The 57671-nt window shown below is 46.2% G+C and carries 44 protein-coding genes and 2 tRNA genes (1 of these 46 running past the window's edge); 10 read left to right on the top strand and 36 right to left on the bottom strand.

What is annotated here, in order from left to right:
- The 10 genes from NFR62_RS07840 to spo0A all read right to left on the bottom strand — a co-directional run.
- On the bottom strand, positions 1–21 hold the 5' end (the start) of the coding sequence (locus NFR62_RS07840; protein WP_251617125.1) for a BREX-1 system adenine-specific DNA-methyltransferase PglX. Its footprint begins 915 nt before the window's first position; only the first 21 of its 936 coding nucleotides appear in the window; it begins with the start codon at positions 19–21; its stop codon lies off the left edge, out of view.
- Positions 22–38: 17 nt separating this feature from the next.
- The gene (locus NFR62_RS07835; protein ID WP_251617123.1) at positions 39–1187 is read right to left on the bottom strand and encodes a toll/interleukin-1 receptor domain-containing protein; all 1149 of its coding nucleotides are present in this window, start codon (positions 1185–1187) and stop codon (positions 39–41) included.
- A gap of 96 nt (positions 1188–1283) precedes the next feature.
- The gene (locus tag NFR62_RS07830; protein ID WP_251617120.1) at positions 1284–2048 is read right to left on the bottom strand and encodes a hypothetical protein; all 765 of its coding nucleotides are present in this window, start codon (positions 2046–2048) and stop codon (positions 1284–1286) included.
- Between the two features lie 129 nt (positions 2049–2177).
- The gene (locus tag NFR62_RS07825; RefSeq protein ID WP_251617117.1) at positions 2178–2933 is read right to left on the bottom strand and encodes a BREX-1 system adenine-specific DNA-methyltransferase PglX; all 756 of its coding nucleotides are present in this window, start codon (positions 2931–2933) and stop codon (positions 2178–2180) included.
- Between the two features lie 36 nt (positions 2934–2969).
- A complete protein-coding gene (locus NFR62_RS07820; protein WP_251617114.1) occupies positions 2970–3626 on the bottom strand; it encodes a BREX-1 system adenine-specific DNA-methyltransferase PglX in 657 nt (218 codons plus the stop codon).
- Between the two features lie 56 nt (positions 3627–3682).
- On the bottom strand, positions 3683–5563 hold the full coding sequence (gene pglX / locus NFR62_RS07815; RefSeq protein ID WP_251617111.1) for a BREX-1 system adenine-specific DNA-methyltransferase PglX: 1881 nt from the start codon (positions 5561–5563) through the stop codon (positions 3683–3685).
- Between the two features lie 11 nt (positions 5564–5574).
- On the bottom strand, positions 5575–9111 hold the full coding sequence (gene brxC, locus NFR62_RS07810) for a BREX system P-loop protein BrxC (protein WP_251617110.1): 3537 nt from the start codon (positions 9109–9111) through the stop codon (positions 5575–5577).
- The gene (locus NFR62_RS07805) at positions 9101–9706 is read right to left on the bottom strand and encodes a DUF1788 domain-containing protein (RefSeq protein WP_251617109.1); all 606 of its coding nucleotides are present in this window, start codon (positions 9704–9706) and stop codon (positions 9101–9103) included. The genes brxC and NFR62_RS07805 overlap by 11 nt, the downstream gene beginning before the upstream one ends.
- Before the next feature lies 1 nt (position 9707).
- The gene (locus tag NFR62_RS07800; protein WP_251617107.1) at positions 9708–10310 is read right to left on the bottom strand and encodes a DUF1819 family protein; all 603 of its coding nucleotides are present in this window, start codon (positions 10308–10310) and stop codon (positions 9708–9710) included.
- 670 nt (positions 10311–10980) lie between these two features.
- Positions 10981–11742 (bottom strand): sporulation transcription factor Spo0A, encoded by a 762-nt coding sequence (gene spo0A / locus NFR62_RS07795; RefSeq protein ID WP_251617106.1) that lies wholly within the window; start codon positions 11740–11742, stop codon positions 10981–10983.
- A 352-nt stretch (positions 11743–12094) separates the two neighbouring features.
- Here spo0A and NFR62_RS07790 point away from each other — a divergent pair.
- Positions 12095–12171 (top strand) — tRNA-Pro (locus tag NFR62_RS07790).
- A 49-nt stretch (positions 12172–12220) separates the two neighbouring features.
- On the opposite strand, the gene NFR62_RS07785 is transcribed toward NFR62_RS07790, so the two are convergent.
- From NFR62_RS07785 to NFR62_RS07770, 4 genes are all read right to left on the bottom strand, one after another.
- Entirely contained in the window at positions 12221–14005 is a 1785-nt protein-coding gene (locus NFR62_RS07785; protein ID WP_420851364.1) for an ABC transporter ATP-binding protein, read from the bottom strand.
- Between the two features lies 1 nt (position 14006).
- The gene (locus tag NFR62_RS07780; RefSeq protein WP_251617104.1) at positions 14007–15761 is read right to left on the bottom strand and encodes an ABC transporter ATP-binding protein; all 1755 of its coding nucleotides are present in this window, start codon (positions 15759–15761) and stop codon (positions 14007–14009) included.
- A 58-nt stretch (positions 15762–15819) separates the two neighbouring features.
- Positions 15820–16269, bottom strand: coding sequence for a MarR family winged helix-turn-helix transcriptional regulator (locus NFR62_RS07775; protein ID WP_251617103.1), 450 nt, complete (start codon positions 16267–16269; stop codon positions 15820–15822).
- Positions 16270–16541: 272 nt separating this feature from the next.
- A complete protein-coding gene (locus NFR62_RS07770; protein WP_251617101.1) occupies positions 16542–18020 on the bottom strand; it encodes a hypothetical protein in 1479 nt (492 codons plus the stop codon).
- Positions 18021–18193: 173 nt separating this feature from the next.
- On the opposite strand from NFR62_RS07770, the gene NFR62_RS07765 reads away from it, so the two are divergent.
- Positions 18194–18349, top strand: coding sequence for a hypothetical protein (locus NFR62_RS07765; protein WP_251617099.1), 156 nt, complete (start codon positions 18194–18196; stop codon positions 18347–18349).
- 241 nt (positions 18350–18590) lie between these two features.
- On the opposite strand, the gene NFR62_RS07760 is transcribed toward NFR62_RS07765, so the two are convergent.
- The 5 genes from NFR62_RS07760 to rpsL form a co-directional block, all read right to left on the bottom strand.
- A complete protein-coding gene (locus NFR62_RS07760; RefSeq protein WP_251617096.1) occupies positions 18591–18776 on the bottom strand; it encodes a hypothetical protein in 186 nt (61 codons plus the stop codon).
- A gap of 352 nt (positions 18777–19128) precedes the next feature.
- Entirely contained in the window at positions 19129–20325 is a 1197-nt protein-coding gene (gene tuf, locus NFR62_RS07755) for an elongation factor Tu (protein WP_251617094.1), read from the bottom strand.
- A gap of 386 nt (positions 20326–20711) precedes the next feature.
- Positions 20712–22826 (bottom strand): elongation factor G, encoded by a 2115-nt coding sequence (fusA, locus tag NFR62_RS07750; protein ID WP_251617090.1) that lies wholly within the window; start codon positions 22824–22826, stop codon positions 20712–20714.
- Between the two features lie 20 nt (positions 22827–22846).
- Complete coding sequence (gene rpsG, locus NFR62_RS07745) at positions 22847–23317, bottom strand: 30S ribosomal protein S7 (RefSeq protein WP_251617088.1); 471 nt, start codon at positions 23315–23317, stop codon at positions 22847–22849.
- A 46-nt stretch (positions 23318–23363) separates the two neighbouring features.
- Positions 23364–23735: a 30S ribosomal protein S12 gene (rpsL, locus tag NFR62_RS07740; protein WP_251545922.1), complete on the bottom strand. Its 372-nt coding sequence runs from the start codon at positions 23733–23735 to the stop codon at positions 23364–23366.
- Positions 23736–24173: 438 nt separating this feature from the next.
- Between rpsL and NFR62_RS07735 the strand changes: the two genes are divergently transcribed.
- The 4 genes from NFR62_RS07735 (at position 24174) to nrdG (ending at position 28824) form a co-directional block, all read left to right on the top strand.
- Complete coding sequence (locus tag NFR62_RS07735) at positions 24174–25016, top strand: S1C family serine protease (protein WP_251617087.1); 843 nt, start codon at positions 24174–24176, stop codon at positions 25014–25016.
- A gap of 299 nt (positions 25017–25315) precedes the next feature.
- Positions 25316–26236 carry a hypothetical protein gene (locus NFR62_RS07730; RefSeq protein WP_251617086.1) on the top strand — a complete coding sequence of 307 codons (921 nt, stop codon included), beginning with the start codon at positions 25316–25318 and terminating at the stop codon, positions 26234–26236.
- Between the two features lie 17 nt (positions 26237–26253).
- Positions 26254–28281: an LTA synthase family protein gene (locus tag NFR62_RS07725; RefSeq protein ID WP_251617085.1), complete on the top strand. Its 2028-nt coding sequence runs from the start codon at positions 26254–26256 to the stop codon at positions 28279–28281.
- Between the two features lie 21 nt (positions 28282–28302).
- Positions 28303–28824 (top strand): anaerobic ribonucleoside-triphosphate reductase activating protein, encoded by a 522-nt coding sequence (gene nrdG / locus NFR62_RS07720; protein ID WP_251617083.1) that lies wholly within the window; start codon positions 28303–28305, stop codon positions 28822–28824.
- A 136-nt stretch (positions 28825–28960) separates the two neighbouring features.
- On the opposite strand, the gene NFR62_RS07715 is transcribed toward nrdG, so the two are convergent.
- The 4 genes from NFR62_RS07715 to NFR62_RS07700 all read right to left on the bottom strand — a co-directional run bounded on the left by NFR62_RS07715 (position 28961) and on the right by NFR62_RS07700 (position 34683).
- Complete coding sequence (locus NFR62_RS07715) at positions 28961–31297, bottom strand: anaerobic ribonucleoside triphosphate reductase (protein WP_251617066.1); 2337 nt, start codon at positions 31295–31297, stop codon at positions 28961–28963.
- 406 nt (positions 31298–31703) lie between these two features.
- Positions 31704–32729: a Gfo/Idh/MocA family protein gene (locus NFR62_RS07710; protein ID WP_251617063.1), complete on the bottom strand. Its 1026-nt coding sequence runs from the start codon at positions 32727–32729 to the stop codon at positions 31704–31706.
- 94 nt (positions 32730–32823) lie between these two features.
- Complete coding sequence (locus NFR62_RS07705; protein ID WP_251617060.1) at positions 32824–33792, bottom strand: Gfo/Idh/MocA family protein; 969 nt, start codon at positions 33790–33792, stop codon at positions 32824–32826.
- Between the two features lie 54 nt (positions 33793–33846).
- Complete coding sequence (locus NFR62_RS07700; RefSeq protein ID WP_251617059.1) at positions 33847–34683, bottom strand: sugar phosphate isomerase/epimerase family protein; 837 nt, start codon at positions 34681–34683, stop codon at positions 33847–33849.
- A gap of 183 nt (positions 34684–34866) precedes the next feature.
- Between NFR62_RS07700 and NFR62_RS07695 the strand changes: the two genes are divergently transcribed.
- Complete coding sequence (locus tag NFR62_RS07695) at positions 34867–35757, top strand: AraC family transcriptional regulator (RefSeq protein ID WP_251617056.1); 891 nt, start codon at positions 34867–34869, stop codon at positions 35755–35757.
- Between the two features lie 107 nt (positions 35758–35864).
- Here the strand turns inward: NFR62_RS07695 and NFR62_RS07690 are convergent, their stop codons facing one another.
- The 4 genes from NFR62_RS07690 to NFR62_RS07675 are packed head-to-tail and all read right to left on the bottom strand — an operon-like array spanning position 35865 to position 40049.
- Entirely contained in the window at positions 35865–36713 is an 849-nt protein-coding gene (locus tag NFR62_RS07690) for an aldose epimerase family protein (RefSeq protein ID WP_251617054.1), read from the bottom strand.
- Positions 36710–37858, bottom strand: a complete 1149-nt coding sequence (nagA, locus tag NFR62_RS07685; RefSeq protein ID WP_251617052.1) for an N-acetylglucosamine-6-phosphate deacetylase — start codon at positions 37856–37858, stop codon at positions 36710–36712. The genes NFR62_RS07690 and nagA overlap by 4 nt, the downstream gene beginning before the upstream one ends.
- Positions 37859–37898: 40 nt before the next feature.
- Positions 37899–38627: a glucosamine-6-phosphate deaminase gene (gene nagB, locus NFR62_RS07680; RefSeq protein WP_251617037.1), complete on the bottom strand. Its 729-nt coding sequence runs from the start codon at positions 38625–38627 to the stop codon at positions 37899–37901.
- Between the two features lie 54 nt (positions 38628–38681).
- On the bottom strand, positions 38682–40049 hold the full coding sequence (locus tag NFR62_RS07675; RefSeq protein WP_251617033.1) for an ROK family protein: 1368 nt from the start codon (positions 40047–40049) through the stop codon (positions 38682–38684).
- Positions 40050–40154: 105 nt separating this feature from the next.
- Here NFR62_RS07675 and NFR62_RS07670 point away from each other — a divergent pair, with 105 nt between their 5' ends.
- Together NFR62_RS07670 and NFR62_RS07665 are read left to right on the top strand one after the other, a co-directional pair.
- The gene (locus NFR62_RS07670; protein WP_251617029.1) at positions 40155–41102 is read left to right on the top strand and encodes an AraC family transcriptional regulator; all 948 of its coding nucleotides are present in this window, start codon (positions 40155–40157) and stop codon (positions 41100–41102) included.
- 51 nt (positions 41103–41153) lie between these two features.
- Complete coding sequence (locus NFR62_RS07665) at positions 41154–42299, top strand: ABC transporter substrate-binding protein (protein ID WP_251617025.1); 1146 nt, start codon at positions 41154–41156, stop codon at positions 42297–42299.
- 87 nt (positions 42300–42386) lie between these two features.
- Here the strand turns inward: NFR62_RS07665 and NFR62_RS07660 are convergent, their stop codons facing one another.
- The 9 genes from NFR62_RS07660 to NFR62_RS07620 all read right to left on the bottom strand — a co-directional run bounded on the left by NFR62_RS07660 (position 42387) and on the right by NFR62_RS07620 (position 57170).
- Positions 42387–45551 carry a DEAD/DEAH box helicase gene (locus NFR62_RS07660; protein WP_251617023.1) on the bottom strand — a complete coding sequence of 1055 codons (3165 nt, stop codon included), beginning with the start codon at positions 45549–45551 and terminating at the stop codon, positions 42387–42389.
- Between the two features lie 166 nt (positions 45552–45717).
- Positions 45718–46125, bottom strand: coding sequence for a hypothetical protein (locus NFR62_RS07655; protein WP_251617021.1), 408 nt, complete (start codon positions 46123–46125; stop codon positions 45718–45720).
- Positions 46126–46223: 98 nt separating this feature from the next.
- Positions 46224–48137 carry an ABC transporter ATP-binding protein gene (locus NFR62_RS07650; protein ID WP_251617018.1) on the bottom strand — a complete coding sequence of 638 codons (1914 nt, stop codon included), beginning with the start codon at positions 48135–48137 and terminating at the stop codon, positions 46224–46226.
- Positions 48127–49902: an ABC transporter ATP-binding protein gene (locus NFR62_RS07645; RefSeq protein WP_251617315.1), complete on the bottom strand. Its 1776-nt coding sequence runs from the start codon at positions 49900–49902 to the stop codon at positions 48127–48129. The genes NFR62_RS07650 and NFR62_RS07645 overlap by 11 nt, the downstream gene beginning before the upstream one ends.
- A gap of 174 nt (positions 49903–50076) precedes the next feature.
- Positions 50077–52923: a leucine-rich repeat protein gene (locus NFR62_RS07640; RefSeq protein WP_251617015.1), complete on the bottom strand. Its 2847-nt coding sequence runs from the start codon at positions 52921–52923 to the stop codon at positions 50077–50079.
- A 173-nt stretch (positions 52924–53096) separates the two neighbouring features.
- Positions 53097–54410 carry a replication-associated recombination protein A gene (locus NFR62_RS07635; protein WP_251617012.1) on the bottom strand — a complete coding sequence of 438 codons (1314 nt, stop codon included), beginning with the start codon at positions 54408–54410 and terminating at the stop codon, positions 53097–53099.
- A 187-nt stretch (positions 54411–54597) separates the two neighbouring features.
- Complete coding sequence (locus tag NFR62_RS07630) at positions 54598–55359, bottom strand: hypothetical protein (protein ID WP_251617009.1); 762 nt, start codon at positions 55357–55359, stop codon at positions 54598–54600.
- A 13-nt stretch (positions 55360–55372) separates the two neighbouring features.
- The gene (locus NFR62_RS07625) at positions 55373–56269 is read right to left on the bottom strand and encodes an ankyrin repeat domain-containing protein (protein WP_251617007.1); all 897 of its coding nucleotides are present in this window, start codon (positions 56267–56269) and stop codon (positions 55373–55375) included.
- 544 nt (positions 56270–56813) lie between these two features.
- The gene (locus tag NFR62_RS07620; RefSeq protein WP_251617004.1) at positions 56814–57170 is read right to left on the bottom strand and encodes a hypothetical protein; all 357 of its coding nucleotides are present in this window, start codon (positions 57168–57170) and stop codon (positions 56814–56816) included.
- A 237-nt stretch (positions 57171–57407) separates the two neighbouring features.
- Between NFR62_RS07620 and NFR62_RS07615 the strand changes: the two genes are divergently transcribed.
- Positions 57408–57483 (top strand) — tRNA-Met (locus NFR62_RS07615).
- The last annotated feature ends 188 nt before the right edge of the window (positions 57484–57671 follow it).

The raw sequence follows: 57671 nt of genomic DNA, 5'->3' as shown, positions 1-57671 counted from the left end.
ATCTGAAATTAATCTTCCCATTGTAATTTATTCCTCTATCACACTTTACTCTCAATATAGCTAAACCCTTTATCCGTCACTTGAAACACTTCGTGCTTATGCCCAATCTCTTTTATGTATCCATGAGTCAAAAGTTCATCAAAAGCAGCATCCCATTTGCTAAACTCTCTCGCTCCCATCGCGCCCGAATAACTCTTTGCGCCCGCTTGAATACATTTGCCTGAGCTCAAATTATGTGTAACTATAATTTGGGCATGATTGGTTTTGACCGCTTCATTTAAAATTTGACACGCCTCATAACTTATAGTTACTTTACTTGTGGACACTTTGCTCGAAGTGCATAATGATGTAACATCTCGCATCTGCTGAATAAAGGAATCTCGCTTTCGTTCCCAAATAGTCATGTTTTTCTTCTGCAAAGAGAATTCTTCAACAATCTTACTGTATAGCTGATTTAGTTTATCCTTGACGCTCTCGTCTTCATCCTCTATTTTTATTGCTATTTCTCTATTATCTACGACACCTTTCATATCGCTGAAATCAAAATTAGGAAGCAGAATGGATGTGACTTCTTTTTTTAACACCCATGCGGCACCCATCTCATTTAAACTTGCAGGACTATCGTAGAAATTCTTTGACAAAAGGTATATGATATGTAAATTGCGCGTTAAAAATAATGCTCGCAAATGTTCATATATATCTTTGCCAAGTTTTACATCATATCCGGGCACCGAACTACAAAACACCGTTTTTTCATCCAATCCCATTGTCTCAAGTAACTCAACTATTTTTTCCGCATATCTTTTATCAAGCGTTGAGTGACTGATAAATATCATAGGTTCTTTTGTTTCCATATTTACACAATCTCCTTCTAAAGCATAATAAGCATCGATATTCTCCCGTATTGCTAAAAGTTTGCCCTTGATATTATTGAAATCCTTTCTTTCATGATAGCTGTTCAATTCAGTTGACAAAGCATCGATGGTCCCTTTTATAAAGTCATCTTTTTTAACACTGTAAATGCTTTGCAACTCGCGCAAAACCTTTTGTCGCCATATCTGAAACTCTGGACTATTACTAATATGCTCCGTTGGAAGCATAATAACGCCATTAGGAACAGACAATGTGTGAAACAATTTTTCAATATTAACTATATCATCAATTAAAGCAATTAAGTCTTTTTTCATTGGCTTTCTCCTATTTTATAAGATGTGCTTTTAATCCTATCTCATCATTTGTGAAAAAATCCGCCGAATTAATATTATTAGATCTATTAATACCTTTCATTTAATTTGAGTGAGTATTGTAACTAGAGTGGGCAATACTGCAATCATCGCCTCGGCGCTTTTGTTTGCTAACCATTTCAATATGCCTTGAATGCGTTCTCTAATAGGTTTTCGTTTACCCTTGCCTTCTTTTAACAACCCCTCAATTTCGGCCAATTTACTTTTAATTTCGCTAATCTCTCCTTCCGAAATTGATTCGCAATCATCAAGTGCTTTGTAACAATTCTCTATTTCAATGTTTATGTCTATTGCGACAGTTTGGTTGTTATTTTGATTTACATTTATTTGTAATGGAGATGCCTTTTCGCTCTTGTTCGACTTATCCGAACAAATATCGTTTAAATATAATTTAAGATTTTCTATCACCCCTTGATAAAGAGAGTCTATGAGTGTTTGCCCTCCGCTATCTTGCCCCGACGAAACTCTCTTAACCAGATCATTTACCTCATTGGAAAATGATAGAATCGAAGAATACTTTTCATTCATTCTTACTATGTACGAAACTTTTGACTTTTTTGTATTAGCTTTTCCTTCGGCAATATCTTCTTTCAAACTGCATATCATTGGATATTCGGGAATAGAACTCAAAATCCCATTTAAGCAAGATAACATTATATCGGCAATTCTGTCAATTTCTTGCGAGTTATAATAGCCGTATGGGTAACTACCATATGAATTAGTAACATACGCCCTATTCCAATTGATACATTCCGGTTTATATTCAGGAACACTTGACGATATCATAAAATGAACTTTTTCCAATTCCGCTTTGAATTCATCACCAACGATTTCATAATCAGTATCTCCCCAGCCACTGTTTTAAGAGTTTTTATTTGCGATATAAAATTTTCAATTCTTTCTATTTGGCTGTATGTCATATTATTTCTCCTTCTAAATTAACGGATGCTTTTTGAATTCCCATGAGGTCTCAAAAGAATCCCAATCTGTTTTTGTTTTTTGTATGTTATCCTCGACAATATAATCCACATCTTTCAGCCTGCTTTCATCATAAATAACTGGAATTGTTTTTATATGTCCAACTTCGTAGTTTAATGTTGGTGACACAATAGAAACAAAAATGTTGTTTACTTTATTATTCATTAGCGCAAGTATATAAAACAATTTTTCGTCATCGGCAAATGCACAATATCCACCCGAGCCAAATAACGCTCCTCCCGCAGTAAATCTAACGGAAAAACCTCCTGATGTAAGTGCCGACCACGTTAACCCTTTTTTAAAATAAAATTGCGTGTTTTGAATGGTGCGGCTTGAGCACTTATAGATGGTGATTGCAAAATCTTTTAATTCTTTACCGTCATTTTCATAATTAATAATCCAATCATTATTTCCATACCACTTTCGAAACTCTCCGCCTTTATTCATTGGAAACCATTTTTTTGTTACATCGGCATTTGAATTTAAACTAACTTTACACAAATTTACCTCATGCCACAGTCTTAAAAATCTTGCATTGTCAGAAGTGGCCAAGCCATGCCTCGGTTGCGCCACAACATCCAAATTCTCGTTCCTATAGGCATTTAATACATTTTTGCTTACCCAATATGCTATCGGGCTACCTGGGATTTTAAAAAAATTCTGCGCGTTTATTGTGTACATGGTTTTGTTTTCTACAGTTGCAGTATTCATATATCCTCCTGATTACAGGAAGATATCTTCCTGCCGTTAAATTAATGGATGCTTTTTGAAATCCCAAGATGTTTCAAATGCGATCCAGTCTTGTTTTGTTATAGAAATATTTTCTACCGATAAGTTATCAACGATTTCTTTTCTTTCGGCACTGAAAAGAATAGGAAGTTTTGCTATGTCGCCAGGCTGAGTGTTTATTGTGGGGGAAATTATTTTTACCATTGTTCCCGCCACATTTGTATTAAGAAAAGCTAACACATACTTTTGCTGATATTCATCCACAAATGCATTTACGCTTGCCGAATCAAATGTACAACCATTAGGTTGTAATCTAAAAGATATGTTGCCAGAGCAAAGTCTTGAATAAGTTATTGCTTCCTGAAAAACCAACCTATCAGGAATAACAGCTGCGCCTTCTGTCTCACTCAAAAGTTGGCCATTATTTTGATAGTTAATTACATAGTCTAAATTTCCATACCATTTTCTATAAATGCCACCTTTATTATGCGGATACCATTTTTTTCCTGAGGCAAATGCATTGATGCAATCAGTTGCACTGAAATTGCTATCAGTCACGGAAACTTCATGCCACAATCGTAAAAAACGGTTATTATCACTCGTTTGCAATCCAACTCTCGGGGCCCCTATCTCACGCAACTGTATTCCATCTACAAAAGCATTTCTAAGAGCCATACTTATCCAGTAAGCCACTATATTACCCGGAATTGCGGCGAACATTGCCGCACTAATTACGAAGCGTCCCCCCCCCGCGAGGTAAGATTTGAAAGGAACGCTTGTTCCTTATCGCTACTGTCTACTAACCGGAAATACACGCCGTTGCCACCGAAGTTTCCGTTGCGTAATACAAACGTAGTGGTTTGCACTACTTCGCCGCCGATGGATTCAAATGCTCGCGCTCCGAGGTGCGCCATAGTAATTATCTCTTTTGTGCGCAATAAGTTTTTACGTAAACTTTCATAACTGGAAAGGAACATCCAACTATGCATATTTATCATAGCCAAGAATCCATTAGGTTTCAAAAATTCCGTTTCCATAAACATAGCAAACATATCCGTTTTGCTATTCGGATAAAAAGCTACCGCATAGTCTTTTACTTGCGATTCCATAGTCGATATCCCGATATACGGTGGGTTGGTAATCATTATATCGTACTTTGAGGATAGAATCTTTGCCTGCATTACAAGTTTTTTAATAAGACTTATTCCCACTGTGGATAATGCTACGTTAAATACGTTATATACAAATTTATTTTCAAGGATATCAATTGTTTGCACTATTCTTTCCCAATCGAGCTGTTTTACTTTTATAAGCGAACCAATGGTTTTGGCGTATCGGAAAGTATCTGCCAAATATACAATATCGTCAACCGCATCATGCGAAAGTAATTTAGTGTCTTCCAATAGTTGCTTATATCCAATAGCAAACAACGCACGCGAATCGTAGATTTCATACACCTGCGGTTTAACGTAGTAATTCTCGTGGAAAAAGCGGTTGTTGATACTACGCGCTCTCATCACAAGCGAGAACGCGGCAAGCTGAGCCGCTCGCTTGTCAATATCAAGTCCATATAGATTATTTTTCAAAATCAAGCTGGGAATATCTCGACGCTGATATCCTTTTTCTTCGTACATTTTGCAAAGCAAATCGAACACATATACGAGTATGTGTCCGGACCCACAACAAGGCTCAATAATCTGTATATCTTCCGGATTTACGTTACTGTATTTAATCGCATCGATTTTGCGTTGCACTTCTTCCGCTTGCTCGGGATTGGGTACATAATATTTCATCTCGCCACGCAAAGCAGACTCGGGATAACTTTCAAGCCACAATCTGCCCACCGAATTTTCTGCCATATAGCGCACAATCCAGTCCGGTGTAAATAATTGCGTAACGGCAGGAAGCGTATCTTTGGTAATCGTTTTCTTTTCTTTATATACGGCATCCTTTTTTGCGGAATTGTAGAATTGATACAACCACCCTATAATCTCCACGTCTTCGAGAAATATTTCCTCACTAAGTGCAACTAATTTTGTTAAAACAGTATCTCCAAGTAAAAGCGTTTTAGGCAATAACAATTCCAAACAATCGTTATCTGCCTCAAAAAGCATCGGCAAAATCCCAGCCAATGCTTTGCACTGACGGAACAGTACGTAGCGATACAATTCTTCTATGCCATTCCCTTTCAGCGTCTCGCAAAGTGATAAATCCAGCTTGAGTTCATCTTTTAGGAACGAAATATTTTTCAATATCTCAGGTTCGATACTACCGTCACGCGAAGAAAGTACGCGAAAACCATGTGGTAAAAAGTCATGAACTTCCATAAAACGTAATGCCACAAAACGGTTAAACCATGTATAAGCAAACTCCTCTATCGTGGCATTATATCCGACGTTTTTAATAAGCTCGATTATCGTTTGCCGTTTGCTGTACAACTCTTTGGAATATGACGTAGGATCCCCCGCAATTACAGTATAATCACCGACGACTTTAGATTCCTTAATATCCTTATCACTGTTTATGCCTATGGCTTTCAATGATACCTCTACTTGTTTTTCGAGATTCTCCTTTGCCCATGCCGCATAAAACTGTAATGCCCTTTTATCCATAAACACTCCTATCAATCGAGGCTAATTTCGTCGTTATCCCCGAGTTCGGAAATCAATCTTTCGCGAATAGCGGCTACAACCTTTTCGATATCTTCTTTTGTCCTCACTCTTTTATTCGCCACAGGCACACAATCTATTACTTTTACGCGCTTACTACGTGCAGTCCTCGGCTGCTCCGTCCCTGCGCTTTTTTCCATAATAACTCTTGCGATAAATTCTTTAAATCCGGAAAGCGAACTTTGACTCGAAGTTATGTAGGCTTCCATATTCATTGTGGTGGGAAGCAAACTCCCCAGCCAAGAGTCATACGTCGCATTCAGGTCTTCGGCTTTGGATTTTATTCTCTGCTTTTGCTCGGCAGTAAGTTCGAGTTCGAGCGCCTCGCGCAATTCTTTGTTTATAGCATCACGGTCTTTTTCAAGGCTCTTTTTCGTTCTATCACATTTATCTTTTAGAATAGCGTCCCTAATATCGCGTGCTTGGAACACAAGACTTGCAAGCTCGGGCATACATGAAAACGGCATTTCAAGCGAAATTATTCCATTAATTTTTTCAATCACATCGGAAAGCCCTGACAAATCATTCAGCATATAATTGTCATGATACCATTCAATGATTTGCTTAGCATCTTTATAGTTTTGCTGTTGATTGCTCCCGTCTTTATAGAAGCTCTCCAACTGTTCCAATTCTTCGGAATGCTCAAGCAAACTATCCTTACGTGAAATAATTTCATTGAACACTGTCAATGCGTCCGTTGAGCGAAGAATTGCCTCGAAATCACGGAATATTTCCGCGGCAACTCTGCTACCGGCATATTCCGCCCCATACTTCACTTTGAGATTAGAGAGGAACTCTCGTTTGCGCTCAAAAAAGCTTCTCACTCCGTCTTTCAACTTATTTTCATCGTTAGGCAAGTTTTCGTCGTAAGTATCAAGCATTATTCTCTTTACTTGATAAAGAATGGCATCGTCTATCTTTTCTTGGATGCGTATGACCATTGTATCAAGAGCATTCTTACGCGAAAAATCATTCTTGAATGTACGATTACTTCCGTCGACAACATTCTCATGTATCACAATTTGCAAACTATTCTTTTTCCAAAGAGTTGCAATCATGCCAAGAACGTCTAATTCCCGCCAGCCGTAAGGCTTTTTCGAGAAGAAGTCAATAAGCCCCTTTACTGTAACTTTTCTGCCTACGGTTTTATCGTTTTTAATCTTTTCAAAAATTTCGGTATAAGCGGCAATGTTTGCATCATGCGTAATATCTCCGCCCAGCATTGATTCTGTATTTTCATCCAAAACTTCCAAAACCGCACGCTGATCGCTATAGAAGTAAGAAACAAGACCTAATTTATAGTAATCCTGTTTTACCATTTCTTTCAACGCATCCGTAAGCCTATCTCTTCCGTCTTTTTCTTTAATATCAAGCTTGGTTCCGTTCAAATATATAGGCGCAGTTCTAAGCACCTGTTTTATAATATCCTCGGCGCGCTTCATTCTCTCGGAATATTCGGCAGCCTTTTTGCTCATTATCTCAGTCATGGATGCCGACATCGATGCACTGTTGTTGCGTTTGAATATATTTATTTTATTCGCTCGAATCAATTCATCGATATACGTACCCTCCGTCATATCTACAACTACGGCATTCATCCGTGCGGATTCGGCGGCAAAGGTTGTTTCGTCATGTAAATCCGAAAAATTTGTGAATATTTTTATGGTAATGCTGTCTTGGCTAAATGAACCCTTAGATTCCTGATCCACCAAACGGTTCAAGGAAAAATCATAACGATTTTCGTAGCGCAATTTGTTGTTATCAAGTACTCGATCGTAAACGATGTCGAGTATACTTCTTTGAACGTCCCCCTCGTTATGCGGCACATTATTTATTTGCTTATTAACGTCCTGTTCAGCATTCGTCAAGAAGTCATAAAACTCGCCATTACGCTGTATAAGCGTTTCTTCTTCTAGTAATCTCAATGCATCATAAATACGATTTTTTAACGCCACCTTATCTTCGTTTACGTTTTCCACCATCAAAGTAGCAAGTCTGTTGATAGTCGCCGGCATTTCCTTTACATGCTTTATCATAAACAGAACACGCAAAACTCTGATTGCAAAAGCGTCAAGACTGGCACGGCGTTCCGCATTAGAAAAAACAGTTTTTACGTCGTAATCGATAAACTGCTCTATAGTTTGATAGAAGCTGTCAAAGGGTACCAAAATGCCAGTTTCCAAACTTGCAACCTTTTTTGCAGATTCCTGAAAAGCACTCAGCAAAGAACGTTCATTTTGCGAAAGATGTTTACCCTCGCTCATACCGTGCTCGCGTATCGACTCAAATACTTTTTGCAACAATTCAAATTGATACGAGACAAACGGATATACGTCTTTGAACTCTTCTGCGCCCGCATATCCGCTCCATGTCGGTCTACCCTCGAAGAGTATAAGATTGGATATCTTGCTTGCATTAGTCTCGTAAAGCGTTTTTAGAGGCGTGACAGCGATATCTTTTTTTGCCAATATTCTTTTCTTTATTACTTCGTCGGCATTTGCGCCACTCAACAAAAGTCGCGTATCAAAACGACCCTGTATTTTGGAAAAATCGTTTTGCTTTGCCTTCGTGCTCTCGATCATAGCTTTCAGCTCTTGTTGCGAGGTCACGACTACCCACGCCTGTCCACGGCAATATTTGCCCAAGTCTTCCACACAAGTTTGAAGGTTGAGCATTAACTCACCGTTTGTGCCGATGAATTGTCCGACTTCATCCATAAGGAACACAACTCGCGTTTTGTTCTTCTTACAATAGTCATTGACAATTTTGGCAAAGTCTTCAGTTGAATTAGTATAATTTCTTGTTTGGTCTTCCACAAAATCCTTTGCGCTTCCCTCACTCATACCGCGAACCGCAACAAGGGCTTTAATAATATAATCACGATTAAGGAGCGCTTTGGCTCTTGTCTGAACCCAGTTCCTTCCCGACAATTCTTCGAATTTACTTACAAAAGCATCCAGTAGCCCTTCGCCCTCTAATGTTCTTTCCATATCGGCAACCCACGGAGAAGAACCGCAATATCCAACCGACTCATTAAATGCGCGCAACATAATATCCATAATCGCTTGCGAACGATTTTTGGAATCCGACTTCGCCTTGGAGTCTATGTTAAAAAGAACAACTTTGTTGCTGACCTTGGCGCATTGCTTAATATCGGCAAGAACCATTTGGTCTTGTATTTTTTCCTCAAAATACTTTACAGCTTCACACCCCGCAACCACTTCGTTTTCAAGAATATAACCAAGTATTTTCAAAAAGTGTGATTTGCCGGAGCCAAAGAAACCCGTAATCCAAACACCGATTTTTTCCGTCGGTACTGCTATGGATTCTCTATACTTACGAAAAAAAGTGCGAAATGACCTTGTAATCTCGTCAGTACAAACATACTCTTCAAGCTCCTGCCATTTTTGCTCCTCATCCTCATTGCCGATAGTCACAACACCTTGAATGCTTCTATCTATTTCTTTTTTAAATAGATCTTTAATAATCATTTCCTATTCTCCTTTCTACCAATGGGAATGCTCTGTAATAGTTATCGTCATCAAGTCGTTCAAAAAGCCTTAGAGTCATTGAGTTTTTTATTTCATACCTTCCCGGATAAATCATTACCACTGGATTGCGCCTAAACACACTTTGTAAATTGTTTAATATCGTATGACTTCGAATAATTGGATAGGCTTTACCAACTCCGGTTATAAGAACAATCTTGTTCCCGGTATCTTCCGCCCGTTCTTTAAACATTTCCAGCAATCTATTATCTTCTTCCTCTACCGATAACAGTGGTTGGAATATTTCGGACAAAAGCAAGTTTCTGTCATACTCTTGCTCCATGCGGAGAATGTCTTCCATATACCCCTCGTCTTCGATTATCCGCAGCATCATCTCATAAAGATCAAACTCTATTATGTCGGAATTGCGCTCGATAATCTTTTTGACTTCTTTACGGACAATGAGTTCATCTTTGGGGTTATAATCAAATATGTAAAACTTCAAGTCGTTAGCCGTACCATAGCGCGTCAAGGCCTCAACACTTATCAGTCTATCTTCTAGTTCTATAAATCTTTCATTCAAGCTTCTCTCAGCCATTTCAACACTCTCCCAATAACGCTTTTAAATATTCCGCATCACCGATTTGCCTAATATAATCTTGCACAGCAGGATGTATCATTAGTTTTATCGCTTTTATATTTCTCTTGTCTCGTTCTCCCATGCCAGAATCAACAAGAATATTTCTGTATCCCTTTGCCAGTTGAATCATCGTATAGTGTCCCCATGAAGCCACTATTAAATCGGTCTCCTTCTTGGCCGCAAAAAAATTATCAAAATCATCAATCGAAATATAGTCCTTATTTCCCACAAGAGCTTCGCGATAAATTTCAAACATAAAGTCAAAAAACAACATATCGCTTTTTGCTATTGCATATACCAAGATAAACTTAGAAGTTTCAACATCGCCTTCATAAAACTGCTTTAAGAGGAACTCATCAATATTAATCAAACGTGAGTATATAACATTTGATATTTCTTTACGACGGTCAATAGATTCAACCTCTATATAATTGCGCACGTAGCACTCATCAAAAACTTCCTGCCGTCCTTTGCCATCAATCATTAGCTTAGCAATCTTTTTTGAAATAGAATACTTGAACGGTGTTTTTTTTATCGACGATGAATATATTTTTTTATTCAACCTAATTTGCCTCCATAATGCACATTAGAATATATCATAAAAGCAATATTTTGTCAAGTAAAAAGCGTTCCGTTTGATATGGAAAGAGCGCAAATATTATAACAGATTGAAGCATTATAAAAATTCGGAAAATTTGCGTATTGCTACAAATTCTCCGATTGGTGCGATTATAATTAATTTTTGCGTAAATACGCATTTTTAGATTATAGGCTTCTCATGACAAATTTTTGCGTATTTACGCACTTTTATTTCGCAATGTATAAATTATGCATAAAGATACATAGCGTAAAGAACTTGCAAGCACATAGCTTACAAGCTCTCAAAAACACCCGAAAAAAGGGCAAAATTTACACCATTTTTACACCCAAACGCTATAAAAGTTATTGCAAAGCGTAAAAATTACAGAATTTATGCACAATATATGCAGAAAATACGCAAGATACACACGATATTTTGCATAAAAATTCATACACCCGACTTTTTTGGCTGCTCCGACGCTGTAGGTTGCGGGTTCGACCCCCGCCGGGCACACCATATTTTTGAGCGCAAGATTGACACACGCGATTTGCGCTCTTTTAATTGCCAAAAACACAAAACAACATTTTGCGAATATAACAAAAAGTCCGCGAATTATTTCGCGGTCTTTTTTGTTATTAAACTTAATTTTTTATTACACCGATTCGAGAAGCATTTTGTCGGCAACCAAAGCTATAAATTCGCCGTTAGTAGGCTTTTCGTTGTGGTTATAAACCCTTACGCCGAACAAAGAATTTATGTTTTCGATTTTGCCGCGATTCCATGCAACTTCTATTGCATGACGGATTGCGCGTTCCACTTTCGACGGACTTGTGTCGAATTTTTCGGCGACTTCGGGATACAGCTTTTTGGTTATGCTGTTTATAATGTCGGGATTGTCGATGGCGAGCTTAATTGCTTCGCGCAAAAACTGATAGCCCTTTATATGCGCGGGTATTCCTACCGTTATAAAAATATTCGTAATCTTTTCTTCGAGCGAACGGTTTTTAATTTGACGGGGCTTCGCTGTTTTCTCTTCGGATGCGGGAGCGGAACGCGCCGACAAAAGCTCGGTTATACGCTTACGCAAAGTGTCGGGGTTGGCGGGCTTGCGCATGTAATAATCGGCACCGAGATTCATAGCCTTAGTAACGAAAGCGTCCTGACTCAAAGCGCTGAGAACCAAAATCTTGCAATCGCGTTTATCCAGTCTTTCCATAACCTCGAAGCCGTCTATTCCGGGCATAACAAGGTCGAGCACAAGCACGTCGGGACGAGCGGTTTCGAAAAGTTCGAGAGCTTTTTCTCCGTCGGTCGCCACGCCCACTATTTCCATAGCGTCGTCGGTAGCGAAAAAAGATTTAAGACTACCGAGCAGTTCTTCGTTGTCATCAACCAACATAATTCGTGTTTTCATTGCGGTTCGTTTCCTTTTTATTTATTTTCCGAGTATAGTATACAGCTTTAAAAACACTCGCGCAATGAAAGCGAATGTCGAAGTTGCTCGGTTTTTGACGAGATAAAAAATATATTGACGGAAGCGAAAAACTTCGGGAAAATATGCGGAAATTCGACTTTTTTCTTGCAACGAAATTTGCGGTTTTTCGTGCGTTTTTGCTTAAAAGAAATGAATACCGCCGTATACCGCCGCTGTGCGCGTTTTTGAGCGTCGGATTTTTTATTCGGTGTCCGCGCGGAATTTTTCCAACCGCTTGCCATAAAACTCTTGACATATTTTCGGCGGTATAGTATAATATTTTAGCAATTCACGAGGTGTAGCGCAGTTTGGTAGCGCGCTTGGTTAGGGACCAAGAGGCCGCGAGTTCAAGTCTCGCCACTTCGACCACAAAAAAAGGGACGCCAACGTTGGCGTCCCTTTTTATTACTTTGCAATTTTATTCGGCGGCGAACTGACTGTTGTATAAATCGGCGTAGAAGCCGCCTTTTTCTATAAGTTCGTTGTGATTGCCGCTTTCTATAACGTCGCCGTCGCGCATAACTAAAATGAGGTCGGCGTTCTTTATGGTGGAAAGACGGTGAGCTATAACGAAGCTCGTGCGTCCCTTTGTGAGCGCGTCCATAGCCTCTTGAATAAGCACTTCGGTGCGGGTGTCTACCGAACTTGTAGCTTCGTCGAGAATGAGCATAGGCGCGTCTTCAACCATTGCGCGGGCGATTGTTATTAGCTGCTTCTGTCCCGCCGATATGCTTGTTTTGTCGTCAAGCACGGTGTCGTAGCCGTGAGGAAGAGTGCGGATAAAATGGTCGAGCCCCGCAGCTTTCGCCGCCGCTATCACCTTTTCTTTCGACGCGTCTTGTTTTGAGTATACGATATTGTCGCGTATCGTGCCCTCGAAAAGCCAAGTGTCTTGAAGCACCATTCCGAAAAGGTCGTGAATATTCTCGCGCGTAAGGTCGCGTATGTCAACGCCGTCTATGGTAATGCTTCCGCCGCTGACCTCGTAAAAACGCATAAGCAAATTAACCATTGTGGTTTTGCCTGCGCCCGTAGGTCCCACTATGGCAACCTTCTGACCGGGCAAAACGTGCGCCGAAAAATCGTTTATTATTGTGCGTTCGGGAACATAACCGAAATTTACGTTTTTAAATTCAACTTCGCCGCGAACGGTTTTCAACTCCGTTTTGGGAACATCTGGCGTAAGCTCTTCCTCTCCCAAAAATTCGAATACCCTCTCGCTTGCCGCCGCAGTGCTCTGCAAACTGTTTGCAGCTTGCGCTATTTGCCCGAGCGGACCTGTGAACAGACGAACGTATATCATGAAAGATATAATCGTTCCTATAAACTCCGGTCCGTTCTTTATTGCAAGCGCGCCGCCCACAACGCACACGGCGACAAATCCCAAATTGCCCACAAAGTTCATAATGGGCATCATAAGACCGGACAAAAATTGCGACTTCCACGAACTCGAATATAGTTTTCCGTTAATTAGGTTGAAAGTGTTTTTAGCCCGTTTGCCGCCGCCGAGCACTTTAACAACGTTGTGCCCCGCATATATTTCCTCTATGTGCCCGTTTACAGCACCCAAATTCACCTGCTGCGCCAAGAAATGCTTTTGCGACTTCATCATGATAAGCATCATAAAGAAAAACCCGACAACGGTTGCGCCTATTACGGTGACAGCCATAATAACGTTGATAGTAAACATCATTATTAGCACGCCGATAATCATGGCAACGTTTGTTACAAGCATCATAACGCTTTGATTGAGCGTTTGCCCTATCATGTCTACGTCGTTTGTAACGCGGCTTAAAATATCGCCGAAAGTGTTGTTGTCGAAATACCTAAGCGGAAGCTTGTTGATTTTTTGCGATATGCCTTTTCTGAGCGCGCGGGTAACTTTTTGCGTAACCGTTGCCATTATAAAGCCCTGAATGTATTGAAACACCGCTCCGATTGCGTATATAATCACCAAAAACAGCGCTATATCAACTATTTTCCGATAATTCATTTCGCCCGTGATACCCGCTTGAATTTCGTTGCCTATGTCGCCTACCTTTTCGGGCCCTATTATGGAAAACGAGGTAGACGCCACAGCCAACACGAGAGCTGTTATTATAGCGGGAAGAAACCGTTTGCAAAATTTAAGTAATTTTATAAACGCCCCGCGCATGTTCTTTGCCTTTTGGGCAGGCACTGCCCCTCTTGCCATCGGCGGCATATTACAGTTCCTCCTTCGATAATTGAGAATAGGCGATTTGACGGTATACTTCGCAAGACTCCATTAGCTCGGAGTGTGTGCCTTGCCCCACAACCTTGCCTTCGTCGAGCACCAAAATTTTATCGGCATCGAGAATTGTTCCTATGCGTTGGGCAACTATAAGGCGGGTAGCGTCGCCCGTCTCCTTTTTAAGCGCCGAACGGAGCACTCGGTCGGTTTTATAGTCGAGCGCCGAAAAGCTGTCGTCGAAAATGAAAATTTCTGGATTGCGTATTACCGCGCGCGCAATACTGAGGCGCTGTTTTTGTCCGCCCGAAACGTTTGTTCCGCCTTGCGCAACGGGAGCCGTATATTGCCCTTCCATTTTCTCGACAAAGTCTTTGCCCTGCGCGATTTCCACCGCGCGCTTCACGTCTTCAACAGTGCGCTCTTCTTCGCCGTGCCCGTAGTTCACGTTGTTTTCCACAGTGCCCGAAAACAGCACGCCGCGCTGAGGAACGTAGCCGAGCTTGCGGTGAAGTTCCGTAAGCGAATAATCTTTAACGTTTTGCCCGTCTACAAGCACTTCGCCTTCGGTAACGTCGTAGAATCGGGGCACAAGATTTATTAAAGTGCTTTTGCCGCTGCCCGTAGAGCCTATAAAAGCCACCGTGTCGCCTTTATTCGCTTTGAACGACACATTCTCTATAACGTATTCTTCGGCGTCGGGATACTTAAAAGAAACGTTTTTAAACTCTACTTCTCCCACTATATTTCCGTTCGGCAACTTAGGTTGCGCGGGGTCGGTTATAGAGGGCTCGACGTGCAAAACTTCGTTTATACGGCGCGCCGAAACGAAAGCTCGCGGCATCATGATAAATATCATGGTAAGAAGCATAAACGCCATAACAACCTGCATTCCGTAAGACATAAACGACGTCATATTGCCGAACAAATCCACGCGCTCTATAACGGAAGCGTTCTTTATCAGCACTGCGCCTATCCAATAAATCGCAAGGCTCATGCCGTTCATTATTATGCTCATACCCGGACTCATAAGCGCCATAACGCGGGTGCTGAACAAATAGTTGTTAGTGAGTTCGTCGTTTGCCTTAGCGAATTTTTCCTCTTGATAGAGTTCGGCATTATATGCGCGCACCACTCTGACGCCCGTAAGATTTTCACGCGTCACGCGGTTTAAATTATCGGTTAAAGTTTGAATTTTGCGGAATTTCGGCACTGCAAACAACACAACCACCAAAATCATAAGAACCAAAATGCCTACCGCAGCCGCAACGACAGTAGACCATTGCCATTGTTTGCCCGCTATCTTTATTATAGCCCAAACAGCCATTATGGGCGCTTTTATCATAACTTGCAATCCGAGCACAAGCACCATTTGAACTTGCGTAACGTCGTTGGTAGAGCGCGTTATAAGGCTTGCTGTGGAAAAGCGGTTGATTTCCTCCATAGAAAAACTTTCCACTTTATCGAATATCGCCGAACGCAAATTCATAGCGAAAGACGCGCTTATTTTAGAAGCGAAAAAGCCCACTATAACCGCGCTTACCATGCTGCCGAGAGCGCAAGCAAGCATTTTTCCGCCCGCGAGCCATATTTTTTTAAGCGTTCCGCCCGGCGTAACAACAAGCTCGGTGATTTCTTTCGTGTAGTCGGGCATGGTGAGTTCGAGCCATACCTGCAACACAACGAGCCCCACGCTTAGCGCAACAAGCAGCCAATCGCGTTTTCGCAGATATTTAAACAGTTTCAGCATTCTTTTTATTGTGTCTCCTTAAAAAAATTATATACAAATCTAAAAACGGACTTAAAGCTTATACCCCCCCCCGCGAATTTTCGGGGTTCGGTTCGAATTTACGCCTGATTTTTCCCGAAAGTTTAAAAAAGGTGTTCTTTTCTTCGGCAGAAAGCGCCGATTCGAGGTAAGTTTCCAAACTTCTCAGCTTTTGCGCAACTTGGTTTTGCTCGGCAACCGCTTTCTCCGACAAATATATGCGTTTGCTTCTTCCGTCAGAATCAATCACGGCGCGAGTTATATAACCGCCGTTTTCAAGCTTTCCGAGAAGTTGGCTCGCCGTGCTGCGCCTCATTCCGAATTCGTTTTCAACATCTTTTTGCAAAGCGTTGCCGCCGTTCATAAAAACGAAATGCAACACCATAGACGAAACTGTGGGCACGCCGTTGTCGCAAATAGCGCTCATGCTCCGCTTCAACGCTATGTTAATTAGCCGCAATTCGTTTAAAAGCGTTTTTTCTTCAGTCAAAAGAGTTCTCTCTCCTTTTACCGTTTTAAACAGCTGTTTTTTTCGCAAAATTAGTTAGGGTGCTAACATTATACTACCGCTTGCAAATATTGTCAACAATATAATGTGACAGTAAAATGATTTTTTTATGTTATATATTTTGCTTACACAACTAATTTTAACTGTAAATCAACAGGCGTATAATAGGCAAAACTTAAATATAGCTTGGAAAAAAGAACAGATTTTCCAAAAGCGCCGAAATATTTTTAAAGCGTTTGCAAGATTACTTTGAGCTAAAAATACAAATATATTATAAACGGAGCGCCCACAACTATCGCAAGCAAAACTATCGACCTAATCCATTCAATAATCTTCACGCCTATGCCTTCTACCGTCAGTTTCGATTCGGATAATTTAAAGAGTAAGTCGAAAAATATAAGCGTAACAATTTGAACGGCGAACACGGCTATTGCGCGAACAAAACCGAAAACATTAAACATAAGCGAAAATGCGATGACGAAAATCGCGGCTATTGTGGGAGTTGTTCCGCCCGCGCCATCTATATACGCACCGTCCATTACTTTAAGAGGAATACAAGCTATTCCCACGCCTATAACAGGCAAAAGAATTTGCGCAAGCCAAAGTCCGAACGATTTTCCGCAACTTGCAAGACCGCTGCATGAGCCCTTATTGCAACTGTCAACGCACGAACCGAAAGCATTACAACCGCCGGAACATGAAAATACTCCCGAAAAAATCAGGTTCGTAACTATGTATATACCGCAAAATATGCAAATGAATTTTCCGTAAGCGCTATCCCAAACGTCGTCCGGTTGGGTACCGCAATCGAGAGCGGTGTCGCGCCGCATAAGTTGGCGGTCTATGAATATCATTAAAAGCGGAATCCAACAGCCCAGAAACAACACAGTTTTGGAACCGCCGAACGATTTCCCGCCTAAATTGCAAAACACGGCGAAAGCCGTGAACGCCACGAACAAAATAGAGTTTAGCACAAGTCCCACCCAAGATATTGTGTCGTAAGCGTCGTCGAGCCATTCGCCCACGTCTTCGAGCTTATCGCCTATACCTTCAAACAGACCCCTTATTTTGCCGAATCCGTTTCGAACCGCTCTTTTGCGAGCTTGCTTTCGATAATACTTTTCGTCGGCTTTTTCTTGCAGTATTCTCTGCTTTTCGGCATTTTCGCTTGCAACGCGTCGTTCTTCCGCTTCTTCCTCTTCGCGCCGCTTTTCGTCGCGGGTTTGCAAAACGTTTAGCCTGCTGTAAACGGTATCCAAAATTTCACCGCTTATATTTACGCCCCCAAAAAGCGTATCGGCATATCTAAAAAAGTCCTCGTCGTTCTTTTCGAAAAACTCTTTTAAACCGCCTTTTTCGCAACCGCTTCGCCACTCGCGCAAACTCTTAAACGTTCCCGAAAACTTTTTCTCCGTTTCGGGAAAAGTGTGCTTAAATTCGGGCGCATACCCTTTAAAATCAGCGGGTTTGCGCCACGCCGCGCTATTTAAAAACTCGGTTTTTTGGTATTTCGCAAGTTCCTTTTCGGTAGGTTTTTCGCTATAACCTTTTTGTTCGCATAATTTTTTAACAGACTGCTCAACGACATTGCGATACGTTTTCACGAAGTTTAAAACTTTAAGTCTGTCGTCGAGTACGTTTTTAGGCTCGATTCGCTTTTGTCGCGGCTCTATATCTTCCGCGTGGAACTTTCCTATATTTTCGAGAAATTCTTCCGCTTCTTCTCTTAACATTTTTGTTCCTCTCCTTTGTGCGAATACAATTATATCACAGTTTTTTCACATTCGCAAGTAAAGAATTACCGAGCGCGCAATTTAGCCAAAAATTTCCGATTTGAGCGAAAATAGCGGGCGAATAGTTTTTGCGCGTTTTCAAATACTACAACCGTAAGGAGGTGCCAAAAACTATGATTAAGCTTTCATCGGGTGAAATCGCTCCCAAAACCGGCGAATACAACGTTATTTCGTCTAACGGCAGATGCGTGGGAACCGTACATGTGAAAAAAGGCGACAGAATGCCGCCCACTCAAAGCTCTAACAACCATTTCGAAATCGATGCGTAAACGCAAAAAGCTTTTGAAAATATAAGAGCTTAAAAAATAAAACCGCCCGAAAGCGGTTTTATTTTTATACTGTATAAAATTGTTACTTACTCTCCGAGCTTATTCGCAGCTTCGGTTACTTCGGCGGGCACGGTTACCGTTGTAGTTCCGAACGAACCGAAAGAAACGTCTTGAAACATTTTTTCGGAATATTTAACTCCCTCGTCTTCCCATTCAAGAGACGCCGTATATAAAACTTTAACTATTTTAGTTCGTCGGCAACATACGCTTTAACCGCTTTTTCCGTATCGGCAAATTTCTGTTCCGACACAGCGACAACCGCAATTCCGTCGTCGCCTTTTTTGTCGTTGTCGCCACATGCGGCAAACGACAAACTCAAACAAACGACAACCGCCAAAATGCCAAACACTTTAATCGTCTTTTTCATTTTTAACACTCCTTTATATATTTAATATAAGCGTATTATAATATGCTTACCCCCCTGTCAAGCGTTTTTCACAAATTTTCCATACGAAGAAAACTTCCGCATTTCATATAACGTTATTTGTTCCTGTGAAAGAGACCGCCGCGCTTATCCCGCAATAACGCGGTATCAAAAGTATGCTTCGCTAACCTCGCAATAACAATGCTCCCATATTGCCGCCTTAAAGTAGCGAAGAAGCATTTTGCTAATCTTTTACCACGCTTGCAATACCCCGCTATCTTGCATAACAGAAAAGAGCCTATGCGCGTTGCGCAAAGGCTCTAAGCTTGTTTCGTTATAGTTTAAGGAATTTTCCTTATTTAATGATTTTGGCTACAACGCCCGAACCAACCGTGCGGCCGCCCTCGCGGATAGCGAAGCGGAGACCTTGCTCGGCGGCTATGGGAGCTATAAGCTGAACGGTGATGCTGATGTTGTCGCCGGGCATAACCATTTCAACGCCCTTAGGAAGTTCGATGGTGCCGGTAACGTCGGTTGTTCTGAAATAGAACTGAGGACGGTAACCGTTGAAGAACGGGGTGTGGCGTCCGCCTTCTTCCTTTTTAAGAACGTAAATTTCGGCGGTGAATTCGGTGTGCGGGGTGATGGTGCCGGGTTTGGCAATAACCTGTCCGCGCTCGATTTCTTTGCGGTCGATACCGCGAAGAAGGATACCCGCGTTGTCGCCCGCCTGAGCAAAGTCAAGGCTCTTGCGGAACATTTCGATACCGGTAACAACGCTCGCTTTCGTGGGTTTGATACCAACGATTTCAACGGGGTCTTGAACCTTGATTTGTCCGCGCTCTACTCTGCCGGTTGCAACGGTGCCGCGACCGGTGATGGTGAACACGTCTTCAACAGGCATAAGGAAAGGCTTGTCGGTGTCGCGCACGGGAGCGGGAATCTCGGTGTCTACGGTATTCATAAGGTCGTAAATGGGCTTGATAGCGGGGTCGTCGGTTTTGCCTGCCATAGCCGCTTCGAGAGCCTTAACGGCGCTGCCGCGAATAATCTTGGTGCCTTCGAAGCCGTAGCTTTCGAGAAGCTCGGTAACTTCCATTTCCACGAGGTCGAGAAGTTCTTCGTCGTCAACAAGGTCTGTTTTGTTAAGGAACACTACAATCTTGGGCACGCCAACCTGACGGGCAAGCAAGATGTGCTCGCGGGTCTGAGGCATGGGGCCGTCGGTAGCCGCAACAACGAGGATTGCGCCGTCCATTTGCGCCGCGCCCGTTATCATGTTTTTAACGTAGTCGGCGTGGCCCGGACAGTCAACGTGAGCGTAGTGACGGGTTTCCGTCTGATACTCAACGTGAGCGGTGTTAATGGTGATGCCGCGCGCCTTCTCTTCGGGAGCCGAGTCGATTTCGTCGTATTTTTTCTTTTCCGCAAGACCCTTAGCCGCGAGCGCCATTGTTATAGCGGCGGTAAGAGTGGTTTTGCCGTGGTCAACGTGGCCGATGGTGCCGATGTTAACGTGCGGCTTGCTTCTGTCGAATTTAGCTTTTGCCATAATAATTTTTCCTCCAAATTTTTTATACGGATTTTTATTTTTTGTTTTTTAATTTTGTTGTTTTCCTTCCGACAACGATATTATACCAAAGCCGAAAGAATTTTTCAATCGTTTTAACCGCTTTTGTAAAAGTTTTAGCTTTAAGATTTCTCCGCTCCGCTTCGCTTCGGTCGAAATGACAGTGTAACAAACGTTATTCCGGTTATAATACTTGCCACTACTCGCAATTCGCGCCATAAGGTGGCGAAGAGCGGTTCAGAAATCGGACTTTCGCGGGCGTGTACCGCGAAAGGACTCCTTATTAAGTTCGCCCAACACGGATTAAGCAAGGAAGTGTGCCGTCGGCACACGCGCCGTAGCGCCGTGTTGTGTTTGGGCGACAATTTTTAGTTTTTGGCGCGGTCGCCTATTATCTTCTCCGCCACGTTACGAGGCACTTCGGAATAATGGTCGAAAGTCATGGTGTACTGTCCGCGTCCTTGCGTGCGACTTCTGAGGTCGGTAGCATAACCGAACATTTCGCTTAGCGGAATTTCGGCGCGAATTTCCTGACTTCCGTTTATGGTTTCCATGCCGAGCAGATTGCCTCTGCGCGAGCTTACGTTGCCCATAACGTCGCCCAAATACTCTTCGGGAAGGTTGATTTCAACGCGCATTATAGGTTCCATAATAACGGGGTCGGCTTTGCGCATGCCTTCTTTAAACGCCATGCTGCCCGCAATTTTGAACGCCATTTCGGACGAGTCGACTTCGTGATACGAGCCGTCGATAACGGTAACTTTGAAGTCGACGGTTTCGTAGCCCGCGAGCACGCCGCTTTGCTTGGCTTCGCGAATGCCGTTGTCCACAGCGGGGATATACTCTTTGGGAATACTTCCGCCAACGGTTTTATCTTCGAATTCGTAGCCTTTGCCGGGTTCGAGCGGTTCCATAATGATTTTGCAGTGTCCGTACTGACCCTTGCCGCCGCTCTGACGGATATACTTGCCTTCCACTTCCACTTTTTTGCGGATAGCTTCGCGGTAAGCAACCTGAGGCTTGCCTACGTTTGCTTCCACCTTAAATTCGCGCAAAAGTCTGTCTACGATAATTTCAAGGTGCAACTCGCCCATACCCGCGATAATCGTCTGACCGGTCTCTTGGTCGGTATACGTTTTAAAGGTGGGGTCCTCTTCGGCGAGTTTTACGAGCGCCATAGTCATTTTTTCTTGCGAAGCTTTGGTTTTGGGCTCGATAGCAACGCGAATAACGGGTTCGGGGAATTCCATGCTTTCAAGCACGATAGGCTTGTTGGGGTCACACAGAGTGTCGCCCGTTGTGGTGTCTTTAAGCCCTACGAACGCGCATATGTCGCCCGCGAAAATCTCTTCGATTTCGGTGCGGTTGTTCGCGTGCATCATAAGAATACGCCCTATGCGCTCTTTCTTGTTCTTGGTGCTGTTAAGAACGTAAGAACCCGATTGAAGCGTTCCCGAGTAGCAACGGAAAAACGCGAGTTTTCCCACGAACGGGTCTGCCATAATCTTGAACGCAAGACCCGAGAACGGAGCCGCGTCGCTCGTTTCGCGCTCTTCCACAACGTCGCTGTCCACAAGGGTGCCTTTAACGTTGGGAATATCGAGCGGCGAGGGCATAAAGTCTACGATTGCGTCCAAAAGTTTTTGAACGCCCTTGTTTTTGAACGAACTGCCGCACGTTACGGGGTTTATTTTCATTTCGATTGTGAGCTTGCGAATCGCCTTTTTGATTTCCGCAACGGTGAAATCCGCTCCCTCGTTTTCGAAATAACGCTCCATTAAAGCGTCGTCAGCCTCCGCAACCACTTCGAGAAGTTTAGCGCGGTATTCTTCGGCTTGCGCTTTGAGCTCGGCGGGAATGTCGGTTTCGTCCATTACCGTGCCCAAATCGTCTTTGTAAATGTCCGCTTTCATCGCCACGAGGTCTATAACGCCCACAAACGTGTCGGCGGCGCCTATCGGCAACTGAATAGCCACAGGGTTCGCTTTAAGACGGGTGCGCATCATATCCATAACGTTGAAGAAGTTCGCGCCCTCGCGGTCCATTTTGTTTACGTAGGCAATACGGGGAACGCCGTATTTGTCCGCCTGACGCCAAACAGTTTCGGACTGCGGCTGAACGCCGCCGCGAGCGCAGAACACCGCTACGGAACCGTCGAGCACTTTAAGGCTGCGCTCCACCTCAACGGTGAAGTCAACGTGACCCGGTGTGTCTATAATGTTTATACGCGTGTAAGGCTCGGTACTTCCCGCGCTGCGGTCTACTCTCCACTGCGTGGTGGTTGCCGCGCTCGTTATGGTGATGCCGCGTTCTTGCTCTTGCGCCATCCAGTCCATTGTTGCGGCTCCCTCGTGAACCTCGCCTATTTTATGCGTTTTGCCCGTGTAGTACAGGATGCGCTCCGTCGTGGTGGTTTTACCCGCGTCGATATGCGCCATAATTCCTATATTACGGACGTTTTTTAAATCGTACTGTCTTGCCATATTATATTCTCTCTCTTAAATTACCAACGGTAGTGAGCGAACGCCTTGTTCGCTTCCGCCATACGGTGCATCTCTTCTTTACGTTTTACCGACGCACCCGCGTTATTATACGCGTCCATAAGCTCTCCCGCGAGCTTTTCTTTCATCGTCTTTTCGCTGCGCTTTCTCGAAAACATTACGAGCCAACGAATTGCGAGGGTTTGACGACGGTCGGGACGGATTTCCATAGGCACCTGATAGGTGCTGCCGCCCACTCTGCGAGCTTTAACCTCCAAAAGCGGCTTAACGTTTTCGAGTGCCTGATTAAAAACGTCGAGCGGCTCTAAGTTGAGCTTTTCTTTAACTATATCGAATGCGTCGTACACAATAGCCTGAGCGGTGCCTTTTTTTCCGTCGAGCATAATCTGGTTTACAAGCTTGGTTATAACCTTGCTACCGTAAACGGGGTCGGGCAACACGTCGCGCTTAGGGACGCCATTTCTTCTGGGCATAACTTTTTTACCTCCTTACAGAATTTTTGTTTTATTGTTGCGAATATTACTTCGCGCGCTTCGCGCCGTATTTCGAGCGAGCTTGCTTGCGCTTTGCCACACCCGCAGTGTCTAACGCACCGCGTATGATGTGATACCGAACGCCGGGCAAATCCTTCACTCTGCCTCCACGAATCAGCACGACGCTATGTTCTTGCAGATTGTGTCCGATACCCGGAATGTAAACCGTGCCTTCCATCTTGTTCACAAGACGGACTCTTGCAATTTTGCGAATTGCCGAGTTGGGCTTTTTAGGGGTGGTCGTGGTAACCGACAAGCACACTCCCCGCTTTTGCGGATTGTTGTCCAAAATAGGACTGAGCGACTTGAAAACGGGTTTTTCGCGGCCTTTCCTTATAAGCTGGTTAATCGTAGGCATTATTACTCTACCTCCTTTTTGAGTAGTCTTGCCCGCCTCAATAAAACTTAAATTCTTTTATAAGGCAGGTCTTTTTCTTTCTTACCTTGTGCCGCCGCTCCTTTTCAGGCAAAAGAGCGCAAACAAACACAAGCGCACACCTTTCAGCATGCGCTATAATATTCTATCACACAGCCTTAGCCCCCGTCAACTGTTTTTAAGGTAGTTTTATTAAAAGAAAAGAAAGCGTCTTTTGATTTTTATTTGTTCCCTTTCGTTCAGTATCGGGCTATACGTTATGGGGCACAATAAGCGGCGAAAGCGGGTTTTAATCTTATTTTAATTTCCGTAACTAAATTCTAATTTGCAACGCATTTATTTTGCGGCTTTCGACACAAGTTCCACACTTTAAAGCTGTATAATTGCAATATAAATACTTTGACGGGAGGACACGACACTTTGAACGACAGACGCGACGAAGAAATAAAGGTTGTTGCGGCGAGCGCGCCCAAGCGCGACAAACGCCTTATAGTTTTAATAGTGTGCCTTTGCGTGGCGGTTGCGCTCGCAATCGGCGCCGTCGGCGGCTTTATAGGGCACGCCATAGGTAAAAGCAACGTTACGGTTATTCATTCGCAAGACGGCAACGTGTCGCAACTCTCGCAAATAAACGAGCGTTCGATTGTCGACGTTGTAGACGAAGTGGCGGATTCGGTTGTGGAAATAGAATGTACCGTTCTCGTGCAAAGCGGTGGCGGTTGGTTTCAACGCCCCACCACATACAGCGCGACGAGCGCGGGTAGCGGCGTTATAATATCCGCCGACGGCACAATAGTAACTAATCACCACGTTATAGAGGGCGCGACGCAAATAAAAGTGCGGCTTAGAAACAGCGAAGAACACACCGCCTCGCTCGTCGGCTCCGACCAAAGCCACGACATAGCCGTGCTCAAAATTTCAGCCGAAAATCTTACTTACGCCACGTTCGGCACCTACGAACTAAAAGTAGGGCAAACGGTTGTTGTTATAGGCAATCCGCTCGGAAAACTCGGCGGCTCGGTAACCGACGGCATAATCAGCGCGCTCGACCGCGACATTTCTATCGACGGCGTAACCATGCGGCTGTTGCAAACGAACGCTTCGATTAACTCCGGCAATTCGGGCGGCGGCATGTTCGACCTCGACGGCAGACTTATAGGCATAGTAAACGCAAAATCCACAGGAACGGACGTCGAGGGTCTCGGATTCGCCATTCCCGCCGACGTGGCGCTTTCGGTGGTTACCGAAATTCTCTCGGCTTAAAAATTCTTTCCTTCCGCTTCTCCTTGTTGTGCGCGGAAAGCTAACGCTATGTAAGCTTTCCGCCGCGCATTATTTTACACGGCGGCGCGCCTTACAAAATGAGTCGCGTCGCTTTTTCGATTCAATCGGTTTTAAATTCTTGCCAAAACGGAAAAAATCGGCTATAATATGGGTTGAACTGCCGCCGCCTTACAAAATCGTGAGAATGTAGCAAGGCTCGGTTATGCAAAAAAACACTTGTTATATTATATAATAACGGTGGCGGGCGAAAAAAACGGCGCATAAAAAAAGGAAAGGCTATGAACGGGCAAGAGCGGACAAATAAAAACGGCGAGACGCAGACAACGGAAGAGTTGTCGGCTTTTTCATCCGCCGATTTAACAAAAACCGACGAAGCCATTTCCGCGCTTGCCGGAATTATAGACGAAAAAACGGAAAATTGCTGTGCGCAATCTTGCAAAGCGGTTGCGGACTCAACCGAACCCGCCGACTGCGAAACCGTTTCTCAACAAAACGAAAAGCCTTCGCTATCCCCCGCAGAACAAAAGAGTTTGGCGATAAAATATATTGTGTTTGCGGCAATCGCGCTTGCGGGAATGTATTTCGTTCAAATTTTTCATGCGTTCGCGCCATTGTTCGACAAAATATATTACGGCAATCTTACAACGATTTTCTTTTACGCATGCAACGTAATTTTTTGGATTCCGTTTATTGCGGTTTTATATAAACAAATAAAAAAACACACGGGCTACAAAGTTTTTCGCCGCAGTCGCACGGAATTGTCGCTTAAACGCAGTTTAATTATATACGCGTGCGCGCTCGTGCCCATTTTTATAGTGAGCGCGGCGCTCGGCTTCGAAATTAAAGTTGTGTTCGAACTCGGCAAAAAAGTTACGGGTATGCAGCTTACCACCAACGCGGTTATGTATGTGCACGGCGCCGTAAAACTTATAATAACGGTTATAATAATACAACTCGTGCAAGAGGCTGCCGAACTATTGTATAAAGGCAAATACTCCGCCTATATCCCTTTCGGCGGCATAGCCGCTTGTCTTATTTGCGGCTTTACCGACGTTATAGTGGCATACGGCACAAACTTGTTCACAATGTTTGCGTGGCTTTACGTTGCGTTCACTCTACTATACGGCGTAATTTATCTACTTAGCAAAAAGAACTTTTTCGTCACTTATTTTGTAAGTTTGATTATATATATTTTGTAAACAAAGGCAAAAAGGTTATGAAAGAAAAATTCGTGCGGTTTTTAAAATCGAATTTCATAATTTGGGCGTTCCTCGCCATAATGCTTATTATAGAGCTTACGGGAGTATGCGTTACAAGCGGTAAGTTTTTTATTCGCCGCCCTTTTATGTTTTTATCTTTGCTCGCCGTTTTCACGGCTGTGTTGTTCGCAATAAAGAGTCAGCGCGGACGGTATTGGTGCGCTTTCGTGCTTATGTTAGTTCTTTTCGTGCTCGACCTTATTTTTATTGTGGTATTCGCCATGACGGGCTCCACTTTCGATTTTTCGATGTTAAAGCTGAGAGCCGACGCTATGGCGATTGTGGAGAGCGTCCCCATAAACTTTGTGTACGTTCTCGTGTCGGGCTTGTGCATAAGCCTATACATGCTTTTGGCTCGCCATTACATAAAAATAGCGCCCGCCCCCGCGCGGATATTGCCGCGCGCCGCAGTAGCGGGCATTATGACGGCGGTGCTCGCCTTTCACGGCTGCATGGCGTACACCGAAAACCGCCACTATAACCCCGCCGACCTCAGCTACAAACTGTACGACGCGAACGACAGTTCGTATTACGACAGAGGTATTTTGGGCAATTTCGTAGACGAACTGTATAAAGGCGCGTTCTTTAACAAGGTTGGTCTCGGCGACGAAAACGAACTTGAAAATTTTATCTACGACGAAAGCAAAATAAGCAAACCTACGAGCATGTTCGGAAAAGCGGAAGGCTACAACGTTGTAACCGTGCTTGCCGAAAGCTTCGAATGGTTCAGCTTTATGGCGGGATTGCCCGACGCGGGTCTTGCCGACGCCTATCCCGGCGGCTTTAAAGTCGGCGAATCGGTTTTGCGCACGCTTTACCCCAACTTATACGAGCTTTACGACACCTCAACGGTTTGCTTAAACCACCATTCGCGCGAAAAAACCGACATATCCGAAAATCAATCTATAATAGGCAATTATCCCACCAACTGCTTTATTAACTACGACTACACGGAAAACACCGTTCCCTACTCGGTTCCAAACATAATGAAAGAATTGTTCGGCGTGCAATCGCTGTCGTTCCACAACGGGGTTTACACATTTTACAACCGCAATATCCACCACGAAAACGTTCTCGGCTTTAAAAAATTCTACGCGAGCGAACAGATGGCTGAACGTTACCCCGACGCTTTCACAAACTACGAAGCGGAAACGGGCGAACGCAACCTCGACAGCGAAATGATTGCGGCATGCAAAGAAGAAATGTTCCCCGCCGACCGAAGATTCAACACATACATAACGTCTATAACAATGCACGGGCAATTCGCAAACCGCGAAAATCTTGCGCCTCATTACCAAACGTTATTCGACGCGGGAATAGCCGACGATTACGCCGACGAAACGCGCAGCCTCGAAGACGCCGACCCGTTTATTCATTACGCCGCTTGCGCGCTCGAATTCGACAAAGCGATAGGCGAAATGCTTAGCTACCTAAAAAATACGAAAGACGGCGAAGGCACTCCGCTTATAAACAAAACTCTCATAGTGCTTTTCGGCGACCACAACGCCTACTACCAAACGCTTTCGAACGACGTTAAAAACCTGTACTTAAACGAAGAAAACGGCAGAAACTACACCGACCTGTTCCGCGTGCCCATGATGGTGCGCATAGGAAATCAAACCGAGCAAAAACTTATAACCAAATTCACTACGACAACAGACATAGTGCCCACAATACTCGATTTGCTCGGCGTTAAGTTTTACGGGAATATTTTATACGGAAGCAGCATATACGGCGACGAAGAAAGCATAATTTATTCACGCGCCTACGACGTTTTTATAACCGACAAACTGTTCTTCTCGTCGCTAAACAATATAAAATATCAGGCGCCTGACGTAACCGACGAATATATAAACACAATCAAACAAAAAGCGCTTGTGTTGCTCGATAAAACAAGCCACGTCAACAGAATTTTTTACTACGACTTTTTAAGCGGCGAACGCGAAAAAACGTTTTACAATAAGTTAAAAGAGTTAAACGCGTAAGCGCCGAAGGACTGCGAAAATATGCTCGACACAAACGAAATTTTAAGACTTGCGGATATTGTGCCCGAATCGGTGGTAGACGGCAAAGGCATACGCATGACGGTTTTCGTGCAAGGTTGCAGACACGCCTGCAAAGGATGCCATAATCCGGGAACGTGGGACGAAAACGGCGGCGCCGAATATTCAGTTAATTATGTGGCGGATTTGGCAAAAAAGAATCCGTTGCTCGACGGTTTGACTTTTTCGGGCGGCGAACCGTTTTTGCAACCGAAACCGCTCAACGAACTTGCAAAGTGGTGCCACGCTAACTCTTTAAACGTTTGGTGCTATTCGGGATATACCTACGAGCAACTTTGCTCGCTCGGCGAAAAAGACGGCGACGTGCGCGAACTTTTAAACAACATAGACGTGCTTGTGGACGGTCCTTTTATAGAGGCGCAAAAAGATTTGACGCTTGCGTTCAGAGGCTCTTCAAACCAACGAGTGCTCGATATGAACGAAACGCGTAAAACGGGAAAACCCGCGCTTTTAAAAGGCGTGTAAATTTTCAACCGAAAACAAAGCGGAGAAATCTTTAAGATTTCTCCGCTTTTTATTTTGCGTTTTATAACTTTTAAACAAACTTTACCGCCGTGAAAAATTCGGCAAGCATAGCTGCGTGCAAGCCTTTTTCACTCGCCTATTTTTTCTTTCCTTTAATCGCACCGCCCGCGAGCCCGTGTTTCACTCTGTCGTGTTCTTCGGCGGCTTTGGCGTTGTTAAAGCGTTCGAGCGTTCCCACAAGATAGCCCGTTATTCTGCGTATGCGTTCGAATCCGAAATCGCCGTCGCATTCCTTTCTGCCGCACTTGGGGCATGTGTCGCCTATTACGCCGGTGTATCCGCAAAGCGGGTCGCGGTCTACGGGGTGATTTATAGAGCCGTAGCCTATGTTGCACTCTTTCATGTAGCGAATTACTTTCATAAACGCTTCCACGTTGTTCACGGTGTCGCCATCGAGCTCGACGTACGATATGTGTCCGCCATTCGTGAGCGCGTGATAAGGCGCTTCGAGACGGATTTTATCGAATGCGGAAATTTTATAATATACGGGAACGTGGAAAGAGTTGGTGTAATAATCGCGGTCGGTAACTCCCTGAATTTTGCCGTACTTTTTCTTGTCTATGCGCACGAATCTGCCCGAAAGCCCTTCGGCGGGAGTAGCTATAAGCGAGAAGTTAAGCCCCGTTTTTTCGGTGGCTTCGTCCATGCGCTTGCGCATGTGCCCCACAATTTCAAGTCCTAAATTTTGAGCCTCTTCCGATTCGCCGTGATGCTTTCCTATAAGCGACTTCAAGCACTCGGCAAGACCTATAAAGCCGCATGTAAGCGTGCCTTGCTTTAACACCTCGCCCACTTCGTCTTCGGGTCCGAGCTTGTCGGAGCCGAGCCACACGCCCTGCCCCATAAGAAACGGATAGTTCTTAACTTTCTTTTTGCACTGAATGGAAAACCTTTCGAGGAGCTGCTCAATAACCACGTCTATAACTCTATCGAGCTGTTCGAAGAAAAGTTCGACGTTGCCTTTGCTCTTTATTGCAAGACGGGGCAAGTTCACCGACGTAAAGCTGAGGTTGCCTCTTCCCGTAACAATTTCGTTGCTCGGGTCGTAAGAATTGCCTATAACGCGCGTGCGGCACCCCATGTATGCTATTTCGGTTTCCTTTCTGCCGGGAACGTAATACTGCAAATTAAAAGGCGCGTCTATAAACGAGAAGTTAGGGAAAAGTCTTTTCGCGCTGCATTCGCAAGAGAGCACGAACAAATCGTAGTTGGGGTCGCCGGGATTGTAATTTACGCCCTCTTTAACCTTAAAAATCTGTATCGGGAAAATGGGCGTTTCGCCGTTGCCGAGCCCCGACTCCGTAGCTTTTAAAAGGTTTTTCACGAGCATTCTTCCCTCGCTCGAAGTATCCGTTCCGTAGTTTATCGACGAGAACGGAATTTGAGCGCCGGCGCGCGAATGCATGGTGTTAAGGTTGTGCACAAGCGCTTCCATAGCTTGATATGTGGCGCGCTCGGTTTCGGGCAGCGCGCGCTCTAACGCGAACGCCTGAGCCTTTGCCACAACGTCGGCTGAATAATTCTTCTTTAATATTTCCGCTTCTTTTTCGGCATAGCCGTTGTTGTTGTCGAGAACGGGTTTTAACCCGAAATCGTTTTTAATCTTCTCGGCAGCCGAAATAGCCACGTCGGAGGCAGCCCTGTCGCCCGATAAGAGTTCGAGCGCGCGACCCAAATTGTCGCGGTAATTGCGGGCGTAGGTTTTTGCAACGCCGGGAGCAAGGTCGTAATCGAAGTTGGGAATACTTTGCCCGCCGTGTTGGTCGTTTTGGTTACTTTGCACGGCTATGCAGGCAAGGCTCGCATACGAAGCTATATGATTAGGCTCGCGCAAAAAGCCGTGCCCTGTGGAAAAGCCGCCAGTAAACAATTTGTCGAGGTCTATTTGGCAACAAGTTGTTGTAAGCGTCAAAAAGTCGAGGTCGTGAATATGAATGTCGCCGCTTTTGTGCATTTCGCTGTGGCGGGGATTTAGAACGCACATTTCATAAAACTGTTTTGCGCTCTCGCTACCGTATTTGAGCATGGTGCCCATTGCGGTGTCGCCGTCTATGTTGGCGTTTTCGCGTTTAACGTCGTTTTCGCGCGCTTCCTTAAAAGTAAGCTCTTCGAGCGTGCGCATAAGGCGGGTGTTCGATTCGCGTATGCGAGTGCGTTCCGCGCGGTAAAGTATGTATTCTTTTGCCGTGCGCACAAGTCCGTTCTCTATAAGAACGGCCTCAACCTTATCTTGCACCTCTTCCACAGTGGGAACGTAGTCGGCGGAAAATCCCTCTTCCACCTGCTTGGCAAGCGTTTTGGCTTGCGCCACGCCGCTGATTTTCGCGGCTTTCAAAGCTTTGGCGATTGCCGCCTCAATCTTGGAACTTTCGAATTCAACCTTCCGTCCGTCGCGCTTGATAATTTGTTTCATAAGATTTCCTCCATTGTTCTCTGCGGGTCTTGTTCTATTTTATTCGCTTAAACGAAAAAAATACAATATATGGATTATTTATTATCTTTTCCCGATTTTAACCACTATATATAGTGCCGAATTTGTCGGTGAGTGCTTTGATTATACTACCGCGAAGCAATGCGTGTCAACAGTTTTCGCACAAATTATTTGCATTAAATTTTCAAAAAACAACAACAAAACGCTTGACAAAAAACTTGTTCGTTTAAGCCCGAGAATGCCGTTTTACGGTTATAAAAGCGTTTGCGCATACTTATGCCGAAATAGCGGCGCACGCCGCGCAACGCCGCATTATTCAAACGACGACGCATAAAAAAGAGACGGTCGCATACTTGCACCGCCTCTTTTCGTTTATTTAAAAATACGTCTATTTTAGTTTTACCGGCTTGCCCGTTTTGCCGCTCTCGTAAATTCCGCAAACTATTTTTTGAATTTTAAGAGCCTCTTTCCCGCTTATTTCGGGCGCGCGTTTTTCGTGCACGCTGCGGTAAAACTCGTCTATTTGCTTAACGTGCTGAAATCCCCAGTAATCTTTGCCGTTTTCGTACACAAGATTGTCGGCGCTTTGCTTAACGTGCACCTCTCTGCCGTCGGTAAACGTTATCCACGCGTCGTCGTAGGTTAGCACAACTTTGCCTTTTTCACAAAGCAATCTTATTTCTATGGGCTCGTCGCAACCGTAGTTGTTCATTGCCCAAAAAGCGTAGCGGGTGCCGTTCTCGTAAGTTATAAGACCTTCGGCGGTATCCTCAACTTCCATAACGCAATGCCCGCGATTAGCGTAGCTCGCGCTCACTTGTGCGGGCTCGCTTTCAACAAACCAGTTCACAAGGTCGAGCGAATGAATAGCTTGGTCTATAATCACTCCGCCGCCCTCTTTATCCCATGTGCCTTTCCAATCGGAGCCGTTGTAATAGTCGTCGGGACGGAACCAGGTTAGAGTGCTGCGCGCCGAAATAACGTTGCCGAGTTCGCCGCTTTCAAGCGTTTTCTTAACGAGTTGCGACGCGTCGTTATAACGGCACTGAAATATAACTCCGTAATTCACTCCGTTTTTTTCCGCCGCTTTCACGCACTCTTCGCCGTCGGCGTAACGAATAGACATAGGCTTTTCGCACAGCACGTTCACGCCGTGTTCGAGAGCGAACTGCGACGCCACAGGGTGCAGATAATGCGGCAGGCAAACGTGCGCTATATCCGGTTTTAATTCGGTAAGCATTTTTTCGTAGTCGTAATACGCAACCGTGCCGAATTTTTTCGCAGCCTTGTCGGCTCTGTCTTTTTTAATATCGCACACGCCCACAAGCTCGGTGTCGGTTCTGTGCATTACGGGCGTAACGTGCATTGTGAATATGTTTCCGCACCCTATTATAACGGTTTTCAATTTTTTCATAAGAGTTCCTTATATTCGAGATTGTCGCGTCTTGAAGCGACCGTTTCGCTTATAGCAGGCACTTTTTGGCGCTCAAAAAGGCTGATAAAGATTGTTATTTAATTTCCTCGCGCACAAACTTCACCGATTCCACCGCGTCCGCAAGCCCCGCCTTTTCGGGATGCTTGCCTTCTTTTAAGCAATCGGTAAAATATTTGAGTTCGTTAAAGTATCCGCCCAAATCGGATATGTTGCCCGCTCCCTCTACTTGCGCGTTAAACGCCTTTGTAAGTTGAACGTTTTCAACGCCGCCGTCGGTGTAAAGTTTTAATCCTTCGTGAGAGTATTCGGCAACCGCGTTTTCGAATTTTACGCGGTAAAACATTTCAAACGGGAAATCGGCGGGCAAATCCCAAGAACCTTCCACCGTAACAACCTTGTCGCCGTAATTCGCTATCGCCGCAACATAACTGTTGTTTTCTCCGCCGTGAGCCACCGCCGAATGGAAAGTTTTCGGTTTCCCGAACGCATACAACATGTAGTCGATGTCGTGAATATGCAAGTCGAGCGCCGCGCCGCCGCTCTTTTCGGCATTGCGGAACCAGTGTTCCCAACCGTCGGGTCGGGGCGAAAGGCGGCGGAACATTGCGTTCACCACTTTGCCGTATTTGCCGCCGTCTATAAGTTCTTTAAGCCAAACGTATTCGTCCCAAAAGCGAATAACCTGCCCCACTTGCACGCCCGCGCCCGTTTCGCGCTGAACTTTTAAGAGTTTTTCTCCCTCTTTCACGGTGAACGTTACCGGCTTTTCCACAAACACGTTTTTCACTTTTCTCATTGCCGCTTCGGCATGAGCCGCATGCAAATATGTGGGCAAGCAAATGTCAAGCGCGTCAACGTTCTCGTTTTCAATAAGTTCCATGCCCGTAGAGTAAATTTTGGCGTTGCTCAATTTTGCGAGAGCTTCCGCCTTATCGCGTTGCAAATCGGCAACCGCCACAACTTGCACGCCCTCGATTGCGTTGTAGCAATTAGCGTGCATAGTGCCCATAAACCCGCATCCTATAAGTCCTATTTTAAGCATTTTTCCTTTCTCCTTTTTTTGTTTTATAATAGCGCTCTATACGCGCCCTACCGCTTATCTTCCTATAATTTTATCCATTGCGTTAGACGTGTTGAAAATAATCGTTTCGCTGTGCTGAGCATACGGCGGAATCATTTCGCCCGTAACCCAACCGTTGTAGCCCGCTTTGTCGAACGCGTCTTTCACCGCTTTCCAATTCACGTCGCCCGCAAGTAAATCCACAAATCCGTCGAGTGAGCCCACCGCCCTGCGGTAATCTTTAAAGTGTACTTTTTTAATGCGTTTGCCGAGAATTTTAATCCATTGCTCGGGATAACCGCAATAAAGAACGTTGCCCACGTCGAAATAGCTTCCAACGTAGTCGCTCCCCACTTTGTCTATAAAATCGCGCATTTCGAGCGGCGACAGCAAAAAGTTGTTCCAAACGTTTTCTATGCCTATGCTAACTTTAAGACGCTCGGCGTCTTTTGCGAGCTCTTTAACGGCGGCGAGCGAACGCTCGTATACAACGTCGTAATCCGTTACTCCGAGTTCAGGCGAGAACGACACCGAAACGGCTCCCGGCACAATCAAAATAGTGTCGCACCCGAGCCACGAAGCAACTTCGAGCTGTTTGCGCACGCAAGCTTTCGCTTTTTCGCGCATCTTTTCGTCGTCGGACGAAAGCGAATACTTCCAATACAGCCCGCTTGCCACCGAATATAATTCTATGCCCGCCTGTTTCGCCGCCGCTTTAATTTTATCAACGTCGGCGCGGGTTGATTCGAGCGAAAGCTCTCCCGTTTCGTCGAGCGCAACCTCAACTCCGTCGAAACCCGCCTGTTTGGCAAGCTTGAAATTCTCGGCAAGCGTCCCCCCTGCAAAACTCCAAATACTAATGCCCTTTTTCATTATTACCTCCGTTTTTCATAACCGCGCGCATTTCCTTTTAAGTAAGCGTCAGCGCGCAAACTATGTATTTTAAAAGTTTTTATTGACTTTTCAGTCAATACTATGATACACTGAAAGTGCAAAAAAGTCTTTAAACGTTCGTTCCGTTTTTTTGCACATTTGTACCTTAGGAGAATACTTTAATTGCGCGACAAATTCGTAAAACAGGAAAACCGCAAAGTTATTTCGGTGGAACGCATAGTAACGGTGCTCTATATGGAATATTCCAAAGATTTCGTATTCGCGGGCGAAGCGCACGACTTTTGGGAATTTACCTATATAGACAAAGGCTCGGTGGTTTTCACAGCCGACAGCCGCGAATTTTTGCTTAAAGGCGGAGAAATAGCTTTCCACAAACCGAACGAATTCCACAAGCTTGCGGCGTTTAACGTTCCGCCTAACGTTACAATAGTTTCGTTCGTGTGCAAGTCGGAAGCTATGAAATTTTTCGAAAACAAAATATTCAAACTTTCGGCGGAAGAAAGAAACGTTTTGTCCGCTCTTTTAAAAGAGGGAATGGCGGCGTTCGAACCGCTAACCAAAAAGCCTCCCGTTATGGGCATGAAAGAAAAACCGAACGCACCTAAAGCGGCTCGGCAACTAACATTCAATCTACTCGAACAGTTTCTCGCCATTCTTCTGCGCCGAAGCGATTCGGCAATAGCGCGCGAAAGCCGAAGCGTGAGCCGAATAGAAAAAAGCGACTATCCCGACCAAGCTTACGAAATTTTGCTCTACCTCGAAAAAAACATAGGAAGCCAACTTACGGTAGCCGAAATAGCGGAACATTTTTCAATGAGCGAAAGCGCGTTCAAAAAGTATTTTTCAAAATACTTTCAGTGCGGCGTAATAGAAAAATTCAACGACATGAAGCTTAAATACGCGGGCACCTTAATTCGTGAGCGGAACTTGAATTTTACCGAAATCGCCGAAGTGCTCGGTTTTTCTTCGGTGCACTATTTTTCGCGTCTGTTCAAAAAAAAGACGGGCATGACCCCGTCGGAATACTCTTCGTCGGTTAAAACCGAAATTTAGTTTTCGTTCCGTAAAACACAAAACGAACGGAATAATCCGTTCGTTTCGCGCGGTAAAAAAATCAAAGGGAGTTACCCCTTACAAGCAAGTAAATTTACGATTTAACGTTAAAAGTACGTTACCGTTCTCGTTATAACCTTTTGCGAATGTGGAGAAACTTTCCACACTCCCGATTTTTGAGAGAACTCGCTATCGGACTTTTTTTCGGTGTCGGGTAAATTGCCCCAAGGCTCAATACAAATCATGTTCGCGCCGTTACTGCGCCATAAAAGCAAGTTTTCGAAATCTTCGAATTCCGTTTTCGCTATTTTTTCGCCGTCAAGCGAACAGAGTTCAACGAAACGCGATTTTATTTTAGGAAATATAAGCGTTGCGCCGTCGGTTAAAAAATCTGCGGGAATAGGAAACTCTTTTATGGTTCCGTAGTCGCGCGTCTCCCCCGTAAGAGTTCCGCGCCCGCCGTGAAACGCGTGCAATAGGCGCTCTTCTTTTTCAAATACTATTTTGTAGTTCTCCACTCCCGCCGCAAGCGCGAACGACTCGTGCCCGCCGCACGAAAAAGGCAATTCGGAGTCGTACGGGTTTTCCACCGTATAAATAATATTCACGGAATTTCCCGCAAGCGCGTATTCCGCTTTAAACACGAAATCGAAAGGATATTTCTTTTTTGTTTCTTCGCTCGATTTAAGCGACAAAATTATTTTTCCTTCGGATATGTGTTTTAACGTAAACTCGCTTTTTCTCGCAAATCCGTGCGCGCCGACCTCGTAAGTTTTTCCGTTTACGGTAACGCCGCAACTTCCGCACACAGGGAACAGAACGGGGGCGTGCCCGCTCCAACTCCCGTTTTCGTTTTGCCAAAGTCTTTCTTTGCCGAACGCTTTAACTCCGAGCATTTCGGCGCCCAAAGAACTCACCGTAACGGCAAGGCACTCGTTTCTTATCGTATAATTCATTTGCGTTTATAAATCACCTTTCCGCCGCGCACAGTAAGAACAACGTCAAACTTGGAATCGAGCACGGCGAAATCGGCGTTCTTTCCAACCTCTATGCTTCCCGTTTCTTTATTCAGCCCGAGAACGGTTGCGGGCGCGAGCGTGGCGCAATCCACAGCGTCGGTAAACGGCATTCCCACCTTTTCAATAAGGTTTTGAACGGCTCTGTTCATTTTAAGCACGCTTCCGGCAAGCGTTCCGTCGGCAAGTCGCGCTTCGCTTCCTTTAACGTACACAGTTTGCCCGCCGAGCTCCGAAACGCCGTCGGCAAGTCCTTTCGCGCGCATTGCGTCGGTAATCAGCACAAGTCTGCCCTTAGGCTTGTTTTTAACAAGCAATTTCATTGCGGGCACAGAAACGTGTATTGTGTCGCAAATCATTTCGCAGTTCAATTCGTCGCACAATAAGGCGCTGCCCACCACTCCTATTTCGCGGTGGTGCAAAGCCGACTGCGCGTTATAAGTGTGCGTAACGTTGGTTGCGCCCGCTTTAATCGCGGCGAGAACGGCTTCGTGTTTCGCTCCCGTATGCCCGACGGACGGCACTATTCCCCTTTCTTTGAGGTGCGCTATAAGTTCGAGCGCGCCCTCTTCTTCGGGGGCGAGAGTAACTATTTTAATGCAGTCGCCGCTTGCCTCGTTATAACGCTTAAAAGTTTTAACGTCAGGCTTTGCTACGTATTCGAGCGGTTGCGCGCCCTTATGCGCCGCCGCAATAAACGGACCTTCCAAATGAACGCCCAAAACCGCAGCGCCCTCTTCTCTGCCCGATTTGCGGTAAGCATTCACCGCTTCGAGCGCCTTTTCGATGTTTTGCGGCGATTGCGTCATAGTAGTCGCCAAAAATCCCGTAGTGCCTTCGGCGGCGACCGTGTCGGCTATCGTTTTAAGCGCCTCTTCGGTGCCGTCCATAGCATCGAAGCCGCCCGCTCCGTGAATGTGCTCGTCTATAAAGCCGGGCAACACAACCGCGTCGGGGGGCAACGGAATATATTCCTCAGCTCCGCGCGCGTCGCCTATTGCCCTTATTTTTTCGTCGAAAGCTATATCGGTTTTTTTAATGCCCTCGCCGTAAACGTAAACGTTTACGTTTTCAAACGCTTTCATTTTTTATACGCCTCCAAAATTCATTATGCGCAAAAGCGCGTCAGTTTTTTAAACGGCTGCCCGCCGCTTCGTCGCATATAAGAACGCAATCGGGGTGCTTTCTCAATATGCTTGCGGGAAGCTGTTCGGTAACTTCTCCGCGTATCATGCCGTATACCGCGTCCGCTTTATTCGCGCCCGTCGCAAGTATTAAAATCTTTTTAGCCTGCATGATTTCCGACAGTCCCATAGTAAAAGCTTTTCTCGGCACGTCCTCTATTCTGTCGAACAGGCGCGCGTTGTCGCGCACAGTGCTTTCGGCAAGTTCTACGGTGTGTGTAACGCTGTCGAACGGCGTGCCGGGCTCGTTAAACGCTATGTGCCCGTTGCTCCCTATTCCGAGCACCTGAATGTCGCGCGGCATATTTGCGAGAAGCTCGGCGTAGCGCTTGCATTCCGCGTCCGCATTTAAAGCCATACCGTTTTCTATATGAGTGTTTTCGAGTTTAATGTCTATTTTATCGAACAGATTTTTGCGCATAAAATAGGCGTAACTGTTCGGGTTGTCTTTGCCTACTCCCGCGTATTCGTCGAGGTTGGCGGCTTTCACGCGGGCGTAGCTCGTGCCGTTTTCCTCGTGGTCGGCAATCATGCGAGCATACAGCCCAAGCGGCGTGGTGCCCGTTGCAAGCCCCAAAACGGCTTCGGGATTACCGGATACAACTTCTTTCATAATTTCAAACGCTTTATCGCTTACTTTTTCGTAATCTTTAACTATAATAATCTTCATACTTATTTTTCTCCGAATTTGTTTTTTGTTTCGGTATTGTAATTTTATGCGCCGTTATTCAACGTCGGGGCAAAGGGAAGCGGCGGCAATACTCTGCCCGACCCTCCTGTTGCTTTCGTCGGGAAGCGATATGTCGAGCCCTTTAAATTCGGGATATTCGGCGGCAAGCACCTTTTTGCAGGTGTCGAGAATAATATTTCCGCCCTCTCCGCCCGTAACTCTTCCGAGCAAAAGAACGTGTTTCATATCGTAGAATTTAGCGTAATACGGCAACGTGTGCGCCAAATACACGCCTATGTCTTCGTATATAGTGCGGGCGAGCTCGTCGCCCTTTTCCATAAGCGCCTGAATAACTTTAAGCTTTTGCGCGGGAGTGAGCCCGTCCTCGAACTTAAAGCCGCCGAGTTCGGCAAGTTTAATCACGGCGTCCTGCGAAAAGTATTTGCACCCCACTCCGAAATCGCCGCTCCATTCGTCTTGCATAGCGCTTTCCGAAAAATCGACGGGAACGAACGCAAGCTCGGAAAGCCAACCGTTTATTCCGCCGTCGGCGTTTATATAGCCAACAGCTTCGCTCGTGCCCATAGCTATGCCGAGCACCTTGTTGTCGGCAAGGTCTATGCTGCCCGCAAGCGCCGTAACGTCGCCGTCGTTAGCCACCTCAATGGGAACGTCGCCCATTTCTTTGGCGATATTTATATACATGTTTTTAACGTAATCGCCGTACTTTTCCTTGTCAACTTTCAAAAAGAGCGACGCAACCATGATTTTGTTATCCACATAAACGCCCGCGCTCGAAACGCCGATTGAATCTACGCGAGGCATTTTGCTTGCGGCGGTTTTCATTGCGGTAAGAATTTCGTCGTGATGATAATGCGGGTCGGCGGTGATTTTGGGATTCCAAACAACTTCTTCGGAATACACCACTTCGCCGTCTATAACCGCGCTTACCTTACGGTCGGAGCCGCCCGCGTCGAAACCTATGCGGCAACCTTTAAGATGCCCGCCAACTTTCATAGACGCGTTCTTTTGCGGCGGAACTTTATCGAGCCACACAACTTCGAACGGCTTTTCGTATACGCCGCTCATAAAGTCCTCGTCGAACGCGCGCGCGCCGTTTTTGGAATATGCCTCTTTGAGCCTAAGAAAAATCTCTTTGCTTCCCGCAATTCCTATTTTATATCCGCCGCACACCCACAAAACCGTTTTAGCCAACCTTTCGGCAACTCTGTAATTGAGCTCGTCGTTTATTCCGTCGCGGAAAGCGTCGAACGAATAAACGTAATTATATCCGCCGTTGCGTTCCACAACCAACGTTACTTTCGCCCTGTTTTTTTCGGGTTCGCTCTTAACTTTTTGAGCGAAATCGTCAAGCGCTTTAATCATAGGATAAAAGGCTTTGTCAAGCTTGGGTTTGTTCATACTTTTCCTCCATAAAAAACGGTATTTTCGTATAATTTAATTGTATCACTATTTCGGCGCGTTTCAATGGAAAATCTTTCCTGAAAATTTGGAAATCTTTCATAAATGAAAATCACGAAAAATATTTACAATAGGCGCGATTCGTGCTATAATTTTATTATGGACGCAAGGCATCAAACAAAAAAATTTTACATGCACAAAATAGACAACGTTTTCAACGTGCAAAAAATCGTTACCATTCATTATCAAGCGCTTCCCAAGCGTTACAAAGCGCGCGAAGAGTGGCACGACTTTTGGGAAATAATTTACGCCGACAAAGGCGGCGTTACCGTAGTGTCGGAAAACAGACAAACAATATTAAAGCAAGGCGACATATACTTTATAACGCCAAACGTGCCGCACTATGTTGAAAGCGACGAAAGCGAGCCTAACATATTTATAATATCGTTCGAATGCCGCTCGGAGAGCATGAAATTTTTTTCCGACAAAAAGCTTTCCGTGCCCAAAGAACGCCGTTGGCTTTTGCAAAACGTAATGACCGAAGCCGCTTCCGCGTTCGACCTGCCCGACTTCGACCCCGAGCTTAACAGGCTTACGCCCAAATGCCGTCCCCCTCTCGGAGGAGAACAGCTTATAAAAAATTCTTTGGAATCGTTTTTAATATACCTGTTGCGCTCCGAAAACGATAAAATTGCGTCAACAGCGTTTTTCATATCCAAAACCGAACTTTCGGACGCGCTCGAAGACGAAATCGTGCGTATTTTGCGCGAAAGCCTTTACGGCAAGCTCACGCTCGACGATATTTGCGACAAGCTGCATTACGGCAAAGTGAAACTTTGCACGTTTTTCAAAGAAAAGACGGGCGCGGGAATATACGGCACTTACTTAAAATTCAAAACGGACGAAGCGAAAAGCCTTATCCGAAAAGGCGTTTCGTTTACCGAAATAGCCGACCTGTTGTGTTTCGATTCGGTTTCGTCGTTTTCAAACGCATTTAAAAAATATACGGGCATGACGCCCAAACAATACCGCGACAGCATAAAAAAGGTGTAGTCGCACAAACACGAAAGCATAAAAAGACGTTCGCTCGCGCAAGTTAATACCATGAAAAAGTTTGTGAGCGTTTTATTGTGTTTGCTGTGCGCCTTACCTGCGGCGGCATGCAAAAAAGAAGCCCCCGCGCCGAGAATATGGCTAATAGAGCCGTCTTCTACGGCGGCGGAAACGGAAATTCGCCAAATGGTGCGGCATTTCAATTCGAACGCGCTAATATCGTTCGTGCCAGCCGAAGAACTTTCGGTTCGCCTTAACGCGGCGATAGAAAAAGACGACGCGCCCGACGTGTTTATGCTTTACGCAGATTCCATTCCCGACCTTGCCGAAAAAGAAAAGCTCGCCGACTTAGGCGACAGACTTCGCGTAAGCAAAGTGAAAGCCGACGAATTGTCCGATTCCGCTCGCAGAGCTTGCGTATATCAAGGAAAAACTCGCGGCGTTCCGATTTTTACCGACGTATACATGCTTGCAACCAACCGCGCCCTCGTGTCCGCGCCGCCCGATTCGGCGGAAAAGCTGATGTCGGTTTGCGGCGAGTTGAAAACAAAACAGATTTCGTCGTTCGAAAAACTGACGCCCGAAAAACAGTCGGTTTTATTCGAGGCTCTGTTATATTCGCACGGCGGCAAAATGCTTAACGGACGCAAAACGAAACTCGAATTTACCTCCGAAGAGGGAAAAGCCGCGCTCGAAAATTGCGCGGAACTCCTAAAATCGGCTTCCGACAAACCCGACTCTACCGGCATGGGCGAAGCCGCGTTTTCAGTTCTTACCATGCGGGAAAGAGCGCAAAACGCCGAACGCTACCCCGATTCCGAAATTACTCTCTCTTCCCTTTTCGGGCTCGAACGCTTGCAAACGGTTGCGCTCGGCATGAGCAAACAAAGCAAAAACCAAAAACAGGCTTTCGAACTACTCGAATTTTTGCAAACCGAAACGGATAAGCTTTCGGCTCTATACAAGCGCTATTCGGCAAAGAAAAACATAGAACCGCTTTCAACCGACGACGCCGACGCTATACGGAATCTTTACCAAGCTTCGCCGGCGCCCGCTCTGTGCGGCTACGAATCGCTTGTTAAAACTTATATTCCCGCCGCAATCGAAAAAGCGGGAAAAGGAGTGAACACAACCGACGCGCTTAACGAAGCCGCAGAAGACGCAAGCGACAACATTTGGAAAGGAAAACGCGAATAGTTTTAACGCCGTTGTAACGCGACTGTTTTCCGCAAGCGGATTTAGGCTTTAACGAATATTTTTAATGCGGATTTAAGCTCACGCTCTTTAAGAAAGCAACTCCAAAATTTCTTCCACTTTAAGATTTACGCCTCCCGACGCAGCGTGCATAACTATGTCGGAGAGAGCGTTTTTCTTTTCCTGCAATTTCATAATTCGCTGTTCTATGCTGTCTTGCATAATGAGCTTGTAAACTTGCACCGATTTTTCCTGACCTATTCTGTACGCGCGGTCGGTGGCTTGATTCATAACCGATTCGTTCCACCACGGGTCGTAATGAATAACAACGTCGGCGCCCGTAAGATTAAGCCCCGTTCCTCCCGCTTTCAGCGATATGAGAAAAGCTTCGGTTTTGTCGGAGTTAAACCGCGACACAAGCTTTACCCGTTCGGCTTTCGGGGTGTCGCCCTGCAAAAGATAGTGAGTTATTCCCTCTTCGGCAAGCTTAGAGCGCAAAATTTCAAGCATAGAAGTGAACTGACTGAACACAAGCACCTTATGCCCCGACTGCGACGCCGAACGAATCAATTCAAGGCAGGCGTTTAACTTAGACGAATTGCCTTTATAGTCGGAATACACGAGCGAGGGTTCGCAACAAATTTGCCGCAACTTTGTGAGCATGCTTAAAACCACAACTTTGTTCACCTTTTCGCCAGCCGCTTTAACGCTCTCTTTCACAAGCCCCAAGTTAGCCGAATAAAGTTCGAGTTGCTCGCCTTCGAGAGGGCAAAGCACGTTGCTTTCCATTTTGGGCGGCAGTTCTTTCAGCACCCCCGATTTAAGCCTTCTCAACACAAACGGTTTTATGAGCCTACTCAGCCTTTGCGCCGCAGCGTCGTTTCCGCGCACGATTTCGCTTTCCAACGTGTCGCGGAACTTTTGATACGAAAACAGATAACCGGGCATTAAAAAATCGAATATGCTCCAAAGTTCGGCAAGGCTGTTTTCCACAGGGGTGCCGGTGAGCGCGAAACGGTATTTCGCGTTAAGCGTTTTAACCGCGCGGGCGTTTCGCGTTTCGGGATTTTTGATATACTGCGCTTCGTCGAGCACCGCAAAACAAAACCGCTCTTTCGCGTAAAGCGGCGCGTCTCTGCGCAAAAGCTCGTAGCTCGTAACAACAACGTCGTACTTTTTAAATTCCGACACGAGCTCTTTTCTTTCTTCGCCGTTGCCCGACACCGCAAGCACTTTTAATTCGGGCGCAAACTTATTAAACTCGTTCACCCAGTTAAGAACGAGCGTAGTAGGGCACACAACTATGCTCGCGCCCTGTTTTTCGCTCACAAGCAAAGCTATTATTTGCAGAGTTTTTCCAAGACCCATGTCGTCGGCAAGAATACCGCCGAACCCCATGCGCGTCAGTGTTTTAAGCCAACGGAACCCCGCTTTTTGATAGTTTCTAAGCACAGGCTTAAGTTTTTCGGGCACTTCGGCAAGACTTTCGGACGCGTCGGAAAGCTCTTTTATCATCTGCTTAAATTCGGCGCTGCGTTCAAGATTGAAAAATCCGCTTTTCAATTCGTAATCAACGTAAGGCGCGTAATAAAGAGGAAGAGCGAAATCGTCGCCGCTTACCGAAGCTATTTCCGCAACTTCGGATATTGCCGCAATAGAGGGGTCGAGCAAATCAACGAACGAACCGTCGGTAAGCCGCACATAATTTCGTTTGTTTTTATACGCCCGCAAGATTTCGGCGAGTTCGGCGGAAGAATATTCTTCGCTCGATAGTTCCAACCCGAGCAAGTCGCTCTTTATGCGCACTCCCACTTTCATGCGCGGCGGTTTTCTCACTTTCATTTTTTTAATGTCGTCGCTCAAATAAACTTCGGCGTTGCCCATAAGCTCCCTAAGCCCTTCGCGCAACAGCAAATACACGTCCGCTTCGTCCGACACCGTAAGAAGCGGAAAGTCGGGAAAATATTTTTTGAGAGTCTGCAAAAACGCCCCCTCGCTTTCGTAATCGCGCACAAACGGCGAAGAAGAATTTTCGTCGAGAATATCCACCTCGTTTTCTCCGTCGTAGCTCGCGTGCAAAGTCGCCTCTATTCCGCCTTGCGGCAACGCGTTCAAATACACTCCGAGTTCGAGCGGCGCCGCTTCGAACACGCTCAAATTCACTTCGGGCGCGGCAATCTCCGTAAAAGCGATTACGCGCGTGAGCACGCTGTTGTAAAACTGCGACATGTCGCTTTCCGCAACAAACAGCCTGCCTCTCGCCTGAACGGCGTTCACCACAGGCATAACCGCGTTATAATACGCGTCGGTAACAGGGTAAATTCTGTTTTCCGAAACTATATATTTGTTTTCCTTTCCGAAAAGCACTCGGTGCGAATGCAACTTACATTCAAGCACATATCCGCCCGACACTTTCCCCACCGAAAAGCCCACTTCGGCGGCATTCGACTTTTGCACTATAAGGCAAATTCCGCCTTTAACGAACGAATCGCCGCACCCCACAAGATGCCCCGCAAACAACCGCATAAATTCGTCTACCCCGCCCGCCGACAGCCTGAGTTCGTCGCGGTAATCGGGATTAGGCGCGTGCGCGTCGGCTAAAAACTCAACCTTTTCGCGCCAACAGCCGCTTATAAAAGCCGCAAGCGACGCCGAAAGTTCGTCGAACGATTCGGGAACGTGCGTAACGGTAAGTTCTATTCCGTACCGTTTTTCAGCCCCCGTATTCCAACACGAAACAAAGTCGGATACGTCTTTCAGCGTATACATTTTTTTCGAGCCGACAGTAAATTTAAGTTTTAATCTTCCCCCCTCGCCTATTTCCATAGTGGGCACAATTTTAACTTTTTCTCCCTCTTCGGCTATGCGCCGCCCCCGCCTCATTCTGCCGTATTGCTCTATTAAGGCGCGTATTCCCGCGTCGCTGCGCCTTGCCACAGTTTCGGCGGTGCCGCGAGTTTGTTCTTGCGGAAATTTGTTTTCGTAGGCGAGAGCGGTTGCCACAATGTGCCTGCAAGGTCCTTCCGAAGTTTTGTCGGAAGGGCAATCGCACGAATAGTCGTATAGCCCGCCGCGCTCGTCGAACTGCACTTCCGTTTCGTAATTGCGGTCGCCTTGAACGGACGCCCGAACAACGAATTTTCCGTCGCGCCGCGCCGTGCTTATGTTTGTTACCCGGTTATCGTAAAACCGCTTTTTTCCGCCCGTAACGGCGCGCGCTCCCGCCTCGCTATATAACGAATCCCAATCAAGCAATTCGCAAAACCCTCCGACCGCTTTTTTGTGAACTTATATTATATCACTTTTTCAAAAAATCCACAAGCAAAACGCGACTTAAAAATAAAACGCGCGGGCAAAATTTGCTTCGCGCGTTTCCTCTCTTTAAAAACGTTTCCTCAATAATGCGATTTAGGTGTTGTCACTACTTGCCGGGCGGCGGCACAGACGCGCCGCTTCCGAACACAAGTTTTATCATGGGCGGCACAGAGTTCTTATAAAAAGCGCTCACAAGCTGCCCTCCTCGCTCGTTTTTGAGTTTTTTAACGTAAGCGGATTTAAAGCAACCTATTCTTTTGCCCGACGCGAACACGTCGCAACCGTCGCTATCCGAAAAACGCAATTCGAGCTCCTGCCCGTCGGCTACGCGCGAAACGGAAGGCTCGCACAAAATAACCGTTTGCTCGTTTTCGGGAATGGGCGACGCGATTGTTTCGGGGTCTGGCTCGGGTGCCAAAAGCTTGAAAATGCTGTTGTCGTCAACAACCGTATAGCCCGACATATCGTCGTCGAGAATGTCGTCGTAAAGATTTTCTTCGTCGTATATTCTCATCTGTTTTTCTCCTCGTGCGCGATTATAGTATTATTATACTACATAAGCTCGCGATTCGTCAATAACCGATTAAAAAAACATTCGAAAATTTCTTTTTGTCAATCGAGCTCGAAAGCGCCCGTATAAAGTTGATAATATTTTCCCTTTTGGGCAATCAGTTGCTCGTGATTGCCGCGCTCTATAATCCGTCCGTGTTCGAGCACCATAATAACGTCGGCGGCGCGAACTGTGGAAAGCCTATGCGCAATAATAAACACGGTGCGTCCCTGCATAAGCCTGTCGCAACCCGCCTGCACTATCGCTTCGGTGCGGGTGTCTATACTGCTCGTGGCTTCGTCCATAATCATAACGGGAGTGTCGGCAACCGCCGCGCGGGCAATGCTCAAAAGCTGACGCTGACCTTGCGAAAAGTTCGCGCCGTCGGCAATAAGCATTGTGTTATAACCTTCGGGCAAACGCATAATAAAGTCGTGCGCTCCCGCAAGGCGCGCCGCCGCCTCAACATCTTCGTCGGTTGCGTCAAGTCTGCCATAGCGAATATTTTCGCGCACCGTGCCCGTAAACAAATTCGTGTCTTGAAGCACCATGCCGAGCGAACGGCGCAAATCGTCTTTCTTTATCTTGTTTATGTTTATGCCGTCGTAACGTATTTTGCCGTCGGCTATGTCGTAGAACCTGTTTATTAAATTTGTAATAGTTGTTTTGCCCGCGCCCGTAGAACCTACGAACGCAACTCTCTGACCGGGTTTTGCGAACACCGACACTCCTTTTAAAACGGGCTTATCGGGTTCGTAGGCAAAGTCCACGTCGTCAAGCAAAATGTCGCCTTTCACTTCCGCATAAGTCACTGTGCCGTCGGCGGAATGCGGATGACGCCACGCCCATCTTCCCGTGCGAGTGTCGCTCTCCGTAAGGTTTCCGTTCTCGTCCTCTTTGGCGTAAACCAAAGTAACGTAACCGTCGTCGGTTTCGCTCTTTTCGTCGAGCAGTGCGAACACTCGGCTCGCGCCCGCGCGGGCAAGCACAACCGAATTAACCATTTGCGCCATTTGCCCTACGTTGTTGGAAAACGAGCGACTCATAGTGATAAACGACATTATTATTCCCGCGCTGAGTGTGCCCGTGCCGAAACAGTAAACGTTGGTTATTCCCGCTATTTTCATTGCGACGCCCGCGAACGCCACTATAACGAACATAAGGTTGCCGATATTGCCGAGTATCGGCATCAAAATATTCGCAAAGCCGTTAGCCTTGTCGGCGCAATCGAAAAGCTCTCCGTTAATTTTATCGAAGTCTTTTTCCGCCGCTTCCTCGTGGCAAAAAACTTTTATAACCTTTTGCCCGTTCATCATTTCTTCTATGAACCCTTCGGTTTTCGCAATGGCGCGCTGTTGGCGCACAAAATTGCGCGCGCTTCTCCCGCCCACTATCTTGGTGGCAAGAACCATAAGCGCGGAGAACACAACCACCACGCAAGTAAGCCACACGCTGTACGACAACATAACGCCGAAAAACGTTAGAAGCATAACGCTCGAACTGAATATCTGCGGAACGCATTGAGCGGCAAGCTGCATAAGTGCGTCAACGTCGTTGGTGTATGTGCTCATAACGTCGCCGTGCGTATGCGTGTCGAAATATTTTATGGGCAACGACTCCATTTTGTTGAACATATCAACGCGAATTTGCTTTAAAAAGTCGTGCGCCACAATAGCCATAAGCCGAGAGTGCACGAACACGGCAAGCATAGCCAAACCGAACACGCCGCCCATAATTGCCACAGTTTTAATTAAAGTTGTTTTTACCGACGCAAACCCGTCGGTGAGCGCGGGCGTTATGCAGGTGTCTACTATTCTTTGCAAAAACACCGAAGCGGAAACGTTTGCGGCGGCGGAAAAAAGTATGCAAATAAGCACTACGGTAAGTCTTCCTTTATAGTGCGAAAACAAGTATTTAACTACCCTGCCCAAAACTCCCTTTTCGGCGGGGTTTTGCTTTTTTTCTTTACGCGACATCTTCGTCTCCTCCCGCTTTGTTTTGCGACTCGTAAACCTCGCGGTATATGTCGTTTGTTTTCAACAATTCGTCGTGCGTACCCACTCCGCTTATGCGCCCGTTATCGAGAACCACTATGCGGTCGGCGTCCATAACCGACGCGGTGCGCTGGGCTATGATGATTTTGGTGGTGCCCGGAATTTCTTCGCGGAACGCTTTGCGAATAAGCGCGTCGGTGCGAGTGTCCACCGCGCTTGTGGAATCGTCGAGAATGAGAATTTTAGGCTTTTTCAACAGCGCGCGAGCAATGGTTAGGCGCTGTTTTTGCCCGCCCGACACGTTTGTTCCGCCCTGCTCTATGTGAGTGTCGTAGCCGCCGGGAAACGACGAAACGAATTCGTCGGCGCATGCAAGCCGCGCCGCGCGTTGTATTTCTTCGCGCGTGGCGTTTTCGTCGCCCCACTTTAAATTCTCTTCAATCGAACCCGAAAACAACAGATTTTTCTGCAACACCATTGCCACGCTGTTTCTCAGCGCTTCGAGCTCGTATTCTTTAACGTCTTTGCCGCCCACGCGCACGCAACCCTCGCAAGCGTCGTAAAGGCGGGGAATCATTTGCACGAGCGACGTTTTGCCGCTTCCCGTGCCGCCCAAAATTCCCACCGTTTCGCCGCTTTTAATGTGCAATTCTATTCCCGAAAGCACCTCCGCTTCGGCGTCGGACGCATATTTAAAGCTGACGCCGCAAAAATCGACGTCGCCGTTCTCAACCTCGCGGCAAGCGTTTTCGGGCGACACGATGTCGCTCTTTTCGTTGAGCACTTCGGCAATACGTTTTGCCGAAGCCGTCGCCATAATAATCATAACGAGCACCATTGCGAGCATCATCATAGACGACAGAATTTGCGCCGAATAAATGAACAAACTCGATATGTCGCCCGTGCTCAGTTCGCCCCACACGGGATTTCCCGCCGCATCGAACCCGCCGAAAGTGTTCACCGTGAGGTACGCGCCAAACACGCTTATAAGAATTATAACCGCGAAAATGCAAAACCACATTAACGGATTGCTGAGCGCGAGCAACTTTTCGGGACGCACGAAATTGCGGCGAATGTCTTCTGCGCTGTTCTCAAACTTTTTGCGCTCGAAGTCTTCGCGCACATACGTTTTAACAACTCTCATGCCCTTTATGTTTTCCTGCACGGAGTCGTTGAGTTTGTCGTATTGCTTGAACACGCTGTCGAACATAGGATACGCTTTCCAAATAAGAAGCGCCATGCACACGCCGAGCACCGGAATAATCCCCAAAAATATGCAAGCCATTTTAAGGCTCACGCTAAACGACATTATAAGCGCGGTTATGAGCATAAGCGGAAAACGAACCGCCATGCGAATACTCATCATATATGCGTTTTGCACGTTTGTAACGTCGGTGGTAAGGCGGGTTACAAGTCCCGACGACGAAAATCTGTCTATATTGCCGAACGAAAATCCCTGCACCTTATAAAAAAGGTCGTGCCTTAAATTTTTTGCAAATCCCGTAGAAGCGCGGGCGGCAAAACGCCCCGAAAGCGTGCCGAAAATAAGCGAGCACGCCGCCATAGCGATTAAAATTATGCCGCTTTTCAAAACGGGCGCAAGCGAATTTCCGTTCGCCGCGTTTATAAGACGCGCGATAACAAGCGGAATAAGGCATTCCAAAAGCACCTCTCCCGTCATGAAGATAGGCGTTAAGATTGACGGAAGCTTATACTCCCGCACACTACGCGTAAGTGTTTTCAGCACCATGATATGTATTTCCTCCGAGTGTTTCCGTATAAGTATAAAAGAATAAAAAAATATTGTCAACCGCATAAAGCAAATTATGCTCGGAAAATTTCATGAAAACTTTCCAAGCATAATTATAACCTACCCCCCCCCGAAGTCAATCGAAATTAAACGCTTTTTATGTTCGATTTTTTACCACAGCACGGGTTTGCCGTCGGCACCGTAATGCCAAAAGCCCGCATTTTCCGTTTCCGAATAATAGCGCACTGCCAAAACCGTATTTCCGTTATCTTTTCTCACCGCCGCCCACTGTTCGGAAGTCCCTTCGAAATAAACAACGGCTTTTGCGCAATTTCCAAACACGTCGTGCTTTAAATGCGACACACTTGCGGGAATTACCACCGTTTCGAGAGCGGCGCACCCGTCGAACATTTGGTATTCTATCGTTTTCAGTCCGCTCGGCAACTTCACATACGTCAGCGCATTGCAATTCATAAACGCCGCCGCCCCGATAGAGCCCACGCTGTCGGGAATGTCGATTTCCAAAAGACTGTCGCACGAACTAAACGCGCCGTGTCCGAGCGATATAAGCCCGTCGTTCAACGTAACGGAAGTCATGCTTCCGCAACCGTAAAACGCATAATCACAAATGTATTTCAATTCGGGATTGCACTTAAACGATGAAATTCTGTTTCTCCCGACGTATGAAATCTGCATAGCGCTTTCAGCTATGCCCACCGTTCCGTCGTCAAGCACAAGGTCGAACATTTCGACGCGTTCGTAATATATGAACGCTATCGCCCATTTATCCACATATTGAATGTAATTTTCCGCCGTGCGAATAAGCCCCTCGCATCCGTCGAACGCGCCCTGTTCTATTTGGGTCACGCTGTCTGGAATTTCGAACGACGGATTCACAATGTTCGCATTTTCGCAAAATACGTTCGCACCGATTGCTTTCACGCCGTCGGGAATTACCGAAGTACGACACCCGAGCACGAATTTATCGCCCGCTTTCTCTATTATGCAGTTGCCTGCGGAATAATACGCCGCTACGTCGGGTGCGGCGACAAGCTCGGTTACGTTATCGCTTCCTAAAAGCACGTTTTTGCCTATTTTCTTCACGCCTTTCGAAAACGTCACGCTTTTCAGATTTTTTCTACCCGAGAGCGCATAATCGAATATGGTGTAATTCTCCCCGTTGTAGTCGTCGGGCAAAGTAAGATATTCGCCGTCTCCGAAGTAATCGAGAAGATAATTCCATTCTTTTCCGTCACCGCTTGCTTTTCCCGTGAAAAACGCGAGTTTTTCGCTTTGGTTGTAATCGATAACGCTTGCCTCGTTCGCGTCGGTATGCACCTTGCAATACGATTCGAATCCCGCGCCCGTAACCGACGCTTGCGAAAGATTGTATATCTCCACAAGCCGCACACACCCGCTAAACGCATAGCCGCCGACTTTCGTCACGGTTGCGGGAATTGTGTACGATATAAGCGACACGCAATCCGCAAAAGTTTTCTGACCGATTTCCGTCAAAACGCCGCGCGTCGTCACCGTACGCAACGCCGAGCAACCGCTGAACAAATTCCACGATAATTCGGTTATGCCGTTTCCAATATCCGCGCTTTCCAATTGTTCGCAACTGCCGAAAGCGGCGAATTCGAGCGTAGTTACCGAATCGGGAATTTTCAACGACGTAAGTCCGCATTTTTCAAACGCGCCGCTCTCTATGCTTTTCACCGAAGAACCGAGCGTAACAACCGCAAGCGATTCGCAACCCGAAAACGCACCGTCGTCGATAATTGCGCAATTCAAGTCTGCCGATTCCAACTTTTCGCAATTAGTAAAAGCGTACCACCCCACTATCTTGCACGCGGCGGGTATGGTAACCGAAGTAAGCGACTTGCAATTTTCGAACGCATGGTCGCCGATTTTCGTTACGGTTGCGGAAATTGAAAATTCGGAAAGCCGTTCGCAACCACTGAACGCATATTGGTCGATTACCGTTATGTCTCCTTTCATTTCCACGCTTGTAAGCGCCGAGCAATCGCGGAACGTGGCACTTTCTATTCTCGTAATTCCCGCAGGCAAATCTATTGTTTGCAGAGCCACGCAACCGTCAAACGCCGAGCCGCCCAAGCTTGTAAGCGTTTCGGGCAATAAAATCTCTTCGAGCGCCGTGCAATCCGCAAACGCGCTACCGTTCAAAGTTTGTAAATCGGCGGGAAGAGTAACGTTTTTAAGAGCCGAGCACCCTTCGAACGCCGACCGTCCTATGCTAGTAACGCTATCCGCAATCTTCACCGAAACGATTCCCGTGCAGTTTTTAAACGCGTCGTCAACAATATCCGACACAATTTCGGGCACAACGAGTTCGGTCGCATTTTTGTCTTTTAAGCCGACAATCATGCAACTTCCGTCGCCCCACTCGCGATAGTTAAACGGCTCCAAAGCCTTTTCTATTGCTTCCGTAAAGCCCCACGCTGCCGAGAGCACAATATCCGACCGCACGAGCGCCGACGAAAAATCCCACTTTGTGCTTCCGTAATACCACCCTTTCAGAACAAGGTTATCGTTGGGCGGCGTTATAGCGGGCGCCGTAAGTTTTGCGTTTTGCGCCACTTTCACGCTATACGAATTTTCTCCGCCCGCAAACGTGCCGCCGTTCGCGTCAAAAACAACGGTGTGCTCTCTCGCCCAAACGGCATGAAGAGTGATGTCGCCCGTCACTTTGTCCGCCGCAAAATTCCACATAGCGTCGCGCTCGTCGCCCGTTTCGTTCCAACCTACGAACAAATATCCCTCTTCGCCAACAGGCGCCTTGCTCGGCTCCGACACAATAGAATCTTCGCTTACTTTAATTTCGTAAAACCGCTCGCCGAATATTGTTCCACGCCCCGCGTCGAAAGTAACGGTTACCGTACGTTCTTCGTCCGGCTCGCTACTGTCGTTAAAACACGCGGTGAACGCGACCGACACAAACAAACAAGCCACAAGAGCAACAACAGACAGCAATATCTTTTTGTTCAATCTTTTCACTTTCAAACCTCCGTAACGAATAAAAATATACTCGTATTATTATAACCCCCCCCCGAATTTTGTCAAGCCTACCGTAAGCCCGTTATTATATTTTATGCAATCTTAATATATTTTTAATTTTTTTTCACGCACAATAGAAAAGCGGACTAACTAAGCCCGCCTTGTCGAATCTTTTACTTTCCCTTTTTCCACGCCTTGATTTCTTCGAGGCGGGTTTTGAATTTAACTTCGAGACCCTCTTCGGTGGGGCGGTAATATTCTTTTCCTTTCAAGGAATCGGGCAAGCATTGCATATCGGTAAGCTTCTCGTCAAAATCGTGGGCGTATTTGTAGCCCTTGCCGTAGTTAAGCTCTTTCATAAGACGGGTGGGCGCGTTGCGAATAACAAGCGGCACAGGCTCGGCAAGCATTTGGAGCGCGTCCTTTTTAGCGCTCTCGTAAGCCGAATAAAGCGCGTTGGATTTTGGCGCGACCGACATATAAACGACCGCCTGCGTTAAATGAACGCTGCATTCGGGCATTCCTATAAAATGGCACGCTTGATATGCCGCCACCGCGATTTCGAGAGCGCGCGGGTCGGCAAGCCCTATGTCCTCGCTTGCAAATCGCGTTATTCTGCGCGCCACATACAACGGGTCTTCTCCCGCTTCCAACATGCGGGCAAGCCAGTATACGGCGGCGTCGGGGTCGGAATTGCGCATCGATTTATGGAGCGCGGAAATAAGATTGTAGTGTTCTTCGCCGTTCTTATCGTATAGAAGCGATTTTTTAGACGTGCACTGCTCCACCGTCTCGCGCGAAACTTCTATCCCGCTTTCGGTAACGGCGCCGTTCAAAACCGCCATTTCGAGAGTGGTTAGCGCGCTGCGGGCGTCGCCGTTGGCAAAATTCGCAATAAGGTCAAGCACGCCGTCGTCAAGCTTAACGTTCTTGCCGCCGAAACCGCGCTCGTCGGTTAGCGCGTGCGTTAAAAGTCCTTTTATTTCTTCGGCGGTCAGCGACTGCAATACGAAAACTTTGCACCGCGACAAAAGCGCGCCGTTCACCTCGAACGACGGGTTCTCGGTGGTTGCGCCTATTAAAATAATGCTGCCCTTTTCCACATAAGGCAAAAAGGCGTCTTGCTGGGCTTTGTTGAAACGGTGAATTTCGTCTACGAACAAAATCGTTTTTTCGCCGAACCTTCGGTTTTGCTCGGCGCGTTCCATAACCTGCTTGATTTCTTTTATTCCGCTCGTAACAGCCGAAAAGTCTATAAAAGCCGCTTTCGTAGTTAGCGCGATTACCCGCGCGAGAGTCGTTTTTCCCACTCCCGGCGGTCCCCAAAATATCAGAGAACCCACGCTGTCGTTTTCAATAAGACGGCGCAATATTTTCCCTTTTCCCAAAAGATGAGTTTGCCCAGCCACCTCTTCGAGCGTTCGAGGACGAAGCCGAGCCGCAAGCGGCAAATCACGCTCGCTTTCAAATAACGTTTGCTGTTCCATGCCGTTCTCCCTCGTTTTTTCCGAAAAGCCGTTTCCGCAAAAAATTCGACGAAAATCCGTGAAATTCCGTTTAATTCGTTTGACAAACGCCAAACATAATATTATAATTATTTTATCATAAAACTTCGTAAGCGGCGCTTTGCCGGGAGGATTCCCGCAGGGCGTTGTTTGTATTTCATGCGGGGAATTATTCTTTTTCGTGCCGCTTCTTCTTTTTGGTTTGCGGCTTTTCGTCCTCTTCGCGCGCGGGAAGATATTCGAGGTTCCCCGCGTTGGCTTTGAAAAGCACTTGCCGCGACAGCACGCAACACACGGCGGAACCCGCCGACACAATAATATTGCACACCGCAATAAAAATATCGAACGCGCCCGACGAGCCGAAGCCTATTACCGATATTACGATTTCAGCCGCCGCAACGAGAACGTGCAACACATTGAAAAATTCGTAAGAAACAAAAGTATGCTTATTAAGCCCGTCGCGCGGAACGTTGCTCTCTTTGAGTTCGCTCCCTATTTTTTGCCCCGTGCGCCCCATAACGGCAACGTAAACCGTTAGCGCAATCAGAGCAATCAAAGCTATAAGATACAAAGTGAACAACGCGCGCCACGAAGACATATTCGCAAGTCTATCGCGCCCCTCAACCTTTAAAAACAACGACACGGCAAACAAAAGCGTGCTTAAATACATGAAAAGCGATTTGCGCTTTTGCAACGCGTCGAGCTCTTTTTGCGAAAGTTTAGACAGAAATTTACCGTTGCGCTTAGGTCTTTTATAAAGCGTCAACCGCTCAACCGATTCGGGATTTTCGGCGGTCTCATCGCTCGGATTTTTATTGCCGTCGGTTTGCTCCGCTTCGCCGCCCGTGCCTGAGTGAACGCTCGAATTCTCTTGTTCCGTTTCGGCGCTCGCAACTTCTTCCGTCAGTTTGTTGTCGTTTGTGTTGTGCAAAAGTTTTTCTCCGTTACGCGTTTATAGCGTCGAGCACCGCGAGCGCCGCCGCATTGCCGTCGAGCATGGCGTTTTCGCGCAAGGTTCGGTTATCGTATCTATCGAGCGCGTTGTAGCCGTGATTGAGCATGTATTCGAGCATTCTGCCGCCGTCGTTAAAAGCGGCTCTGCACGCTTTTTTCAGAAATTGCGGATTGCGGTTAAACGAATAGCCGCAATGCAACAAAATGTCGAGCACTTCGGTTGAGCCGGTGAAAACGGCTTGTCCCACCGCGTTATCGCTCGGAGTAGCGCCAACCTTTCCGCTTTTTAAAAGATATTCGAGCACAACCCAGTCGCCGCCCGACACCGCCAAATCGAGCGCTGTTTGATTTTGCCACTCAACGTGTTTGTTTATAAATTCAAGCATTTCGTCGTGCGCGTGGAGTATTACCTCGAATATTATTCGTATAAACACCGAACGCGCAACTTCGGCTTCGGTTAAAAAATAGCGTTTCATAAGCGCGCGCAATTTATCGAGCCTGCCGAGCACAGCCATAGAATTTATGTACGGCACGAAAATGTCTATATCGGCGCTTCCCGACACTCTGCGAACATCGTCGAGCACCTCGAAAAAACGGGGTTCGAGTTCTTCGTTAAAGCCCTTGTTGTTGCACATGTTGGCTATAATGCTTCTGCTCACCGGTTCGCGCAAAACGCCGTTGTCGATTAAAAACGATACGAGCGAAAAATTATTCAGCTTTGCCGCCCAGTGGAGCGCCGTTGCATGACGGTAGCAAACATCGGCGCCGTTTACGCACATTGTGCGCAAGGTGTCGAAATTAGGTTCGTCGGCTCTGCATTCCGCCACAAACAATTCGCCGAGCGTTTTCGCCCGCTCTTTTTGCAATAACTGTTCTTTCGTCGCCATACCGAAAAGAGCCTCCTTTTCGCCGCCGTTTTCACGTTTAAAAAAACGGTTGCGGTATAGTTCAGTATAGCACACAAACATAAATTTGTAAAACGTTTTTTCGGAAAAGTCGGGCGCTCCGAAATATGTTTTGTCCTATTTTGTCGCAACATAAAAAAGACGCCCGAACTCGGACGCCTTAAAGGTTTTAGAATTTTTTGTGCGATATAATAACACGGGTAAAGCAAGCAAGTGCGCGTTTGCGAACGCAGCGTAGCGCCGACTTGCGTTTGGGCGACATTCCTCAGACAACAAACTCGACTTTCTCGGGTTTCCCGAGAAAGGACTCCTCTTTAAGCTCGCCTAACACGGGTTAAACAAGCAAGTGCCGCAAGGCACTTTGCGCAGTGCCGTGTTACGCTTGGGCGACAATCCGCAGACAAACTTGACTTTCTCGGGTTTCCCGAGAAAGGACTCCTCTTTAAGTTCGCCCAAGTCGGATTAAGCAAGCAAGTGCGCGTTTGCGAACGCAGCGTAGCGCCGACTTGCGTTTGGGCGACAATCTTCAGCTCCCTTGATAGTCCACAAGGTCGTCGTCGTTATTCGTAACCATTGTATAGTTGCAAGTAGAAAAATATTCGCTTTCGCCTATTTCGGGATTGTCGGACGCAAATTCTTCCGATTGTTCGCGCAATCTGCTTTCAACTTCCAACTCGTCGGCTGCAAATTCGTCGGTTTCGCAATCGCCGCATTCGCGTATGAGAATTTTTTTGAGCATGTTCTCATCGGTGCGCAACGTCTTTTTCTTATTTTCGTTAAACATTTTTATTTCCTCCATGCTTTTAGCTTGCGGCTTTAACGGCGTAATTATCCGCGCGCTCGGCAAAACTCCGCAAAATTCGCACACTAATTCGGTTGACAACCCGCCCCCGTTATGTTAGAATAATTAAGCATTCGCAAAATGAACCTTATGCGCATATCATAAATAAGGGCAACTTAGCTCCTCAATATCGCGGGATGGAGCAGTCGGTAGCTCGTCGGTGCTCCTTAGCCGAGCGCGAAGCGCGAACGCCACGAGCCGTAGGCGAGTATAACCCGAACGGGTTATGTGCCAAACAAGTAACTAAACACGACAAACATTATTTTAGCTCCTCAGTATCGCGGGATGGAGCAGTCGGTAGCTCGTCGGGCTCATAACCCGAAGGTCGTAGGTTCGAGTCCTACTCCCGCAACCACTAAAAAAGAACGCCACGCAAGGCGTTCTTTTTCTATAACCCGAACGGGTTATGTGCCCTAACAAGTAACTAAACGCGACAAACATTATTTTAGCTCCTCAGTATCGCGGGATGGAGCAGTCGGTAGCTCGTCGGTGCTCCTTAGCCGAGCGCGAAGCGCGAACGCCACGAGCCGTAGGCGAGTATAA

The organism is Pumilibacter muris, assembly GCF_943193045.1.
GTDB lineage: Bacteria > Bacillota > Clostridia > Christensenellales > Pumilibacteraceae > Pumilibacter > Pumilibacter muris.
The sequence above is the reverse complement of the archived record's forward strand: the minus strand, read 5'-3'. Positions and strand labels throughout refer to the sequence as shown.

Coding starts and splice junctions, on each gene's coding strand:
- rpsG (WP_251617088.1), bottom strand. CDS start 23,317: ATGCCCAGAAGAAATGGCGTCCCTAAGCGCGACGTGTTGCCCGACCCC.
- NFR62_RS07705 (WP_251617060.1), bottom strand. CDS start 33,792: ATGCTTAAAATAGGACTTATAGGATGCGGGTTTATGGGCACTATGCAC.
- nagB (WP_251617037.1), bottom strand. CDS start 38,627: ATGAAGATTATTATAGTTAAAGATTACGAAAAAGTAAGCGATAAAGCG.
- NFR62_RS07635 (WP_251617012.1), bottom strand. CDS start 54,410: ATGGAACAGCAAACGTTATTTGAAAGCGAGCGTGATTTGCCGCTTGCG.
- NFR62_RS07670 (WP_251617029.1), top strand. CDS start 40,155: ATGAAAATCACGAAAAATATTTACAATAGGCGCGATTCGTGCTATAAT.
- nagA (WP_251617052.1), bottom strand. CDS start 37,858: ATGAAAGCGTTTGAAAACGTAAACGTTTACGTTTACGGCGAGGGCATT.
- NFR62_RS07715 (WP_251617066.1), bottom strand. CDS start 31,297: ATGAAACAAATTATCAAGCGCGACGGACGGAAGGTTGAATTCGAAAGT.
- NFR62_RS07785 (WP_420851364.1), bottom strand. CDS start 14,005: ATGCCGCCGATGGCAAGAGGGGCAGTGCCTGCCCAAAAGGCAAAGAAC.
- NFR62_RS07665 (WP_251617025.1), top strand. CDS start 41,154: ATGAAAAAGTTTGTGAGCGTTTTATTGTGTTTGCTGTGCGCCTTACCT.
- NFR62_RS07650 (WP_251617018.1), bottom strand. CDS start 48,137: ATGTCGCGTAAAGAAAAAAAGCAAAACCCCGCCGAAAAGGGAGTTTTG.
- NFR62_RS07730 (WP_251617086.1), top strand. CDS start 25,316: ATGAACGGGCAAGAGCGGACAAATAAAAACGGCGAGACGCAGACAACG.
- NFR62_RS07805 (WP_251617109.1), bottom strand. CDS start 9,706: ATGGCTGAGAGAAGCTTGAATGAAAGATTTATAGAACTAGAAGATAGA.
- NFR62_RS07675 (WP_251617033.1), bottom strand. CDS start 40,049: ATGAACAAACCCAAGCTTGACAAAGCCTTTTATCCTATGATTAAAGCG.
- NFR62_RS07835 (WP_251617123.1), bottom strand. CDS start 1,187: ATGAAAAAAGACTTAATTGCTTTAATTGATGATATAGTTAATATTGAA.
- NFR62_RS07690 (WP_251617054.1), bottom strand. CDS start 36,713: ATGAATTATACGATAAGAAACGAGTGCCTTGCCGTTACGGTGAGTTCT.
- NFR62_RS07780 (WP_251617104.1), bottom strand. CDS start 15,761: ATGCTGAAACTGTTTAAATATCTGCGAAAACGCGATTGGCTGCTTGTT.
- NFR62_RS07710 (WP_251617063.1), bottom strand. CDS start 32,729: ATGAAAAAATTGAAAACCGTTATAATAGGGTGCGGAAACATATTCACA.
- NFR62_RS07765 (WP_251617099.1), top strand. CDS start 18,194: ATGATTAAGCTTTCATCGGGTGAAATCGCTCCCAAAACCGGCGAATAC.
- rpsL (WP_251545922.1), bottom strand. CDS start 23,735: ATGCCTACGATTAACCAGCTTATAAGGAAAGGCCGCGAAAAACCCGTT.
- NFR62_RS07760 (WP_251617096.1), bottom strand. CDS start 18,776: ATGAAAAAGACGATTAAAGTGTTTGGCATTTTGGCGGTTGTCGTTTGT.
- NFR62_RS07770 (WP_251617101.1), bottom strand. CDS start 18,020: ATGTTAAGAGAAGAAGCGGAAGAATTTCTCGAAAATATAGGAAAGTTC.
- NFR62_RS07825 (WP_251617117.1), bottom strand. CDS start 2,933: ATGAATACTGCAACTGTAGAAAACAAAACCATGTACACAATAAACGCG.
- NFR62_RS07700 (WP_251617059.1), bottom strand. CDS start 34,683: ATGAAAAAGGGCATTAGTATTTGGAGTTTTGCAGGGGGGACGCTTGCC.
- spo0A (WP_251617106.1), bottom strand. CDS start 11,742: ATGAAAACACGAATTATGTTGGTTGATGACAACGAAGAACTGCTCGGT.
- NFR62_RS07820 (WP_251617114.1), bottom strand. CDS start 3,626: ATGGCTCTTAGAAATGCTTTTGTAGATGGAATACAGTTGCGTGAGATA.
- tuf (WP_251617094.1), bottom strand. CDS start 20,325: ATGGCAAAAGCTAAATTCGACAGAAGCAAGCCGCACGTTAACATCGGC.
- NFR62_RS07625 (WP_251617007.1), bottom strand. CDS start 56,269: ATGGCGACGAAAGAACAGTTATTGCAAAAAGAGCGGGCGAAAACGCTC.
- brxC (WP_251617110.1), bottom strand. CDS start 9,111: ATGATTATTAAAGATCTATTTAAAAAAGAAATAGATAGAAGCATTCAA.
- pglX (WP_251617111.1), bottom strand. CDS start 5,563: ATGGATAAAAGGGCATTACAGTTTTATGCGGCATGGGCAAAGGAGAAT.
- fusA (WP_251617090.1), bottom strand. CDS start 22,826: ATGGCAAGACAGTACGATTTAAAAAACGTCCGTAATATAGGAATTATG.
- NFR62_RS07655 (WP_251617021.1), bottom strand. CDS start 46,125: ATGAGAATATACGACGAAGAAAATCTTTACGACGACATTCTCGACGAC.
- nrdG (WP_251617083.1), top strand. CDS start 28,303: ATGCTCGACACAAACGAAATTTTAAGACTTGCGGATATTGTGCCCGAA.
- NFR62_RS07725 (WP_251617085.1), top strand. CDS start 26,254: ATGAAAGAAAAATTCGTGCGGTTTTTAAAATCGAATTTCATAATTTGG.